General features: G+C 43.8%; 54 protein-coding genes, 1 pseudogene and 1 riboswitch (1 of these 56 running past the window's edge). Of the genes and pseudogenes, 18 read left to right on the top strand and 37 right to left on the bottom strand.

The annotated features are described in order from the left end of the window. From brxC to guaA, 5 genes are all read right to left on the bottom strand, one after another. Positions 1 to 3,232, bottom strand: the 5' portion of a protein-coding gene (gene brxC / locus ACTNCK_RS08055; RefSeq protein WP_441081991.1) for a BREX system P-loop protein BrxC. Its footprint begins 392 nt before the window's first position; 3,232 of the gene's 3,624 nt are visible here — the first part of the coding sequence; its start codon is at positions 3,230 to 3,232; its stop codon lies off the left edge, out of view. After that, entirely contained in the window at positions 3,229 to 3,825 is a 597-nt protein-coding gene (locus tag ACTNCK_RS08050; protein WP_441081990.1) for a DUF1788 domain-containing protein, read from the bottom strand. Before ACTNCK_RS08050 ends, brxC begins: the two co-directional genes overlap by 4 nt. Continuing rightward, on the bottom strand, positions 3,825 to 4,424 hold the full coding sequence (locus tag ACTNCK_RS08045; protein WP_441081989.1) for a DUF1819 family protein: 600 nt from the start codon (positions 4,422 to 4,424) through the stop codon (positions 3,825 to 3,827). Before ACTNCK_RS08045 ends, ACTNCK_RS08050 begins: the two co-directional genes overlap by 1 nt. After that, the gene (locus ACTNCK_RS08040; RefSeq protein WP_441081988.1) at positions 4,417 to 4,947 is read right to left on the bottom strand and encodes a hypothetical protein; all 531 of its coding nucleotides are present in this window, start codon (positions 4,945 to 4,947) and stop codon (positions 4,417 to 4,419) included. Before ACTNCK_RS08040 ends, ACTNCK_RS08045 begins: the two co-directional genes overlap by 8 nt. Before the next feature lie 1,022 nt (positions 4,948 to 5,969). Next, complete coding sequence (gene guaA / locus ACTNCK_RS08035) at positions 5,970 to 7,520, bottom strand: glutamine-hydrolyzing GMP synthase (RefSeq protein WP_441081987.1); 1,551 nt, start codon at positions 7,518 to 7,520, stop codon at positions 5,970 to 5,972. Positions 7,521 to 7,666: 146 nt separating this feature from the next. Here guaA and ACTNCK_RS08030 point away from each other — a divergent pair, with 146 nt between their 5' ends. Further along, positions 7,667 to 8,185 carry a hypothetical protein gene (locus tag ACTNCK_RS08030; RefSeq protein ID WP_441081986.1) on the top strand — a complete coding sequence of 173 codons (519 nt, stop codon included), beginning with the start codon at positions 7,667 to 7,669 and terminating at the stop codon, positions 8,183 to 8,185. A gap of 2 nt (positions 8,186 to 8,187) precedes the next feature. Here the strand turns inward: ACTNCK_RS08030 and ACTNCK_RS08025 are convergent, their stop codons facing one another. From ACTNCK_RS08025 to upp, 3 genes are read right to left on the bottom strand one after another with little or no spacing between them, the layout of a single operon-like run. Then, entirely contained in the window at positions 8,188 to 9,660 is a 1,473-nt protein-coding gene (locus ACTNCK_RS08025) for a TrkH family potassium uptake protein (protein WP_441081985.1), read from the bottom strand. Positions 9,661 to 9,669: 9 nt separating this feature from the next. Next, on the bottom strand, positions 9,670 to 11,070 hold the full coding sequence (gene trkA, locus ACTNCK_RS08020) for a Trk system potassium transporter TrkA (protein WP_441081984.1): 1,401 nt from the start codon (positions 11,068 to 11,070) through the stop codon (positions 9,670 to 9,672). 9 nt (positions 11,071 to 11,079) lie between these two features. Continuing rightward, entirely contained in the window at positions 11,080 to 11,709 is a 630-nt protein-coding gene (upp, locus tag ACTNCK_RS08015) for a uracil phosphoribosyltransferase (protein WP_441082005.1), read from the bottom strand. A gap of 162 nt (positions 11,710 to 11,871) precedes the next feature. Between upp and ACTNCK_RS08010 the strand changes: the two genes are divergently transcribed. Then, on the top strand, positions 11,872 to 13,242 hold the full coding sequence (locus ACTNCK_RS08010) for a uracil-xanthine permease family protein (protein ID WP_441081983.1): 1,371 nt from the start codon (positions 11,872 to 11,874) through the stop codon (positions 13,240 to 13,242). A gap of 33 nt (positions 13,243 to 13,275) precedes the next feature. Then, positions 13,276 to 14,037 carry a 4-hydroxy-tetrahydrodipicolinate reductase gene (gene dapB / locus ACTNCK_RS08005; protein ID WP_441081982.1) on the top strand — a complete coding sequence of 254 codons (762 nt, stop codon included), beginning with the start codon at positions 13,276 to 13,278 and terminating at the stop codon, positions 14,035 to 14,037. A 39-nt stretch (positions 14,038 to 14,076) separates the two neighbouring features. On the opposite strand, the gene dapA is transcribed toward dapB, so the two are convergent. The 8 genes from dapA to ACTNCK_RS07965 form a co-directional block, all read right to left on the bottom strand. Next, a complete protein-coding gene (gene dapA / locus ACTNCK_RS08000) occupies positions 14,077 to 14,961 on the bottom strand; it encodes a 4-hydroxy-tetrahydrodipicolinate synthase (protein WP_441081981.1) in 885 nt (294 codons plus the stop codon). 12 nt (positions 14,962 to 14,973) lie between these two features. Beyond that, positions 14,974 to 15,459 (bottom strand): cob(I)yrinic acid a,c-diamide adenosyltransferase, encoded by a 486-nt coding sequence (locus ACTNCK_RS07995; RefSeq protein WP_441081980.1) that lies wholly within the window; start codon positions 15,457 to 15,459, stop codon positions 14,974 to 14,976. A 92-nt stretch (positions 15,460 to 15,551) separates the two neighbouring features. Beyond that, positions 15,552 to 16,358, bottom strand: coding sequence for an energy-coupling factor transporter transmembrane component T family protein (locus ACTNCK_RS07990; protein ID WP_441081979.1), 807 nt, complete (start codon positions 16,356 to 16,358; stop codon positions 15,552 to 15,554). Beyond that, the gene (locus tag ACTNCK_RS07985; protein WP_441081978.1) at positions 16,343 to 18,127 is read right to left on the bottom strand and encodes an energy-coupling factor transporter ATPase; all 1,785 of its coding nucleotides are present in this window, start codon (positions 18,125 to 18,127) and stop codon (positions 16,343 to 16,345) included. Before ACTNCK_RS07985 ends, ACTNCK_RS07990 begins: the two co-directional genes overlap by 16 nt. 7 nt (positions 18,128 to 18,134) lie before the next feature. Then, a complete protein-coding gene (locus ACTNCK_RS07980; RefSeq protein WP_441081977.1) occupies positions 18,135 to 19,298 on the bottom strand; it encodes an aminotransferase class I/II-fold pyridoxal phosphate-dependent enzyme in 1,164 nt (387 codons plus the stop codon). Continuing rightward, the gene (locus tag ACTNCK_RS07975) at positions 19,295 to 19,777 is read right to left on the bottom strand and encodes an Lrp/AsnC family transcriptional regulator (RefSeq protein ID WP_441081976.1); all 483 of its coding nucleotides are present in this window, start codon (positions 19,775 to 19,777) and stop codon (positions 19,295 to 19,297) included. The genes ACTNCK_RS07980 and ACTNCK_RS07975 overlap by 4 nt, the downstream gene beginning before the upstream one ends. Positions 19,778 to 19,788: 11 nt before the next feature. Continuing rightward, positions 19,789 to 20,793, bottom strand: a complete 1,005-nt coding sequence (locus ACTNCK_RS07970; RefSeq protein ID WP_441081975.1) for an AIR synthase family protein — start codon at positions 20,791 to 20,793, stop codon at positions 19,789 to 19,791. Then, complete coding sequence (locus ACTNCK_RS07965) at positions 20,702 to 22,309, bottom strand: VanW family protein (RefSeq protein ID WP_441081974.1); 1,608 nt, start codon at positions 22,307 to 22,309, stop codon at positions 20,702 to 20,704. The genes ACTNCK_RS07970 and ACTNCK_RS07965 overlap by 92 nt, the downstream gene beginning before the upstream one ends. Before the next feature lie 53 nt (positions 22,310 to 22,362). On the opposite strand from ACTNCK_RS07965, the gene ACTNCK_RS07960 reads away from it, so the two are divergent. Continuing rightward, complete coding sequence (locus ACTNCK_RS07960; protein ID WP_441081973.1) at positions 22,363 to 23,007, top strand: hypothetical protein; 645 nt, start codon at positions 22,363 to 22,365, stop codon at positions 23,005 to 23,007. 1 nt (position 23,008) lies between these two features. Here the strand turns inward: ACTNCK_RS07960 and nth are convergent, their stop codons facing one another. The 11 genes from nth to ACTNCK_RS07905 form a co-directional block, all read right to left on the bottom strand. After that, a complete protein-coding gene (gene nth / locus ACTNCK_RS07955; protein ID WP_441081972.1) occupies positions 23,009 to 23,629 on the bottom strand; it encodes an endonuclease III in 621 nt (206 codons plus the stop codon). Continuing rightward, positions 23,626 to 24,207, bottom strand: coding sequence for a manganese efflux pump (locus ACTNCK_RS07950; RefSeq protein ID WP_441081971.1), 582 nt, complete (start codon positions 24,205 to 24,207; stop codon positions 23,626 to 23,628). The genes nth and ACTNCK_RS07950 overlap by 4 nt, the downstream gene beginning before the upstream one ends. A 130-nt stretch (positions 24,208 to 24,337) precedes the next feature. Beyond that, positions 24,338 to 24,913, bottom strand: coding sequence for a TetR/AcrR family transcriptional regulator C-terminal domain-containing protein (locus tag ACTNCK_RS07945; RefSeq protein WP_441081970.1), 576 nt, complete (start codon positions 24,911 to 24,913; stop codon positions 24,338 to 24,340). Positions 24,914 to 24,920: 7 nt separating this feature from the next. Continuing rightward, positions 24,921 to 25,967: an HD-GYP domain-containing protein gene (locus tag ACTNCK_RS07940; RefSeq protein ID WP_441081969.1), complete on the bottom strand. Its 1,047-nt coding sequence runs from the start codon at positions 25,965 to 25,967 to the stop codon at positions 24,921 to 24,923. After that, positions 25,968 to 26,219: a hypothetical protein gene (locus ACTNCK_RS07935; protein ID WP_441081968.1), complete on the bottom strand. Its 252-nt coding sequence runs from the start codon at positions 26,217 to 26,219 to the stop codon at positions 25,968 to 25,970. Between the two features lie 21 nt (positions 26,220 to 26,240). Continuing rightward, positions 26,241 to 26,807 (bottom strand): HdeD family acid-resistance protein, encoded by a 567-nt coding sequence (locus ACTNCK_RS07930; protein ID WP_441081967.1) that lies wholly within the window; start codon positions 26,805 to 26,807, stop codon positions 26,241 to 26,243. 14 nt (positions 26,808 to 26,821) lie between these two features. After that, complete coding sequence (locus ACTNCK_RS07925; RefSeq protein WP_441081966.1) at positions 26,822 to 27,814, bottom strand: sugar ABC transporter substrate-binding protein; 993 nt, start codon at positions 27,812 to 27,814, stop codon at positions 26,822 to 26,824. 13 nt (positions 27,815 to 27,827) lie between these two features. Then, positions 27,828 to 29,990, bottom strand: a complete 2,163-nt coding sequence (locus ACTNCK_RS07920; RefSeq protein ID WP_441081965.1) for a methyl-accepting chemotaxis protein — start codon at positions 29,988 to 29,990, stop codon at positions 27,828 to 27,830. Positions 29,991 to 30,027: 37 nt separating this feature from the next. After that, on the bottom strand, positions 30,028 to 30,627 hold the full coding sequence (thrH, locus tag ACTNCK_RS07915) for a bifunctional phosphoserine phosphatase/homoserine phosphotransferase ThrH (protein WP_441081963.1): 600 nt from the start codon (positions 30,625 to 30,627) through the stop codon (positions 30,028 to 30,030). 144 nt (positions 30,628 to 30,771) lie between these two features. Then, complete coding sequence (thiC, locus tag ACTNCK_RS07910; protein WP_441081962.1) at positions 30,772 to 32,076, bottom strand: phosphomethylpyrimidine synthase ThiC; 1,305 nt, start codon at positions 32,074 to 32,076, stop codon at positions 30,772 to 30,774. A 56-nt stretch (positions 32,077 to 32,132) separates the two neighbouring features. After that, a riboswitch (TPP riboswitch) is annotated at positions 32,133 to 32,227 on the bottom strand. A 27-nt stretch (positions 32,228 to 32,254) separates the two neighbouring features. Beyond that, entirely contained in the window at positions 32,255 to 33,787 is a 1,533-nt protein-coding gene (locus ACTNCK_RS07905; protein ID WP_441081961.1) for a sodium/proline symporter, read from the bottom strand. 158 nt (positions 33,788 to 33,945) lie between these two features. On the opposite strand from ACTNCK_RS07905, the gene ACTNCK_RS07900 reads away from it, so the two are divergent. Further along, entirely contained in the window at positions 33,946 to 34,605 is a 660-nt protein-coding gene (locus tag ACTNCK_RS07900; protein ID WP_441081960.1) for a cupin domain-containing protein, read from the top strand. Between the two features lie 3 nt (positions 34,606 to 34,608). Here the strand turns inward: ACTNCK_RS07900 and mscL are convergent, their stop codons facing one another. The 9 genes and pseudogenes from mscL to ACTNCK_RS07855 form a co-directional block, all read right to left on the bottom strand. Continuing rightward, the gene (gene mscL / locus ACTNCK_RS07895) at positions 34,609 to 35,100 is read right to left on the bottom strand and encodes a large conductance mechanosensitive channel protein MscL (RefSeq protein WP_441081959.1); all 492 of its coding nucleotides are present in this window, start codon (positions 35,098 to 35,100) and stop codon (positions 34,609 to 34,611) included. 122 nt (positions 35,101 to 35,222) lie between these two features. Then, a complete protein-coding gene (gene asrC / locus ACTNCK_RS07890; protein ID WP_441081958.1) occupies positions 35,223 to 36,209 on the bottom strand; it encodes a sulfite reductase subunit C in 987 nt (328 codons plus the stop codon). 12 nt (positions 36,210 to 36,221) lie between these two features. Further along, complete coding sequence (gene asrB / locus ACTNCK_RS07885; RefSeq protein WP_441081957.1) at positions 36,222 to 37,016, bottom strand: anaerobic sulfite reductase subunit AsrB; 795 nt, start codon at positions 37,014 to 37,016, stop codon at positions 36,222 to 36,224. Continuing rightward, positions 37,013 to 38,032: an anaerobic sulfite reductase subunit AsrA gene (asrA, locus tag ACTNCK_RS07880; RefSeq protein WP_441081956.1), complete on the bottom strand. Its 1,020-nt coding sequence runs from the start codon at positions 38,030 to 38,032 to the stop codon at positions 37,013 to 37,015. The genes asrB and asrA overlap by 4 nt, the downstream gene beginning before the upstream one ends. A 240-nt stretch (positions 38,033 to 38,272) precedes the next feature. Continuing rightward, a complete protein-coding gene (locus ACTNCK_RS07875; protein WP_441081955.1) occupies positions 38,273 to 42,763 on the bottom strand; it encodes an alpha-amylase family glycosyl hydrolase in 4,491 nt (1,496 codons plus the stop codon). Positions 42,764 to 43,097: 334 nt separating this feature from the next. Beyond that, positions 43,098 to 43,592: a GNAT family N-acetyltransferase gene (locus ACTNCK_RS07870; protein WP_441081954.1), complete on the bottom strand. Its 495-nt coding sequence runs from the start codon at positions 43,590 to 43,592 to the stop codon at positions 43,098 to 43,100. Position 43,593: 1 nt separating this feature from the next. After that, positions 43,594 to 44,220, bottom strand: a complete 627-nt coding sequence (locus ACTNCK_RS07865) for a methylated-DNA--[protein]-cysteine S-methyltransferase (RefSeq protein ID WP_441082004.1) — start codon at positions 44,218 to 44,220, stop codon at positions 43,594 to 43,596. Positions 44,221 to 44,248: 28 nt separating this feature from the next. Continuing rightward, positions 44,249 to 45,073, bottom strand: a complete 825-nt coding sequence (locus ACTNCK_RS07860) for an exodeoxyribonuclease III (RefSeq protein ID WP_441081953.1) — start codon at positions 45,071 to 45,073, stop codon at positions 44,249 to 44,251. Between the two features lie 57 nt (positions 45,074 to 45,130). Then, positions 45,131 to 45,211 (bottom strand): annotated as a pseudogene (locus tag ACTNCK_RS07855) (hypothetical protein); the annotation flags it as partial. Positions 45,212 to 45,294: 83 nt separating this feature from the next. Here ACTNCK_RS07855 and bsh point away from each other — a divergent pair. From bsh to ACTNCK_RS07835, 4 genes are all read left to right on the top strand, one after another. Continuing rightward, positions 45,295 to 46,272: a choloylglycine hydrolase gene (gene bsh, locus ACTNCK_RS07850; protein WP_441081952.1), complete on the top strand. Its 978-nt coding sequence runs from the start codon at positions 45,295 to 45,297 to the stop codon at positions 46,270 to 46,272. Between the two features lie 503 nt (positions 46,273 to 46,775). Then, positions 46,776 to 48,128 carry a GHKL domain-containing protein gene (locus ACTNCK_RS07845; protein WP_441081951.1) on the top strand — a complete coding sequence of 451 codons (1,353 nt, stop codon included), beginning with the start codon at positions 46,776 to 46,778 and terminating at the stop codon, positions 48,126 to 48,128. Continuing rightward, entirely contained in the window at positions 48,125 to 48,859 is a 735-nt protein-coding gene (locus ACTNCK_RS07840) for a LytR/AlgR family response regulator transcription factor (protein ID WP_441081950.1), read from the top strand. The genes ACTNCK_RS07845 and ACTNCK_RS07840 overlap by 4 nt, the downstream gene beginning before the upstream one ends. Beyond that, positions 48,856 to 49,425: an accessory gene regulator B family protein gene (locus ACTNCK_RS07835; RefSeq protein ID WP_441081949.1), complete on the top strand. Its 570-nt coding sequence runs from the start codon at positions 48,856 to 48,858 to the stop codon at positions 49,423 to 49,425. Before ACTNCK_RS07840 ends, ACTNCK_RS07835 begins: the two co-directional genes overlap by 4 nt. Positions 49,426 to 49,540: 115 nt before the next feature. Here ACTNCK_RS07835 and ACTNCK_RS07830 read toward each other — a convergent pair whose 3' ends face one another. Next, positions 49,541 to 49,723, bottom strand: a complete 183-nt coding sequence (locus tag ACTNCK_RS07830) for a transposase (RefSeq protein WP_441081948.1) — start codon at positions 49,721 to 49,723, stop codon at positions 49,541 to 49,543. Between the two features lie 105 nt (positions 49,724 to 49,828). On the opposite strand from ACTNCK_RS07830, the gene ACTNCK_RS07825 reads away from it, so the two are divergent. The 9 genes from ACTNCK_RS07825 (at position 49,829) to ACTNCK_RS07785 (ending at position 57,147) form a co-directional block, all read left to right on the top strand. Further along, positions 49,829 to 50,005, top strand: coding sequence for a cyclic lactone autoinducer peptide (locus ACTNCK_RS07825; RefSeq protein WP_441081947.1), 177 nt, complete (start codon positions 49,829 to 49,831; stop codon positions 50,003 to 50,005). Next, positions 50,002 to 50,382, top strand: a complete 381-nt coding sequence (locus ACTNCK_RS07820) for a hypothetical protein (RefSeq protein ID WP_441081946.1) — start codon at positions 50,002 to 50,004, stop codon at positions 50,380 to 50,382. Before ACTNCK_RS07825 ends, ACTNCK_RS07820 begins: the two co-directional genes overlap by 4 nt. 171 nt (positions 50,383 to 50,553) lie before the next feature. Beyond that, a complete protein-coding gene (locus ACTNCK_RS07815; RefSeq protein WP_441081945.1) occupies positions 50,554 to 51,480 on the top strand; it encodes a hypothetical protein in 927 nt (308 codons plus the stop codon). Positions 51,481 to 51,489: 9 nt separating this feature from the next. After that, positions 51,490 to 52,626, top strand: coding sequence for a hypothetical protein (locus tag ACTNCK_RS07810; RefSeq protein ID WP_441081943.1), 1,137 nt, complete (start codon positions 51,490 to 51,492; stop codon positions 52,624 to 52,626). Then, a complete protein-coding gene (locus tag ACTNCK_RS07805; protein WP_441081942.1) occupies positions 52,607 to 53,494 on the top strand; it encodes an ABC transporter ATP-binding protein in 888 nt (295 codons plus the stop codon). Before ACTNCK_RS07810 ends, ACTNCK_RS07805 begins: the two co-directional genes overlap by 20 nt. Continuing rightward, positions 53,475 to 54,677 (top strand): hypothetical protein, encoded by a 1,203-nt coding sequence (locus ACTNCK_RS07800; RefSeq protein ID WP_441081941.1) that lies wholly within the window; start codon positions 53,475 to 53,477, stop codon positions 54,675 to 54,677. The genes ACTNCK_RS07805 and ACTNCK_RS07800 overlap by 20 nt, the downstream gene beginning before the upstream one ends. A gap of 4 nt (positions 54,678 to 54,681) precedes the next feature. Continuing rightward, positions 54,682 to 56,361, top strand: a complete 1,680-nt coding sequence (locus ACTNCK_RS07795) for a hypothetical protein (RefSeq protein ID WP_441081940.1) — start codon at positions 54,682 to 54,684, stop codon at positions 56,359 to 56,361. 35 nt (positions 56,362 to 56,396) lie between these two features. Then, positions 56,397 to 56,540 carry a hypothetical protein gene (locus ACTNCK_RS07790; protein ID WP_441081939.1) on the top strand — a complete coding sequence of 48 codons (144 nt, stop codon included), beginning with the start codon at positions 56,397 to 56,399 and terminating at the stop codon, positions 56,538 to 56,540. Between the two features lie 175 nt (positions 56,541 to 56,715). After that, complete coding sequence (locus tag ACTNCK_RS07785; protein ID WP_441081938.1) at positions 56,716 to 57,147, top strand: ExeA family protein; 432 nt, start codon at positions 56,716 to 56,718, stop codon at positions 57,145 to 57,147. The last annotated feature ends 524 nt before the right edge of the window (positions 57,148 to 57,671 follow it).

The following is a 57,671-nucleotide window of genomic DNA, read 5'->3' as shown; positions in this document are numbered from 1 at the left end:
TGTCCGCAATCACTGCATCAAGAGCTGTCTTGAAATCATCATATACCTGTGGTCTGATAGCCTCTTCATACTTCTGAAGAAGATCCATGATAGAACTGGTGAGCTCCTGATCATACTGCTCCAGCTTTTTTATAAAACTGTATGGCTTGTTGTTCTTAATTATCTTCCTGATCTGGTTTGCATAGTCTATTATCTCCTGATCAGAAATATAGTTCTTGCTGGCCTCATATATCTTCAGAGCTTTGTATGCACTCAGGAACTTATTCTTCTGAGTGCCCTCAAGGAAATTCTTAAGGTCTGCCATATCAAGAGCAACCGCCTTGAAATCGTCTGCCAGTTCATCCACTCTCTGATAGAATGTCATAGGATCCTGAATAGCATTTATCTCGTCTGTCATTCTGAGCGCTTTATTAAGAGTCTCCTTTCCAGGGAGTGGAGAATCACCAATATAATCACTAGCAAGTGTCTTTTCTATCCTGGAATGAAATGTCTCACAGTATGTCTTGAAATCACGCATCAGGGCATCTGAGTCATCAGTTATTGCAGCATGTCCAAAGAAGTCATGGATTACATCCTTTACAGACTTCACCCACGCCTTCTTCGGTGTCTGCTTAAGCTCTATAAGAAGCGTCTCCCTATACCCTCTCTGAGTCAGATACTTGTACGCCTCATCAGCAGTAGTCGATGCCGGTGTATGGATCACACTGTTCAGCTTGAATGATATATGTCCCTTCTTATAGTGTACTGCAACCAGATATTCTATATCTTCCTCAGTATATCCATACGGAGCCTTCCCGAACTGGTCAAAAAGCTGCTTCAGAGAAGTCCTTATTCCCTGATTGCTATTAAACTGAACTGCAGAAAGAAGGTCATTCAGAGCCTCCTCATCCGGATCCTTGTCCACACCTCCGAACGAGACCTGAACATAATTATTATTCTTCTTCAGGACTTCACGGATTGTCTCCTGTGTAGGCTCAGACTTCATATTCTTGAGCTTGCTGTATACGCTGTCGATAAGCTTTCTGAAACCCTCTCCTATACGCTCCTGTACCTTCTTTGTCTTAATATTGAGCTTTGCCCCTCTGACAAATATAGTCGAATTCTCCAGAGCTTCCCTGATATACTCCCTTGCTCTTTTAGAGAAATCAAGTCTCTCCTTCTGCTTGGTAGCCTTGATGATTTCAAAGTCTGTGAGTGTAGAATTCTCCGGACTTTCGAGGAATGCCTGAATCTTCTCCATCATCTCGACTTCTGAAATGTATGGCTGGGTATCATCCAGCTTCACTATTACCGCCTGCTCATTCATTGAAAGCATTGACAGTGCCTGGTCGTTGAGTTCTCCACTGAATGCCGTGTACAGATGCAAGGAAATATCGCTGTTATTATTCTTGATGATCCTGTCATCAAGCTCTGTATTGAATGAGAACGAATAACGGTTGCTATACCTGTATTTACTATTCGGGAATGCAATGATCTCCTCAAATGCAGTAGCAGCTATATACTGCTGTGTCACCTTGGTATCGACATTTATATTCCGGATCCTGTTCTCTGCTTCCTGCTCCTCATTCGTCAGGAACACATACAGATCTCCGTTGCGCTGTACCAGAAGCTCATCACAGAGCCTGCGAAGAGATTCATCAACTGTCTTATGCAGCTCAGGCATATCCTGATCGAGCCTGGAGATCATAAGTGTCGTAAAGTTCTGAGCTGTCCCCTGGAAATTGCGGACATGCTTTATCATAAAAAGAACCTTCAGGAGACTGACATCAAAGTCGTTAAGCCTCGGATTCTTCATTGCCTCCGATATCACTACCCTGTGCTGGTGATCCACATCATCATCCGCCCTATCATAGAATGCATCAAAAGGAATCAGGATATCGGAATCCTGATCTTCATACTTCCTTGCAGCTATCTGGGTGTAGGCAAGCATCGATCTCTCACCATCAGATGTATTTTTTCCGCTGGAACTGTACTGTCTGATCGCGGTGAGCACCTCTCCTAATAGCTTGAACTGGTACGGCACAAATGGGTACACATCCGCGAAATTCTCTGCATCCGAATACAAAGGCATATGAGGTGTACCTTCGCTGAACGTGATATTATTCTCTATCGTATTCTTATAGCGCTCATATATAGGCTTTAATCTCTCTGAGACCTCAGGCTTTTTCTCGAGAAGTCTCTTCTGTACGACCTCTGCTACATCTGCTGATGACAGTGATACTCTTGTATCAAATCGTCCCTGGATCTTGGAAAAGTCATCCCCGATGATCTTCGTGATCGAATCGATATCCTGCTGGCTCGTAACTGCGATCCATGCCTTTCCCTGACATGCTATCCCCAGATCCTCTGTGACTGTCTGGAGATTTACCATGAGCTTGCTGTCATCTGCTATATACTGACCGATCTCATCCACAAGGAATACCACATGATGATTACTGCCCTTGCTGTCACAGTATGACTTCACATAGTTAGCAAAATCCTCTATCGAAAAGCTGTATGTGCTCTCAGCATTATTCGCCCAGTTCTCTGCTGCTTCCTTACTCATTACTCCAATTTCAGAAACAGCCTCTACTATATCATCCTGGCTGAAATAGAAATCATCTCTGGCATCTACCCAGTCATCGCCACTTATCTCTTTGAACTTTTCTTTGAACTCATCGTACTTGCCCTTTTCATCGAGGCTTCTCTCAAAAGCTGCAAGAAAAGGAATCGATCCGCAGTACCCCAAATAATCATTGAAGACCTTCATGAAGACCTTCTTTATCGCTTCCTTGTCATCCTTATTCTCTGCCGTACTCTTGGAGTCCACATTGAAAAGAATCACATCTGTATCATCTGCATAGGATGCGACATCCTTTATCTTCTCCTGGAGCTTCTTATCCGGCACCTTAACGTCATCCATGAAGAAGTCTGATGCAGAATAAATCCTGCTATCAGATGGATCATCTGTATTCTTTACTTTCTTGTCTGAAAGTATGTATGACAGGATTTTCAGGAAATGTGATTTACCACTCCCAAAGAAACCTGATATCCACACTCCCATTTTGCTGGTCTTCCCGGTCAGTCCCTTCTCATACGCATCGAAGAACTTATTCATGTAGCGGTCGATCTCATCCGTGACCACGTACTCGTTGAGTTCCTGATACACATTCTCCTTTTCCTTCTGACCTACCATTATTACGCCGTTGATCTCACGATCAATCGACTTCTGGAACATATCCTGAATCTTCATCTGATCTTTCCTCCCTCGCTGTACACAAGCGGTTTTGCCATATAATAGTTGCCATCTGTCATTGTCCCGAAGAGGCTTAGTGTCTGACCATCCCATGTGCCCGGATAGAACATAACGACCGGGCATTTATGGAACACATCTCTCAGGGTATTCAGCAGATTGTGTGCTCTCACGAAAGGATATACTTTTCCTATTCCTGTAAGAAACACAACTGCATTATCAGGCGTCTCCTTTACGATCCGATTGATGATCATATTCTGATCCGTAGTGAGACGCAAGGTTTTTTTCACTGCTTTCTCTACATATTGGAATCCCTTTTCCTTCTCAAAGCGGATACACTTATCTATGTATCCCTTCTCTTCAAGAATATCGATCACCATATCATAGATGTCATATTCACAGATCACAAATCCATCTGTGTCAGGATTATTCTTATCTTTGAGATCCTGAATGGTGCTGCGCATAACAGTTTCATTTACCGGATCATATTCAAATATATAATATCTCTTCTCATTGATGCCGCCACGGTTTTCAAGAAAATCCTCTGATGAGATTCTTGGCCAGATGGCATCTATCCTTTTTTGAAAATTCATCAGCGCTCTCCTGTAAATGCGTAAAGGAAGTTTGCCATGTCATTATCTTTCAATGCCTTTCGCAGATCATCATCTATGAACGGCCTTACGATTTTCTTTCTGTCATCCTCATCCTTTTTCAGGATTCCTGCTTCGATCAGAAATCTGATATATGTAGATTTTAGTTTCTTTATTGTAGTCTCCGTCCATGCAGCCACTGTGGAATCCTGATCAATTTTTCTGTCGAAGAATATGTTCATATCGGCATCTGTGATCTCTTCTTCTCCAAGCCTGAGCTTCTCTCCATATAGCTCATAGACCAGTTCAAAAAGCATCCTGTCTGATTCCATTGCCGATATCAGCGCAATGATCTTTGCTGTACTCACATCCGCTGTGAGGATCTGATTCATCACATCCTCCGGAGTATTTTCTATCCTTCGCCTGATACATCCGAACTCACTTATGATCCTGCTCTCTGCTCTCTGCTGATAGACATTTCCTCTGATCACGATTTCTCTGACCTCTGACATATTATGTTCCTGACATAGCCGAACGGTCTCCTTTGTCTCAACGAACCAGAGCAGATATTTCACGCTGCCGGCGCTGTATTTATTAACCATATATCCTCACAAATCCAACATATCCATTATATTCATCATCTGAAAAAGGGTTACTGTAGCCAGCATAATAAAATATCAGAGATCTTCCCTCCTGAAACTGTGAATAATATGCTTCAGCATTTGACTTACGCTTGTCATAATCATACTTTTGAACACCGCTATGTTTAACCACATCCTCACTGTACATTCCTTCATAATTCCATGTACATGCTGTAGCTGGTGGCAATGTTATCTCTGCTGGATCCGCTTTGCCATTCCACCACTTTGGTGTCTGAGCCGTAGCTGTAATTGTTTCCTTACCAAATGCATTAATGCTCAAACTGCATGCTGCCACTCCAGGACACGACGCACAGGATTCTCCTGCATGAGTTTTCTCATCATCTATATTTCTATTTTCTTTTATAAGCGTTCCAGGATACGAATACTGACCTACACAATATGGGTTTGCCTCAGGATTTTTACAGATATGTCCATTCCATCCATCGCTATGCCACACCAGTCTTAAACTCATGTGATTTAACATAATCGGATTCCTCCTCATGCTTTTATAACTACTTCTGTCTATTATATTCGATTTACGCTGCGATTGCATCCACAATTTTTAATTCTTTAACAGTATTATCTTTATCTGATCTTGTTTTTGTCGCCTGAAAGGCGACATTTTCAAGGTATATTTCAAGTTGCGAGCAATGTCTGTTTGTACAAAAACAGACCGCTCGTTGGGGAGATTCTCCCCACGCCCCTCTCATCTGTCTGCTTCGCAGCCAGAGCATCACCTCGCTTCGCTTCGGTTAATCATTGTCACCTAATCAATTACATCATTCTTATGCAAAATAAAAAAAGCAGGCCACATCTACTGATGCAGTCTGCCATTACTACCTTGTCTTATTTTCAGTTTTGCTTCTGTCAGGTTCATCCTTATCCGGCTGATATCTTTTGACCTTATCGACATTGGACTTTGCGATCTGGTAATCCATCATCTCTTTCTTTGCGGCCTTATATTCTGTTAACTGTCAAGTAAAAATGTACAAAAGGGGGGTGCGGACGTTTTTCTGGACCAATTATACGGTCAATCCGACTCATTGCAACACCAAAAGATTTCACTGGCTGAGCAGATATTTTCACTATAGGCCTGTACAACACACGACAGCACCAACAAAATTTTCCTACCAAGCAGATATTTTCACTATAGATTCAAACCGTCTGTAATAGTACCAATAATTTTCCAGAATTTTGGTGCCGTCCGACTTTTTTCATGCGTATGGTGAAAATACCATGCACTATACTAATGCTTATATGGTGCGGTAAATCTGTAAATGTATCTATTGTGAAAATCATCTGTAATTCCACAGGCAAAATTGGTGCTGTCGCGGATACACTTATGCTATTGTGAAAATCATCTGTAATTCCACAGGCAAAACTGGTGCTGTCGCGGATAAACTTATGCTATTGTGACAAAAAGCCATGAGAACTTTATTCTCATGGCTTTTTATGTTTTTCTATACTAATATTATATATTTAAGCAAATGTATTATAACATTTTTCTCACTCGAATTCTATTGTGCCTGGCGGCTTACTCGTGATATCATAGAGCACTCTGTTTACATGACTTACTTCATTTATGATTCTTGAAGTCACTGTCTTCAGCACCTCATATGGTATCTCTACAATATCTGCTGTCATGAAATCGACTGTATTCACGGCGCGGAGCGCTATCGCATAGTCATAGGTTCTCTCATCGCCCATGACGCCGACTGAACGCATATTAGTAAGCGCTGCGAAGTACTGGCCGGCTGTCTTGTTGAGGCCTGCCTTCTCCATTTCCTCACGGAAGATGGCATCGGCGTCCTGGACTATCTTCACCTTTTCCTCAGTAATGTCACCGATGATACGGATTCCAAGTCCCGGGCCCGGGAATGGCTGACGCATTACGAGCTCTTCAGGAATGCCGAGATGGAGGCCGACCTTACGCACTTCATCCTTGAAGAGATATCGTAGCGGCTCTACTATCTCCTTGAAATCTACATAGTCAGGCAGTCCTCCTACATTGTGGTGACTCTTGATCGTGGCAGATTCGCCGCCGAGTCCTGATTCAACTACATCCGGATAGATGGTTCCCTGAACCAGATAATCTACTTTTCCAATCTTCTTAGCTTCCTGCTCGAAGACACGAATGAATTCCTCACCGATTATCTTTCTCTTCTTCTCAGGCTCGGTCACGCCTTTCAGCTTGCTATAGAAGAGATCCTTGGCATTGACCCTGACGAAGTTCAGCTCATACGGGCCTTCAGGTCCGAAAACCTTCGATACCATATCGCCCTCATCCTTACGTAAGAGGCCATGGTCTACGAATACGCAGGTCAGGTTCTTGCCGATTGCCTTTGCGAGTAGAACTGCTGCAACTGATGAATCGACTCCACCTGAAAGCGCACAGAGAGCTTTGCCGTCACCTATTTTTTCACGGAGTTCCTCTATCGTTTTTTCAGCAAACGATGACATCTGCCAGTCACCGGCACATCCGCACACGTCGATCACGAAGTTATGTAATATCTGCTTGCCGTACTCAGTATGAAGAACCTCCGGATGGAACTGGATGGCGTAGAGATTTCTCGATGGATCCTCAGCAGACGCCACCGGACAATTAGCAGTATGGGATGTGATATGAAAGCCTGCTGCCGGAGTCTTTATATAATCATTATGGCTCATCCATACAATAGAATTCTCTGGCAGGCCGGCAAAAAGCGGACTTTTCTCATCATCGACAGTAAGCGGAGTCTTGCCGTACTCTCTTTCCGGAGCATGGTCCACACTGCCGCCTAAAACATGCATCATGAGCTGGGCACCGTAGCAGAGCCCAAGAACAGGCACGCCAAGCTCAAAGAGTTCCCTGGGAGCCGTGGCCGAATCCTCTTCAAATACGCTGTTAGGGCCTCCGGTCAGGATGATACCCATAGGGTCCATCTCCTTGATCTTGTCCAGAGGGGTCCGATATGATGTGATCTCGCAGTAAACATGATTTTCTCTGACACGGCGGGCGACAAGCTGATTGTACTGACCGCCGAAGTCGATCACGATGACCTTTTGTTTGTGTTCCATTAAATCTCCTTCCAGAAAAAGATAAAACATCGCGTTTATGTATTATCATACAATATCGCAGCAAATTTTTCCACAGGTATTTAGTTTATCTGGTAAATCTACGATATAATAGATAAGTAGTATTCCATTTTAAAAAGGAGAAAATCATGAGCAGCTTCACAGTTACAAATAATGTCACACTCAGGAATCTGTACAAGACCAGTGACTCCTCATTATCGAAGCAGTCAGTACGTAAGGAGACCTCATATGGCAAGCTCGTAATGGCCGATACACAGGCCCTGAGAAAGGGCATATCATCGCTTGCTGATGAGGACTATGGTGATGAGTCAGAGGACAGCAAGGAGAGCAAGGCCGAATTCTATAAGAAAATGAAGGCCTTCTGTGATTCCTATAATTATACTATTCAGTCATCTAAGAAATATAACAGCAGAGACTCCAAGAGCGCAATAAAGCAAATGAAACAGCTCGCCAGCGATTATTCTGACGAGCTGGAGGATCTTGGCGTCACATTTGACGACGATGGATATATGAGTATGTCAGAGTCCGCCTTCGATAATATCGACGAATCAAGATTCGAGGATACCTTCGGAAAGGAATCCGAATTCATGAGCTCCCTGTCCCAGATAGCAAAAAAGCTGTCGAGGCATATAGACCTGAAGGCCTGATATCATGAGGCTCTCTGGCTGCATTTCTTTCTTATGAATATCTCCTTTAACACAGCTGGATGAAAAAGGATGATCAGAGGAAACAGCTCAAGCCTTCCTGCTATCATATCAAGTGTAAGGACTATCTTTGAAAGATATGACAGGCAGTCATAATTGGCTGCCGGTCCGACCTTTGCGAGACCAGGTCCTATGTTATTGAAGGTAGCAGCAACAGATGTAAAGCTTGTCACCAGATCCTTTCCCTCAATGGATACCAGAAGCACAGACACTATAAAGATCGCCAGATATGTGATCGTATATACATTTACAGATCTCAGCACATCATGCTCTATGACCTCGCCATCCATCTTTATCTTCTTCACGCTTTTCGGATGGATATAGGAGTTGGCCTCCTTAAACACAGTCTTTGAAGCGATTATGGCTCTGGATACCTTGAATCCGCCTCCTGTAGATCCCGCACAGGCTCCGATAAACATAAGCATCACAAGGATGGCCTTTGAAAGAGTCGGCCACAGGTCAAAATCCACTGATGAGTATCCTGTTGTCGTGATTATGCTTCCCACCTGAAAGAAAGCAGCTCTAAGCGCATCGAGGGCATTATTGAACATTCCCATTATATTGAAGAAAATGATAATGACTGAGGCTCCAATTATACCGAAGTATACCCTGACCTCCTCCATACGAAAGCTTTTTTTCGGCTCTCTTGCAATGAGGAAATAATAAAAGTTGAAGTTCACTCCGAACAGGACACAGAAAACACCTGTGATCCACTGCTGCAGGGCGCTGTAGCTTCCGCAGCTGTCGTTTCTCACACCGAAGCCTCCTGTACCTGCCGAACCGAATGTGATGCATAAAGCATCAAATGCCGGCATCCTCGCAATGACTAAGAGCACGAACTGTACTACAGTCATTCCCAGATAGATCCTGTAAAGGATTGCTGCTGAGCTCTTTATCTTAGGGACAAGCTTTCCGACAGAAGGACCCGGAGATTCTGCCCTCATAAGGTTTATATTGGAGCCACCTGACATAGGTATTACAGCCAGAAGAAAGACAAGGACTCCCATTCCGCCAATCCAGTGTGTGAAGCTCCTCCACATCAGAGATGTATGAGAGATGGCCTCGACATCAGTAAGGATGGAAGCTCCTGTCGTCGTAAAGCCTGATGCAGTCTCAAACCAGGCATCTATGAAATTAGGTATCTCTCCTGTCAGCATAAAGGGAATTGCCCCGACCACTGATATGAGGATCCATGAAAGAGAGGTCACGACACAACCCTCTTTAAGATAAAACATCGTATTTGACGGCTTTTTCCTGGTCGTAAAACACCCGATCGCAAAGCTTAGGACTCCAACGAAAAGATAGGAGAAGGCCTCTTCCTCATGGTATATGATGCCTGTGATCATCGGGATCACCATAAGAAGGCCAACGATCTCAAGCACCTTTCCTAGTATATATTTGATTATAGACTGATTCACTTGTCACCTCTATGCCAGAATATCCACTATATCAGAGAAGCCTGTATGTGTAGTAACTATCATCACCGTATCGCCAACCTCTATAGTATCATCTCCCTTAGGGAAGATGATCGTTCCGTCACGGCTTATAAACGATACCATCAGATGTCCCCGAAGCTTCAGATCCTTGAGCGGGACACCAGTCACAGCTGAAGGAGCTCCTATACGGAACTCTATAGCCTCTACAGTATCATTATACATATGATAAAGAGTCTCTATGTTTGAATCCATCGATGCTCTCTTGGCTCTGGCATAGGCAATTATAGCCTCCGACGTTATGATCCTGGGATAGACCACGCTTCCTAAGTCAAGACTGTCTATCACATCCTGGAAAGCAAATCTGTTGATCTTTGTAACTACCTTTGCCTCTGATACCCTTTTAGCATGGAGGGTCAGAAGGATATTCTCCTCATCTATACCAGTAAGAGGGACAAATGCATCTACTGTCTCTATGCCCTCCTCCTTCAGAAGATCGGCGCTTGTACCGTCTCCATTTATTATAATAGCATTTGGCAGCAGGGAGGAAAGCTGCTCGCATCTCTTCTGGTCGCGCTCGATTATCTTTACCGAGATACTCTCCCTGATGAGCTGGGCTGCCAGATAATAGGCTGCCTTGCCTCCGCCTATTATCATACAGTCCCTGACATTTGCCGTAGGCACTCCAAGGCTCTTAAGGGCATTCTTGCCATTGTGCCTTGAGGTGACAAATGATACCGTATCTCCAGGAGAGAAGATATAGTCTCCGTTAGGTATATAGGCCCTGCCGTCATGGAAGACAGTGGTAAAGAGCACATTCCTTGACTCTCTTGCGACAGTGTGCACTGCCTTACCTACTATCCTGGAATCTTCCTTGACACGGAACTTTATCATCTGAGCCTCTCCATGCGCAAAGGTATTCACCTCAAGCGCAGAAGGGAGATAGAGAATACGGGCAACCTCCATGGCCGCCTCCATCTCAGGGTTTATGATCATGGCCAGTCCAAGCCGGTCGCGCAGATAATTGATCTCCGTGCTGTACTCCGGGTTCCTGACTCTTGCTATAGCAGAGCATTTTCCTATACGGGTGGCTATAGTGCAACAAAGAAGATTCAGCTCATCTGAATCCGTCACAGCCACTAAAAGATCTGTATCATCGATCCCAGCCTCCTTCTGGACGCTGTAGCTGGCCCCGTTTCCGACTATACCCATCACATCATACTGGTTTGTGATGTCGCTTATCTTCTGCTCACTCTCGTCTATTATCGTAATATCGTCGCCCTCTCTGGACAGCTGAGCAATAAGCGTATGGCCTACCTTTCCGCAGCCAACTATAATAATATGAAGAGGATCCGCGTCCGTCGACGCAGAATTATCCTTTGAAAAAATACCCATACAATTCCCTTACAGTGTACCGAAGATACGATCTCCAGCGTCTCCAAGTCCCGGACAGATGTAGGCATCACTATTAAGCTCTCTGTCTACATGGCCAATATAGATCTGCACATCAGGATGGTCATTATGAAGCTTCTCGACTCCCTCCGGAGCGGCAATGATGCACATGAACTTGATCTTTCTTCCGCCATGCTGCTTGATGAAATCTATAGCTGCTGATCCTGATCCGCCTGTCGCAAGCATTGGATCCACTACGACTATGGTACGCTCCTCGATAGGAGAAGGCAGCTTGCAGTAATACTCATGAGGCTCGTGAGTCTCTGGATCTCTGAAAAGGCCTATATGTCCTACCTTTGCAGTAGGTACCAGAGAAAGTACCCCGTCTACCATACCGAGTCCTGCTCGAAGGATAGGAACTACAGCCAGCTTCTTTCCGGCTATAACAGGAGTCATGCATTTCTCTATAGGTGTCTCGACCTCTATCTCCTCGAGCGGCAGATCTGAAAGTGCCTCAAAGCCCTCAAGCATGGCGATCTCTCCGACCAGTTGTCTGAACTCATTGGTTCCTGTATGCTTATCTCTTAACCTTGAGATCTTGTGCTGGATCAGAGGATGATCAAACACCCTTACATTATCCAGTCCCTTATAATTTTCCATCTTTTGTCTCCTTTAAAATATTCCGCAAAAAAACACTCTATATTATAGACGAAATTTTCCTGTAGTCAACACTTGTAAATGGCCAGTAAATCATTTAGAATTTCTATGGTACAAAAAAGTTTTTTCCGATATAAAGGAGGCAAAATGGATACAAAGCAGCAGGCAATAAAAGATGCCAGGACCCTGGGCGTTCCGAGGATGCTCCTGTTGGGGCTTCAGCATATGTTTGCCATGTTCGGGGCAACGATACTGGTCCCAATCCTGGTTAATAGTTATTTCAAGGGTGAGGGCTTATCTATTCAGGTAACTCTCTTTGCAGCCGGTGTCGGTACCCTTCTCTTCCATGTGATAACAAAGATGAAGGTTCCGGCCTTCCTGGGATCATCATTTGCGTTTCTGGGAGGATTCGCGACCGTCGCCAATCTGAAGACCGGCATCTACAAGAACATGACAATGGGAGAAAAGCTCCCCTATGCCTGCGGAGGAATAGTCATAGCCGGGCTTCTCTATCTGTTGCTTGCTCTAATAATAAAGCTTGTCGGAGTCAACCGGGTAATGCGTTTCCTGCCTCCTGTGGTGACAGGTCCTATAATCATCTGCATAGGCCTCTCACTTGCTCCCTCAGCGGTAAACAATGCCTCACAGAACTTACCTTTAGCTCTCATCGCCTTTGCCGTGATCGTGATATTTAATATATGGGGAAAGGGAATGTTCAAGATCATCCCTATCCTTATGGGTGTAGTGATCTCCTATATAGCTGCTGTCATCTTTCAGGCAGCAGGCATGACAAATGCCGACGGCTCAGCTATACTTCAGTTCGGTGAGATAGCAAAGGCTAAGGTAGTTCAGCTGCAGCCATTTATGATCTGCAAGTTCGATATCACAGCCATACTGGTAATGGCTCCAATAGCTATTGCCACAATGATGGAGCACATAGGAGATATATCGGCGATCTCAGCTACTGTTGGAGAAAACCTCATCTCTGATCCTGGTCTTCACAGAACACTCATAGGAGACGGCCTTGCTACAGCCTTTGCCGGCCTTATCGGAGGTCCTGCAAATACTACCTATGGCGAGAATACCGGTGTGCTCGAGCTTTCAAGGGTCCATGATCCTCGTGTGATAAGGCTTGCTGCCATCTACGCAGTGATCCTTTCCTTCTCTCCGAAGTTTGCCGAGGTTATAGGAACCCTTCCGACTGCTATCATAGGAGGGGTAAGCTTTATCCTCTATGGAATGATCTCCGCTATCGGAGTAAGAAATGTCGTCGAAAACCATGTCGATTTCACGAAATCAAGAAACCTTATAATTGCCGCTGTCATCCTGGTAACGGGTCTGGGCTTTACTGATGGTCTGACCTTCAAGGTCGGAAGCACTCATATCACCCTTACTGCCCTTGCTCTTGCAGCTATTTTCGGTATAATCCTGAATGCCATACTTCCAGGAAACGACTATGTGTTCAACGAGAAGAACGATGAAAAGGATGAATCAGAGCTTTCTTCAATAAGGATGTAAAGTTAAAACTTTTTAACAGAAAGGAAAAGGATAATGACAAGAATTATTATGAACGGGGCCAACGGCCATATGGGACAGGTTATCACCGATATTGTTGCAGGGGATGAGGACTGCGAGATCGTAGCCGGAATCGATCCCTTTACTGAGAGGAAGAATTCCTATCCGGTATTTGCATCCTTCGACCAGTGTGATATCAGTGCTGATGTGATAATTGATTTTTCAAACCCTAAGGCTGTTGATTCGCTTCTTGACTACGCTGTAGACAAGCAGACGCCTGTCGTTCTATGCACCACAGGTCTTTCTGATGAACAGATAAAACAGGTGGAAAAGGCCTCTGAAAAGGTTGCCATCCTCCGCTCCGCAAACATGTCACTTGGTATCAATACTTTGTTTGAGCTGCTTGATAAGGCTACAAGGGTGTTCGCAGACGCAGGCTTCGATGTAGAGATTGTAGAGGCTCACCACAATCAGAAGCTCGACGCCCCGAGTGGTACGGCTATTGCCCTTGCCGATGCTGTAAACGATGCTGCCGATGGCAGATACACCTATATCTATGACAGGCACGACAGACGGGAAAAAAGAGATGCAAAAGAGATCGGTATTTCATCCATCCGCGGCGGGAATATAGTCGGTGAACATGAGGTGATCTTCGCCGGTCAGGATGAGGTCATCACCTTCAAGCATCAGGCTACATCAAAGGCTGTCTTCGCCAGAGGCGCTGTTGAGGCAGCAAAGTTCCTGAACGGAAAGGAAGCCGGAATGTATGATATGCGAGAGGTGATCGCAGCAAAATAATTTCATAAAAAAAGCGGCAGGCGCTTGCCTGCCGTTTTTTTATAGAAGTCCGTAATCCTTCATTGCATTCTTTAGTCTCTCGAGGTTCTTCTCCTCCATCTCACAGAGAGGAAGTCGAAGAGGTCCGACATTCTTTCCCATCAGATTCATAGCTGTCTTCACAGGAATAGGGTTTACCTCGCAGAAAAGTGCATCCACTAGCGGAAGCTCACGAAGCTGCATCTTCCTTGCCTTCTCTATATCCCCGTTCAAGAAGCTCATCACCATCTCATGAACATCGTGTGGAGCGACATTTGATACTACAGAAATGACACCGATACCGCCAAGTGAAAGGATAGGGACCACAAGTCCATCCTCACCTGAATAGAGCTCCAGATCGCCATCACAGAGCCGCATCATCTCAGATGTCTGAGCCAGGTTTGCTGTTGCATCCTTTACTCCTACTATATTTTTCTTTGTCTTGCGGAGGGTAGCGACAGTCTGCGGAGCAATATTTGTTCCTGTCCTTCCAGGTACATTATAGAGGATGATAGGAAGCTTAGTCGAATCTGCAATAGCACTGTAGTGTGCAACAAGTCCCTTCTGAGTGGTTTTATTGTAGTATGGAGTCACGACAAGCGCTGCATCTGCTCCATGCTCTTCTGCCTCTTTAGTCAGCTGGATAGCTGTCTTGGTGCAGTTGCTTCCTGTACCTGCCACGACAGGTACCCTGTGTCTGGTAAACTCAACGGCCTTTCTTATGCACTCGCTGTGCTCCTCCATTGTAAGAGTAGATCCCTCACCGGTGGTACCGACTATTACGATAGCATCGGTACCTCCCTCTATCTGCTCGTCAATGATCTCCTCGAGCTTGTCATAATTAACATTCTGATCTTCATCCATAGGCGTAATGATAGCTACGCCTGCACCCTTGAATATTGGCATCATAACCTCCTGTCAGTCCTCGCTGCCATCTTCTTCTACAATCTTTAGTATCTGACTGCTTACCCGTCTGACTGCAGCGGGAAGAGTCGTTCCGGTAAGGATAACCTTCATCGAGTCAGAGCCGGCGCCAAGCACGTCAACCATCTCCTGCTCAGTGACTATTCCCTCATCGGAAAGTCCCAGAAATTCATCCAGGACAAGTATATCGCATTCACCGGTGGAGAGTACCTTCTTTGCGAAGCCAAGTCCATTGATGATGTTCTGCTTTTCTTCCTTCTTTGCTTCATCGTCAAGCTCACTGAAGCTGTGAGAGCTACGCTCAAAGGAGAATTCCTTTATCTCCGGCTCAAGCCTCTTCCAGTAGTCTCCCTCAAGAGCGCCTTTAAGAAACTGTATGATGTATACGCTTGATCCACTGGCTGCTGCTCTTATAGCAGTGCCTAGCGCCGCAGAAGTCTTACCGACTCCCGGGCCATAATAAACCTGTATATTCGCCATAGTCACCTCTCGTCACGACCATTTCAGGTCTCAATCGTATGCATTATATCATATACCAGCTCATTTGAAAACACCCGGCGTCATGATCATTTTCATCTTCTGCCCATTACCCTCCAGCAGATAACAAGCGCCGCTGTTACAAGCATCAGGATGTAAGCGATCGCATCACGTCTCATATAGTGCAGGGGCTTCATGCTTGTCCTGCCCTCTCCTCCGTGATAGCATCTGGCCTCCATTGCAAGAGCCAGGTCATTGGCTCTCCTGAAGGCAGATACGAAAAGCGGTACCAGAAGAGGCACCATTGCCTTTGCCTTCTTTACTATTCCCTTGCCGTCAAATTCAGCTCCTCTGGCTGTCTGAGCCTTCATTATCTTATCAGTCTCATCACTTAAGATAGGGATAAATCTGAGAGCTATAGACATCATCATTGCTATCTCATGGACCGGTACATGTATATAGTTCAGAAATCTAAGTCCGGTCTCAAGTCCATCGGTCAGCTGATTCGGCGTCGTGGTAAGTGTCATGACAGATGTCCCTATTATAAGGTAGACCATCCTGACAAGCATCAGTATGGCTGCCCTCACTCCCTGTACAGTGATCACGACCTTGCCCCACTTCACCAGAGCATCTCCGGGAGTAAGGAAAAGATTGAACAGACCGCAGATCAAAAGCAGGACTATTATTGACCTGAGTCCCCTTACCATGAAGGAAAAGGGTACCCTGCTCATAATGATAACAGCTGCAAGAGCTATTGTAATTATCGCGAATCCTATAGGATCACTGGCCACGAATATCGATATTATAAAAACTAATGTTGCAACGAGCTTTACTCTTGGATCGAGACGATGGATCACTGAATCCGCAGAGTAATACTGCCCGAGAGTTATATCCTTGAGCATCTGAGTATCTCTTCCTTTGCTTCCGAAACTGTAGTCCCATGACAGTCCACAGGATATCCTGCAGCCCTTAAGTCATGGAGAAGATAGGTAACTGACGGCACTGCCAGTCCCATGGACTCAAGCTGTCTGACATTTGAAAAGACCTCACGTGGAGTTCCGTCAGAAGCTATCCTGCCCTTATCCACGACTATGATCCGGTCTACATAGTCTGCAACGTCCTCCATACTGTGTGAGACAAGTATAACAGTCTCTCCCGACTTATCATGCATCTCCTTTATGAGTCCTAAGATCTCATCACGGCCTGCAGGGTCCAGTCCTGCCGTCGGCTCATCAAGAATGATAACAGATGGTCTCATTGCAAGTACACCTGCTATTGCTGCCCTTCTCTTCTGTCCGCCAGAAAGCTCAAAAGGAGAGGCCTCATATGAATCCTCAGGGAAATGCACTCTCTGAAGGGCTTCATAGGCCATAAGCTCGCATTCCCTGTCACTAAGTCCCTGATTCCTCGGTCCAAACTTCACGTCCTCTATCACCGTTGCCTCAAACAGCTGATGCTCCGGATACTGGAATACCATTCCGACCTGTGATCTAAGCCCCCTTTTATCGAAGCCATCATCTCCTATATCCTGACCATTGAAATATATATGTCCTTCACTCGGAGCTATAAGACCATTCAGGGTCTGGATAAGAGTTGACTTCCCTGAACCGGTATGTCCTATTATTCCCAGGAAATCACCCCTGTTGATCTGTAAGGAAACGTCTTCTAATGCCCTGGTACTGCTGCCTCCATCCTGATAGGTTACGCTGACATGGTCTAATAGAAGGACTGCGTCTGAAATCGGCTTTTTTTCTTTTTTATCAAAGGTCTGCTCCGGCTTATCCTCTATCTCCTTAGAAAGAAGTCCGCCCTCTGTAAGCACTGACATCAGCTCTTCCCTGGTAAGGACTCCGTCCGGGACCTTAAGGCCTGCTGCCTTCAGCTGACAGGCAAGCTCAGTGACCTGAGGCAGGCAGAGATGGTAGGAGCGAAGTGAGTCGGCCTGTGAGAAAATTTCCCTCGGGCTCCCCTGCATCACTATCTTTCCATGATCCATCACGAATACCTTATCAGAAAAGACAACCTCCTCCATGTAATGCGTGATCAGTATTATAGTGACTCCCTTTTTCTTGTTTAGCTCCCTTGCTGTCGCTATGACCTCTGCCCTTCCGTCAGGATCTAGCATTGCCGTCGGCTCATCCAGTATTATACATTTAGGCTCCATAGCCATCACACCGGCTATAGCCACCCTCTGCTTCTGTCCGCCTGAAAGCCGGTTTGGAGACTTCTTCCTGTACTCCCACATGCCGACTCCCTTCAAGGCTCTCTCAACCCTTGCCCAGATCTGGTCAGTCGGGATACCTATATTCTCCGGGCCGAAGCCTACATCCTCCTCGACTACAGATGCTATGATCTGATTGTCAGGATTCTGGAATACCATGCCGGCTTCCTCACGGACCGGAAGTTCATTCTCTGGGGCAGAGGTATCCTTTCCATCGACATAAATGCTGCCCTCAGTAGGCAGAAGAAGAGCATTGATATGTTTGGCAAGAGTCGATTTCCCGCTTCCGTTATGTCCGAGAATGGATATAAACTGGCCTGGCTCGACATCGAGACTTACGTCATCGACCGCATTTTCGATCGCTGTGACGTTTCCCTCCTCATCACGTCTGTAATATTCATGGACCAGATTCCTGGCCGAAATAATAGGTTTTATAGATTTACCTTTCATATAAGCCTTACTTCTTAAGCCCTTTTACAAACTTCTCAATACGGTCAAGAGCCACCTTGAGATTCTGCATTGAATAGGCATAGGAGATCCGGATGAATCCCTCTCCGCATTCTCCGAATGCTGTTCCGGGAACGACTGCTACCTTCATTGTCTTCAGAAGGCTTGTCGCAAAATCGTCAGAACTCATCCCCGTGCTCCTTATAGATGGAAATACATAGAAGGCACCGTATGGCTCAAAACATGAAAGTCCCATATCCCTTAATCTCTGTAATACATAGATCCTTCTCTCGTTGTACTGCATCTTCATATCCTCGACCTCTCTGTCGCAGTGACGGACAGCCTCGATACCGGCGTACTGCGATGTGGTCGGCGCGCACATTATAGCAAACTGATGGATCTTAAGCATCTGGGAGAGGATATCCTTCGGAGCACATGCATAGCCGAGCCTCCAGCCTGTCATCGCGAAGGCCTTTGAGAATCCGTTGATATATACTGTCCTTTCCTTCATTCCTGGTATGGAAGCGATCGATACATGATCCATCTGATATGTAAGCTCAGAATATATCTCATCTGTCATCACATATATATCATGCTTCCTTATCACATCAGCAATCGCCAGAAGATCCTCCTTTTCCATAACGGCTCCTGTCGGATTGTTAGGATAAGGGAGTATAAGCACCTTGGTCTTCTCTGTGATCGCATCCTCCAGCTCCTGAGCTGTCAGACGGAACTCATCCGACTCCCTCAGGTTGATGATCTTAGGGACTCCTCCTGCCAGAATGGTACATGGCACATATGATACATATGAAGGCTCCGGTATTATCACCTCATCACCGGGATCAAGCATGGCACGAAGCCCTATGTCTATAGCCTCACTGCCTCCTACAGTCATCATCATCTCACCCTTCGGGTCATAATGCAGGTCGTACTTCCTGTCAAGATACTCTGCTATAGCCACCTTGAGCTCCATGAGTCCGGCATTTGACGTATAGAAGGTCCTTCCCTGTTCAAGAGAATAGATCGCCTCATCCCTTACCCTCCAGGGGGTATCGAAATCAGGCTCGCCGACGCCTAAGGATATTGCGTCGTCCATTGTGCTTACTATATCAAAAAACTTTCTGATACCTGATGGCTTTATCTCCTGTATCTGTCTGCTGACCGGACTTTTCATGACAGCTCCACCCTTTCATCCTTCTTCTGCTCATCTACCATTATAGTGCCATGATCCTTATATTTTTTCAGGATAAAGTTGGTCTTTGTAGAGAGCACTGAATCAAGGGTAGACAGCTTCTGTGAAACGAAATCAGCGACCTCGCGCAGTGTCTTTCCCTCTATCGTCACCATGAAATCAAATCCACCTGAGATCAGATAAACAGAGCTTACCTCAGGATAGTTGTAGATCCTTCTTGCCACCCTGTCAAAGCCCATCCCCCTCTGAGGGGTTACCCTTACCTCTATAAGTGCTGTAACCTTTTCTATACCGGCCTTGTCCCAGTCAACAAGAGTAGGATAACCGCAGATAACATGCTTATCCTCAAGCTCCTTTATATTTGCCTTTACTGCTTCCTCGTCCTCACCTACCAGGACCGAAAGCTCCTTTGTATCTATCTTGCTGTTCTTTTCTATTATATTTAAGATCTTCTCCTGCATCCTTTTCTCCTTTATCCGAGCACCTTGTGGAATTCATCGACTGCCGGCGGCTCCAGAAATCTCGTTGAGCCGTCATAATGCACCACCCGCTCATTAGTGGAATTGGTCCGTCCTATCACCGCTGCGCTGATTCCGGCTTCATCAAGAGCTTCAACTATCCTTGCTCCATTACTTGCTGCTATCAGCATACTTCCGCTGCTTACAAGCCCATATGGATCTATTCCGAAATAGTCGCAGATCTCCACCGTTTCCTGCCTTATAGGTATCCTTTCGATGTCCACGGAGATACCGACGCCTGATGCCTCGCTCATCTCAAACAGGGCCCCGAAGATGCCGCCCTCCGTGACATCGTGCATCGCGGCCGCGCCGGCTCCGGCGGCTACAAGGCCGTCCTTAACCACTGATATCATATTGCCAAAGGAAATGGCCTTGTTTACGAATTCCTCAGGAAAGCGTGAAAGAAGCTCACTTCTCTTCTCCTTTGCTATTATAGCTGTTCCCTCAAGACCAACATATTTTGTTACGACAAGATCCATATCAGGTTCGGCTCCGGAGGTCTCAATCATGCTCTGCCTCTTCACTCTTCCGACGCCTGTAACTGAGACCACCGGCCTTGTCACTGCGTCAGTCACCTCAGTATGACCGCCTATTACGGCCATATCAAGTCTTTCGCATGAATCATTTATGTCAAGCATTATCTGGTGAAGGGTATCCTCACTTTCTCCTGGCGGAAGCAGGACCGTAAGCAGTACGCCTAGCGGCGTCGCACCTGCGCTTGCCAGATCATTTGCAGTAATATCACAGGCCAGATGACCTATATCTATCGCCGTTCCTGTGATCGGATCCGTCGACATGACAAGGACCTCGTCTGGAGGGCAGATCACAGCTCCGCAGTCCTCACCTATCCTGCTTCCAAGAATGACCTCAGCTCTTTTTACCCTGAGAGGTCTTATCACCGATCTTTTTAGTATTCTTTCCGGAATCTTTCCCGGAGTCAGCCTTACTGTTCTTTTCATCTTTATCTGAATCCGAATTCTTTATTGTCTTATTGTCCTGCTCAGACTTATCTGTATTGTCATCCTTTTCTTCAGGAGCAGCGTTCTTCCATTTGGCTGCCGCCGCACGTACCTTATCAAGATCTCCGCTTGCAATGGCCTCCTTTATGGCAGCCACGGCCTCCGGCGAATCCGACTTTGTCCCAACCGAATATGTGGCATCTGTAGCCTTATAAACCGAGCTGTTGAATCTTGTCCTGCTTACCTCCTGTCCGTTCTTCTTTACTATCTTCCAAAGCTCAGCCTTAAGTCCGTCATGAGGAATATCTCCGGTGCTTGTGATATAGCCTACCGGCTGTGACGAGTCAGCCGTGAACCTGGTCTTGTACTTTACGGTATCAGTCGTTTTGCTCTCGAAGTCCACGGTTCTCCCCGCTTCTCTTGTCTCCTTGCCGTAAATACTGAATGTGATATTGTTGCCATCTGCGCTTCCTTCGATGTAGACAGGATACTTAAGACTGTTTTCAAACTGGAAATCCTTTATATCTCCGGCTATGGCAGCATCTTCTGACGGCTTGACATAATGCACCATCATTGAATGGTTGTATCTCTTTATCACAGTAAGCTCAGACCTGATCACTGCATTATAAAGAGTAGTCGAGACCTGACAGATACCTCCGCCATATGTCATGACCGTCGTACCGTTCTCATATGATGGAGCCTTTTCGTATCCGTTCTCTGCTGACATAGGATTAAGCGCCTTTGCCACTGAGAATTTATCCCCGGGATAGAGTACCGTTCCGTTTATCTTTGATTCACCATTCGCTACATTCTGTTTTCTTGCAGCTGTAGAAGCAGAGTAATTCGTCGTGAAGGTACCGAGCAGATCCTTTACAGAAGAAAGCTCCTTTGCGCTTCCTCTCGGCTCCTTCTCTACTGTCACAAGCGCAAGCTTACCGGAAGAATCCTCCTCGCCTTTTGCAGCATAATCAGCTATTACCTTGACCGAGGCATCGATATCAAGCTCGTAGCCCTTCTTGCCTGCTACGTATGTGAACTTGCCATTCCTGTGTGAAAGAGTACCATCAACCGGCTCATTGGTAAGCCGGTCTTCATTATCCTTTAAAAACTTCCTGGCCCTTGTGGTATCAACTGTTGTTCCCAGAGCAAAGACCTTTTTCCTGCCGTTTTTAATATCCTTATTCTGGCAATATCTCTCGAGAAGATTGCCCTTCTTGCCGTAATTCAAAGCCTGATAGATGCTGTCCCCCGGATCCGGTGACAGCCCCAGATCAGAGGACTTTGCATTAATCGACTTCTTGCCGCTTGATAATGTTATGCTCTTATCCTCTGCCTCCTGTGCATACTGATCAAGAGCCACAGACGCCTCCTTCTCATCCATTCCGGAGACATTTACCGAGCCTATATAAACATTGTCTGCAATGCGCATGGCAGCGGAAGCATCCTCTGTCCTTAAAAATATCCCTCCGATAATGATTCCCGCTGTTAACCCCCCGGCCAACAACCATTTTTTCATCTATTTATTCCTTCCGGCAAAAGTGCTACAATTATGAAAAAGAAAGGCATTATATGATACTACTTATCAGAATATCACATCTACCTGTCCTTACGCTTACGATCCTGGCATTCATCCTTTTCGTTGCTTTTAGGATCAGACATCTTGAATCTGAGGAAAAGCAGACCGATGAAGAATTCTGGGAGAACGAAAGGCACGCTGACCTTACTCCTGCCAGAGATCTGAACACTATCCAATATATTACCATTCCATTGGAAAAATTTCCACTATCTTTTTTTGACGACAATCCGGATGAAGAGGCTGACATGATTATAGATGAGCTTAGACAACTCTCCTCCAGTCGGCTCCTTAACCTTAACGGTATGTCAAACACTGATCTGAAGCTTCAATACGGTCGTAAAAACCTAGGTGAGATGCAGCAGATCGGAGAAAGGTTCAACCGTGTCGAGGTCCTTCTCTGCGATCTGGCCAAATGCTTTATGGAAAAAAAGGAATATCAGAAGGCTTCCTGTATCTTAGAATATGCGATAGGACTTGGGTCCGACGTATCCGCTGACTATACCCTGCTGGGTGAATGCTACAGGGTTCTTTCTATGCCTGATAAGTTTGAGGCGCTTTATGAAAAGGTAGAGTCCATGGACCTTATGACAAAGGGTACAGTATTAAGAGAGCTTGACCGGATTCGAAACGAAAAGTGATCTATATACCACCACATATGTCGCTTAAAAAGCACTCATTACACTTAGGTGATCTGGCCGTACAGATACTTCTGCCAAGAGCAATGAACTGGATATTTATGGCTATCCAGTGGTCTTTTGGAATCTCCCTCATCAGATCCCTCTCGACCCTGGCAGGATCCTTTTCCTCTGTTAGTCCCAGTCTCCTTGAGATACGTCCGACATGGGTATCTACAACTATTGAAGGATCATGATATATGTTCCCTCGGATCACATTTGCTGTCTTGCGTCCGACTCCCGGCAGGGAAGTAAGCTCCTCTATGGTACGCGGTACCTGGCCGTCATAATCCTCCAGCAGTCTCCTCGCGCAGGCCTTCAGATTCCTTGCCTTTGTATGATAAAAGCCTGTCGCTCTTATATCCTGCTCCAGCTCTTCTATCTGTGCATCCGCAAATGCCTTTACGGTCGGATACTTCTTATAGAGCCTTTCTGCTACCTCGTTTACCTTCCTGTCGGTACACTGGGCTGACATTATTGTAGAAAAAAGCAGCTGCCACGGAGTCTCATAATGCAGATAGCAGGGAATATCTCTGCCGTAAACTCCGTCCAGCCGCTTTAGTATTTCTTCTGTTCTTTTCTTCATGATATTACAGACCTTATAATAGACCAGACCCCGGCGATAATCAGAAGGGCTGCTCCTGACAGATATACCCTGGGTCTTGATGCAAAGCCATATCTGTATCCGGTGTAGACGCCGGCTGAAACAACAACAATTGTAGATACGACTATCGTTATCAGCATAAGCCATATATTCGACTCGGTAAGACCGCAGGCAAGTCCTGCAAAGAGAGTATAAACCGCTCCGACAAGCACTATAAGAGAATAGGTCTTAAGGCTCATCTCTTCTCTTTTCTCTTCTATTTCCTCATGCCTTATGGCCTTATGTATAAGCCTGACTGCAAGTGCAAAAAATATGATCGCGGCAAGAGTATTCCCGAGCGGTCTGGCATTGGCTGCCGCCATCTGATCATGGCTTATAAGGCCGTATGAAATAAAGAATCCCCCAAAGAAAAATACGCACTGTATGAGAGTGATGATAAGACTTGCAAGTATAAGCGCCTTCGGCTTGATCCTCGCGAGCATGGCTCCGCGGATCTCCATTGCCGCATATATATCAAAGCTGATCCCGACTATGATCAGCAGATTACCTAACCAGTTCATGAATCCTCCAGTAGTAGCTTTTTTTATACTATATCCAAAAGTATCGCTTTATTAAATATTCATTCTATTTCGCGTGTAGATAAGAGCGATACACTTTTTACGATTTGTAATAGAAGTGATATCTGACCGTCTACTGGTACAGATTTGAAATGATTTCCGTCAGAGAATGGCTGGCAATATAGATAAAAATATCAACCAGCTCATTCATCGGCACTCTCATATCGTCCTTTACCCATTCGATCACTGCATAGCATAAGGCCGCGCTGAAATAATCCGCCACCCTCTCAGCAGTAAGCCACTTCTTGTATGGCAGAAGCTCCTCTATTTTTTTCCGGTTCAGACGCTTAAGGGACATTTCAGATATGGCCTTTCTCAGTGTCTCCGAGAAGGAATTCTGTCCCTCAAGATTTACAGCTCTTGTATAGAATTCCTTATCCTTCTCCATAGTAGTGAGAGGAAGGATAAGTGCCTCCTTAAGCATTCCGTTATCAAGGAGCGGCTCTATCGGATCAATAAGCTCCCTTCTTATGATCCACTCCAGAAGCTCATACTTGTCCTGAAAGTGATTATAGAAGGTTGGTCTTATCACCCCGGCCTCATCCGTGATCTGTCTGATTGTGATCTTTTCGATCTGATGTGTCCTCGCCAGCTTTTTGAAGCTCTCGGCCAGAAGCAGATCTATCTCGTTTGCACCCTGGGTATTCATTCATTCCTCATAAAAACAGCTTTACTATTGTAAGGTTCCATGACTTCCTGTCTGAAGCAAGATCTATCTCTTCTCCGCTGTCATATATCTTGACCTTAGGTCTCTGTATGGCTCCCTTATGATTCTCAATCACAAGAGCTCTCCTGCCGTCAGACAGCTCCACCTCACATCCGACAGGATAGAGACAGAGCTCCCTGCTCATTACAGCCACGACGTCAGGGTCAAATTCCATTCCATCCCGTCCCATTATGTACTCAAGGACATCACTTGGCAGATACGGGTCATGGTAGCTTCTCTTCCCCGTCATAGCATCATATACGTCCGCCACCTTAAGGATCCTTGCAGGTAAGGTGATCTGATCACCCTTGATCCCTCTCGGGTATCCCTCACCATTAAACCATTCATGATGCTCATATACGGCCAGAAGCACATCCTGATCAAAGCTGTAATTGTCCCTCAGGAACTCATACCCCATTCCGGGATGAGCCTTTATGACTTCTCTCTCCTCGGCCGTAAGCCTTCTAGGAGCATTGATAATATCTATATCGATAAAGACCTTGCCTACATCATGGAGAAAGCCGGCAGTAATAAGGTCATTAAGCTCCGCCTCACTAAGACCAAGCTTCGCTCCCAGAACACCTGCCAGAACAGCCACATTCACCGAATGGAAATAGGTATATCCGTCATATGCACGCACATTTACAAGATTGCAGATGACATCCCTGTCCTCTATGACCTGACGCGTGATCTGGGATACGATCGAAGCTATCCTTTCCTCATCAACGGTCTCTCCCTGCTCTGCACGGATAAATACGTCATGAACTATCTGAAGTGCAGACTTTTTGACCTCTGAAGAGATCACATCACGGATTTCAGCATCTCTGGAGAATTCATCCTCTATATAAACGCCCGGTACTCCGGTACGACTTATTATCCCGATTGTCTGGTCGTCAAGCTCTGTATGTCTCGCCAGAAGCATCAGTCCGGCAGGATCATACATCTCCTGCCCTAAAATCATGCCGCGGGTGAGTTCTTCAACTGGTAGATACCTCATTTACTTCTCGTTTCTAGTCTCATCCTCCTGAAATTCCACAGTGACAAAATACCCTTTGGGAGTCTTTCTGATATCCTTTACCAGACCCTCTCGTGACTTAAGTCTCTCAAGTGTCGTATAGTTAGCCGACATAGCGTAAGACCTTCCCAGAGTATAATAATAGGAATTCGGAAGCTTTGACTCTGTTACGGGAAGACGGTCCCCCACCTTTAACAGACCTGTCCTCTCCATTTTGAATTCCATGGTTCTCAATTTATCATTTCCTTTGAAATATCAGATGTCCTTTTCATCAACTATATGAGAATCGACAACTGACTTATCCGCTCTGCCCGCCCTTATAGACGAATAAATGGATGTGACTCCATCGTAGATAAGCATTATCCCTATGATCACAAAGCTAAGCGTCGGAAAGAACTTCGGAGCCATAAAGCAGATCACACCGAATACGAAGCTAATAAGAGCCATAGTAAGGGATATGCTCCATGGACCCCCGGCTTCCTTTATTACCATGCTTGAGGTTATCCCCTGAATGGAATCTGCTACAAGAAGCACGCCAAAGGCTATGAAGATAAGAGATATTGTCTGATCCGGATGCGTGAAGATAAAGATTCCTATAGTAGCTATGACTGCGCCAAGGATAATAGCCGGAACTCTCAGATTATTATCCTTAAGCTTTGAAACTATCATCACGATCCCTACTATGAGTATTATAAGGCCGACTGCGCTTACTATAAAGCCCGCCGCCTTATCCGGCCTGGCGACACATAAAACTCCAAGTATGATCGCAAGCACCGCAATGATAATCTGTGAAAACCTGCTTTCCTTTGTTCCTGATCTCATAGGTTGCCTCCTTACTATCTGATCTTATCTACATTATCAGCAGTAACCTTCTGATAAGGGATCCAGATATATTTTCCATCCTCTGATGCTCCGCTAAGGCCATTTATAGTGCCTCCAGATTTGATCCTTCCGATCGCATCAATGCAGGCTCTGGCAGTCTTTGTAGTCTGCTGCATATCGGTAAAGGACATTCCGCCTGATTTGATCGATGCAAGCGCATCCTTTGAACCATCTATGCCACATACTGGTATCTGGTCTGTAGACAGGCCGTTCTCCTGCATATACCTTATGACTCCAAGCGCCATTGCATCATCATTGCAGATAGCCGCATCGAAGCTCTGTCCTGTCGTCCTGAAGCGCTGCATCAGGCTGTAGGCTGTATCCGTACTGTCGTCAGCGAAATCAGAGAAGACGATATTCACCTGACAGCCATGATCGGTAAGATAATTCCTGACTGCGTCTGTTCTCCTCCCGGTCGAATCAGCATCCTTCTTGCCCTTCATCATGAGGAGGTTCAGCTTATCTGGCTTTCCAAGCTTATCGTAGACGTAAGAGGCCTGATCCTGACCTGCCTTCTGATCATCACTTCCCACATAGACATATGAGCCTTGGGTAAGAGCATCCTCATCAGGAAGGCTGTTTACGAAAACTATCGGTAGTCCGTTGGCAGCTATCTCAAGCTGCTTTGCAGCATCCGGATCATCCGCCCAGCAGATCACCCCGCCAAACTTATGCTGCTTTGCATTACGCAGCTGTTTGATCTGGGTGTCTAAGACTCCTGCAGTCTGCTGTACTGTAATATCATATCCGGCTGCCTTGCCTTCCTTCCTTATGGCCTTCTCGAAATCTCCTCTGGTACCGTTCCTCGAATCCGAGATGGTGACCAGAATCTTTTTGCTGCTTGTCACATCAGTCGTTGAGTCATTATCTGCTGATCCACAGCAGGTCAGTCCCGCAGTCAGACATAAAGCAGTAAGGAGAGAAAAGAATTTCTTATATCTTATCATAATCTTTGCCTCCTTAAATCCTGAATTTCGATACGTAGCCTGCAAGAGCATTTGAGGTGTCAGAAAGCTCTCTTGAGTTCTCAGCCACATCCTGACTTGATCTAGTGATCGAGCGCGCATGCTCCACGATCTCCCTGGATGTAGTCTGGATCTCTGCCGTACTTGCAGCCTGCTCCTCTGAGATGGCTGCTACGCTTGACGCCACATCCTCGACCTTTCTGATATTTTCAACGACTCTTGTCAGTCTTCTGCTTGACTGACCTATATTCTTATAGATCTCGTCAAAGCTCTCAACTGTCTTATCGATAAGGCCGGCATTCTTCTCGATTGCCTGGTAAGACTGGTCTGCCCTTTCCACTACCTCTTTTATCTGTTCGGATACTGTGTTTATAAGCTTGCTTATGCTGGCAGCGCTCTCTCCTGAATTATTGGCCAGCTTTCCTATCTGAGAAGCTACGACAGCGAAGCCTCTTCCGCTTTCTCCTGCTCTTGCTGCTTCAATAGAAGCATTCAGAGACAGAAGGTTGGTCTCGTCCGCTATCTCCTGTATCAGGCCTACTATCCTGGTGATCTGCTTAGAAGCATCTCCGACCTGGTTTACCGACTCGACAAGAGACTGGTTTGATTCCCTTATCTCGTCCATTGCCGTTCCGAGATTTCTTATATCCTCCCGACCCTGCCTTGCGATACGGACGGTATTGTCCATCGCTTCATTTGTCTTGTCTGAATCCTCCTTGGTATCGGAAACCACCTGGGCCAGTGTGGTCGCGGATTCAGCAATATTGTTGACTGCAAGCGCCAGCGAATCAACTGTCTGATTCAGGTTCTCCATCTCCTTTGTCTGTGAGGTGGACTCACGCAACATATCCTTTGAGACTTTGTCACTGTTTTCTGACTGGCTTTTAAGCTTATCAGATTCAGAGCTTATCGATGAGAGCATTCCTCTCATCCTGTCGATAAACCTTCCGATGCTTCCCGACATGGCTCCGATCTCGTCATGCGAGGTCTTATCCACCTTGATGGTAAAGTCACCCTCGGTCATATTGGTGATGCTTCTGGTGATACCGGAAATAGGGGCAAAGATGCCGTTTACCACCGTAAGCAGTATTACAACAAGTATGGCAAGAGCGACCACTCCAAGTATGGCAAGAGTTCTCCCGAGTGAAGCGACCTCCTTCATGATAAGACTCATAGGAGCATATGATACCAGAACCCAGTCCGTATCACTTATACTTCTCATCTCAACAAGCTTGTCATCTATCGTGCCAGCCTCTAGATCATGCTTTTTTATCTTTTCCGCCACGCCCTTTATCAGCGGATCATTCGACTTGTTGATATTGGTCCCGGCAAGTGAATACTTCGGTGAAGAAAGAATAGTACCTACTCTTGAATCAACCAGGAAGGAATTGGCTCCCTTCATTCTGGTCCCTGAGTTTACAATGGTGCTTATCCTGTCAAGCGATACATCTGCCGATATGACACGCAGCTTTCCAGACCCATCATTTAAGAGTGCAGAGGCCGATACCACATACTTACCAGCCATATCCATATATGCAGAACCATAGTCCATATTGACTCTGGTAAGGCCCTGTCTGTACCAGGTGGTATTGGCAACATCTGCAAAGGCAAGACTAGACTTGGTCGCCTTGAAATACTTCCCGTCTGATCCCGCCACATAAAGTCCGTTAGGACAGCTTTTATTCTGCCCGTAATATACATTGAGCAGGTCCTTCAGCTGGTCAGGTGTCTTAGGCTGGGCTGCCTCTATAGCGGTCTTTGCAGTTGAGAAGAACTCCAGATTCTGCTTGAGCCAGGCCTCTATGCTGTCTGCCTGATTCGCGATCGACGAATCAAGCTGAGCCTCCGACATGGCCTTCATTCTCTTTTTTGACATCTGAGCTGATACTATTACAAGCAGGGCTACTATAGCTACAGTAACCGGTATGATAAGCAGTATCAGCTTGGTCCTTATGGATATTACCCTTTCGGCCTTTTTCTCTGCTTTTCTGCCACTGGTCTTCTTATTAAAAAGATGACCGGACTTCTTAGCAGCTGTCCTTTTCTTCGGAGAAAGCCCCTTAAGACTCTTCCTTCTGTCCACGGTCTTTGCTGTTTTTGTCTTCTTCCTTAATCCTATAAGCTTTTTCCCCCTATTCTCCCTGTTCGTATCTGCCATAAAACCCTCCAAGTACTTCCAGGAATACCCCCCCCGTTTACAGGCTGTCTTTTATCGCGCCAAACAGGTCGTCAAAGGTCTCGAACGCCGGAATCTGCGGATACTCTGCCTTTATCGCATCGGTACTGCGGAAGAGAAAGCCAGCCTTGCTCGCCTGTATCATCCCCAGATCATTAAAGCTGTCCCCGCTTGCTATCGTATCAAAGCCTATAGACTGAAGAGCCTTCACAGTAGTGAGCTTGGAATTCTCGACTCTCATATGATAGTCTGTGATCTCGCCGTTCTCTGATACCTCAAGAGTATTGCAGAATATAGTAGGCCAGTTAAGCTTCTTCATAAGCGGTGTCGCGAACTGCTCGAAGGTATCGGAAAGAATGATCACCTGAGTGAGCGCTCTCAGCTCATCCAAAAACTCCCTTGCTCCCTCCAGCGGCTCGATCTCTGCTATAACATCCTGAACCTCCTTAAGTCCCAGACCATGCTTCTTCAGAAGATCGATCCTGTACTTCATAAGCTTGTCATAATCCGGCTCATCCCTGGTGGTCCTGCGAAATTCCGGTATCCCGGTCTTCTCCGCAAAGGCTATCCATATCTCCGGCACCAAAACACCTTCCATGTCAAGGCATACTATATTCATTGCGACCTCCTAAATCGTTTTCAGACAAAAATCTAGTATTTATTATAACCGTTATCCCCGTCAATGGCAAACCTTATTTATATAATTTTCCATAAAAATGCACCATCTGTACCCCGGTACAAATGGTGCATCCTATATACCTTCTTACAGAATATCTATAGTCTCTCCGGCCAGTGCCTTGTTCATAGACCTTACAGCACAGAACTTTCCGCACATTGAGCAGGTATCTGAATGATCATCCTCAGGCAGGCGGCTGTCGCGGATTTGCTTTGCTGTCTTTGGATCCATAGCACATTCAAACTGCTTGTCCCAGTCCAGGACCCTTCTGGCATCTGCCATCCTGTCATCTATATCTCTTGCATGAGGGAGATGCTTTGCTATATCAGCTGCGTGAGCTGCTATACGTGACGCGATGATGCCTTCCCTTACATCATCGACATTCGGAAGAGCAAGATGCTCTGCCGGTGTCACGTAGCAGAGGAAGGAGGCTCCGTTCATAGCTGCTATAGCCCCTCCTATAGCTGCTGTGATATGGTCATAGCCAGGAGCAATATCCGTCACCAGAGGTCCCAGCACATAGAATGGCGCTCCCTTGCAGATGGTCTGCTGCACCTTCATATTTGCAGCTATCTGATCCATAGGTACATGTCCCGGTCCCTCTACCATTACCTGGACATTTTTCTCCCATGCTCTCTGCGTCAGCTCGCCCAGCCTTATAAGCTCATCTATCTGGCTTATATCTGTCGCGTCAGCGAGGCATCCCGGTCTGCATGCATCACCAAGAGAGATAGTCACATCATGCTCTGCACAGATATCACAGATCTCATCGAAGTGTGAGTAGAACGGATTCTCCTCACCTGTCATCGACATCCAGGCATAGATCAGTGATCCTCCACGGCTTACGATGTTCATCTTTCTCTTACCGTTTTTGATCTGCTCTAAGGTCTTCTTATTGATTCCGCAATGAAGTGTGACAAAATCCACGCCATCCTCTGCATGAAGTCTCACAACATCGATGAAATCCTCTGCCGTCAGTGTATTCAGGTCTCTCTGATAATGGATGACTGCATCATATACAGGCACGGTGCCGATCATGACAGGACATTCTGCTGTAAGCTTCTTGCGGAATGGCTGGGTATTGCCGTGGCTGGAGAGATCCATTATAGCATTTCCTCCGAGCCTTACAGCCTCCTTCACCTTTTCCATCTCTATATCATAATCCTTCACATCCCTTGATATACCTAGATTTACATTTATCTTTGTAGTAAGGGATGACCCGATCCCGTCCGGGTCAAGACATTTATGAGCCTTGTTTGCCGGGATCACGACCACTCCCTTTGCCACAAGCTCCATCAGAGCATCCGGATTCATATGCTCCTTCTCGGCGACTCTTATAAGCTGAGGAGTCTTTATTCCCTGTCTTGCTGCGTCCATCTGGGTTGTGTACATTTGATCTTTCCTCCAATATAAAAACGGATATCCTCTGATCAGGATATCCGCATAAAAGCACCTTTATATGACGCTCCCTACGCCGGCATTATCCGGATCAGGTCCTCGGGTATATTTCTCAGCTGCTCATGCAGCGCCCCGGGTCATATTATCAGCATATATTATTCAGCCTCAGATTTCAAGACATAGAGTCAACTTTTTCAAAGACCTCTGTAATTTTTTTATCAGGAGCCTTTGTGCAGAGGCTTACTATGATATCAAACAGCAGCGCCACGGCAAATGACGGCAGAAGCTCATATATATCAAATGCTCCTCCGAGAGGACGTATCGCAAACTTCCAGACAAAGATCATTATGCCTCCGGAAACAAGTCCTGCCAGAGCACCATTCTTATTTGATCTTTTCCAGAAAAGTGCCAGGATCATGACCGGTCCGAATGTAGCCCCGAAGCCAGCCCATGCGAAGCTTACGATCTGGAATACAGAGCTGTTCGGATTCCAGGCCAGCGCCACTCCTATTATTCCGATCCCGACAAGAGCGGCTCTTGCTATTGCCATAAGCTTCTTCTCAGAAATCCTTGCATGGAAGCACTTGACCAGTATATCCGATGAGATCGACGAAGAGGCACAAAGCAGCTGCGAATCTGCCGTAGACATAGTAGAGGCCAGTATTCCCGAAAGAACTATTCCCGCTATCATCGCAAATCCTAAACCATGACGTGCAAGCAGATCAGAGATCTTTATTATGACAGTCTCTGAATCGGATCCGACAAGCTTAGGTATCTCTCCCTCTGCAGACATTCCCAGTCCTACTATACCTATGCAGACTGAAACGGCCATGGATATAAGCACCCATATCGTTGCAACTCTTCTAGAAAGCGAAAGCTTCCTTTCATCCTCTATTGCCATGAAACGCAGCAGTATATGAGGCATTCCGAAATATCCAAGTCCCCAGGCTAGTGTCGATATGATCCTGATGAAGCCATAGGGCTCCGCTGCTTTGCTTACTGCATTATGTGTCCTTGTCATTGAGAAATAGCCGGCCAGTCCCTTCGCATTATCAAGGACTGCAACCGGACCTCCTGCCTTTTCAAAGCCGAAGATCAGGATAATGATAAGAGCTGCCGACATGATGATACTCTGTACAAAGTCAGTCGTAGATGCGGCAAGGAATCCTCCAAGCATTGTATATCCGATGATAACGCAGGCGCTTACTATCATGGCTATATGGTAGTCAGTGTTGAAAAGGCTTGCAAACAGCTTGCCGCAGCCTGCGAAGCCGCTTGCTGTATATGGAACGAAAAAGATTACGATTATTATGGCCGAGATAAGTGTCAGGATATTCTTATCGTCAGCATATCTGTCTGAAAAAAAGGCCGGCACTGTGATAGAGCCTGTCGCCTCAGTATATCTCCTGATGCGCTTTGCTGTAATAAGCCAGTTGAGATATGTACCGGTAGCCAGTCCTATAATAGTCCATCCGGCATCTGCTATTCCCGACAGATAGGCAAGGCCCGGTATGCCCATCAGCAGATAGCTCGACATATCGCTTGCCTCTGCGCTCATAGCTGTTACGAATGGTCCCAGCTTCCTTCCTCCCAGATAAAAATCTCCTACTGTCCTGTTCTTTTTCGAAAAAGCGGCACCCATTCCTATCATAGCCACCAGATAGACTACCATGGTGACAAACATGCCGATCTGCGCTGTACTCATGCAAACTCCTTTACTTCTTTAATCGGTTAAACTAGCCTATGTAGTTTACATGATTTTAATAACTCTGTCAAATGGCCCTTCTTCTGCTCTTGTTGCTTTTACAACATATTTTCTTTTCTCCTTGTATTAGAATCCAGATATGGAAAGGAGGTAAGACAATGAGTGATTTCAAAGAAAAGACAGGTGAGGTCTTCTCGATCGCAGCAGATAACGAGCCTGTAAGGGGCTGCACAATCTCGAAATCTGTCTACAATGGTCTGTTCGATATCAGCTATTTCTCACTGGGAGAAAACACTGATATCAGCGCCGAGATATATTCCTATCACAAGCTGATAATAGTAGCCTCCGGCAGTATGGAGGTCTATGGAAAAGGCGGAGCAAAAGAGCTTACCGCCGGCGAATGCATACTTACTGCCACTGAGCAGCCGGTTGGAATGAGAAGCTCAGGCGGCGCGGTATATACAGAAGTTTCTATCAGGAGGAAAGAGATAATGAATGATATGATAAAGGCTGGCGAGGTGTTTAAGCTCGCTGATCTGGTTCCCTATGCATCAGGACGGATCGTAAATATGGATATAGTAAACAATGACAAAATGAAGTTTGTCGTAATGTCCTTTGACGAGGGCTGCTCCCTGCCTGAGCATGCAGCCCCTGGCGAGGCCCTGATCTTTGCACTCGATGGCAGTGGCCTGATCGGCTACGAGGGTAAGGAGCACCCTATAAAGGCTGGAGAAAACTTCCACTTCGCAAAGCAGGGCAGGCACTTCGTAAAGGCTACAAAGCGCTTCAAGATGGCACTGCTCCTGACTCTTGAATAAGAGCTATTCTATCTCGGATGTACAGTAAGGACATCTTACTGCAGCGATCGGTATACGGCTTCTGCAATACGGGCATTCCTTTGTGTCCGGGGCAGAAGCCTCTTTTTCCCTCTCGACTGTGGTCCGGATCCTGTTTACGATCTTTACCATTACGAAGATCACAAGAGCCATCAGAATGAAGTTGATCACATAGGTAAGAAAGGTTCCGTAGTTTACGGTTGCTGCTCCTGCCTTCTTTGCCTGTGCAAGCGTTTTGTAATGACTTCCGTCAAGGCTTATAAACCAGTTCGTGAAATCCACTCCGCCTGTGACCTTTGATATCACAGGCATCAGTATATCATTCACAAGTGAATTGATGATATTCTGGAATGCTGCCCCGATAATCACGCCGACAGCCATATCCATCACATTTCCCTTCGTTATGAACTCCCGAAACTCTGCAAAAAAGCCTCTGCCCTTTTTTATCATATCCTTAGGATCCGGTTTATTATGCATTTGGCTACCTCCTTATCTATTCAGCCACATTTTACCACAAGAGAAAGTGAAATTGACAGCTTCTTTTTCTAAAAAAACAGGCCCGCTTGTCAGCAGACCTGCAGTATCTGTTCGGATGATATTTATCCGCCGTACCTGTCATAGTGTCTTCCGCCCCAGTAAACCCTCTCGTTTACCTCTGCCTTTGGCCCCAGCTCAACTCCCTCGAAGATCCATTTCCTGAATTCGTCAAAGCCTGTACGGTCCACTATGTAGCCTATATGCTCCTTGTGCTCTACTGCATCTTGATCTATGTATTCCTCTATATAGGCATAGGTATTCTTTACTATCTTTATGATGCTTTCCTCATCTGCCCATTTGATGAAGTCCTCGGCCAGACGCGGATTCTTCTTGCCTGTGCGTCCCAGGAGAACAAGTCTGAAATAGTGTTCTCTGCTCCTGGTCCAGGCTCTTGTAGGACAGTAGGTCACACATACTCCGCAGCCTATGCATTTGGCTGTATCCCTTACTACCTTGCCATTTACCAGAGAAAGAGCTCCGACGGAACGTCTCCTGCAATAGTTCACGCAGGCTCCGCAAGCAACACAGCGATCCTTATCATACTGAGGCTCTGTCATACCCATCACCCCGAAATCGGCAAGCCTTACCTTTGCACAGTCATTGGAGCAGCCCGTAAAAGCCACCTTTACATGACGGTCGTTAGGATAGATCTCCTTCTCCATCCTTTTGGCGAAGGCTGTAGTGTCATAGCAGCCGAATGGACAAAGCCTGGCTCCCGGACAGGCTATCACATTTCTGGTCCCGGATGCAGGATAACCGGCTTTCTTCTCGGTCTGGTTTATATGAAGAGCATCAATTATCTCCTGGACACAGGCATTTACCTTATCCACATCCTCAAGTCTTATTCCAGGTATCTCTATGCCCTGGCGGTTTGTTATATCGATCTCTCCTGTCCCGTACTTCTCAGCTATCTCCACTACTCTGGCCATAGACTTAGCATCGATCACTCCTCCGGGGATCCTTATTCTAGAGGCTGTCTCTCCGCGGACCTTGGAATAGCGAAAAGCGTTTTTCTTAAGCTTTGGTACATTTACATCAAGATTTCCCATCAAATGCCTCCCTTAATCCGCAAAATTCTTTGCCTTTTCGTAGTTAAACACCGGCCCGTCAAGGCAGATATAGGTATCGTTAACCCTGCAGTGGCCACACTTGCCCAGGCCGCAGCACATCTTTCTCTCATGAGAGACAGTTATATTGCAATCCCTAAATCCCTTTTTCTGAAGCTCTATTATGGTAAACTTCATCATAGGAGGTGGTCCGACTACGACTGCCTTAGCCTTCGACGGATCCCTAAGAGACAGGTCAGCTATATATTTCGTCACAAGCCCTGTGTTTCCTGCATATCCCTCCGGCGCCGAATCAACCGTCAGTATCAGATTAAGCTTATTGTCCCAGTCTTTAAGATCATCCCGAAAGAGCATATCCGACGGCGACTTAAAGCCGCAGATCACATACTTATCCGCTGCATCAGGCATCTGGCTTATGGCATGGATCACCCCTCTCACCGGAGAAACTCCTGTACCACCTGCTACTACAACGACCTCACTGTCCCTGTAGAGGTCCACATCGAATCCATTGCCGTATGGTCCTCTCAGGAAAAGAGAACTGCCCTTGTATTTCTCAAAGACCTCATTTGTAACCCTGCCGACCCTTCTTATAGTAAGGTCCACAAAGCCGTCACCTATCCCGCTCACAGAGATAGGAGCCTCTCCATACTTAGGCATCGAGACCTCGAAGAACTGCCCCGGGCGCACATCACCACGAAAGGCCATTCTGAAGGTATATTCCTTGACTGTATGCTTTATCACATCAAGTATCTCAGATGTGAATGGAAGATAAGGATTAGTACTCGTCATGACTCCACCTCCCTGCTTTCCCTGCTTACCTTTTTGATGATATTGGTAAAGGATATGTACTCCGGGCAGACATCATCGCATCTGCCGCAGCCAACGCACATCTGATATCCAAATCTCTTCTTGAAATCTGATATCTTGTGCAGAACCTTGAAACGCATCCTCTCTCCGTTTTTCTTGCGGTAGGATCCGCCTCCGGCCACATCGGTATAACCGTCTACCATGCATGATGCCGCTACCCTGCGTCTTTCTCCTGCCCTGCCATTGTCTGAATAATAGACATCCTGCATTGTAAAGCAGGTACAGGTAGGACAGACGAAATTGCATCTGCCGCAGTTGATGCAGCGGGTAGTGTATTCATCCCAGAGATCGCTCTTTATCACACTTGCCGGTATCTGGTCAGGAATATCGACCTTTACCTTGTTCTCCGTAACATAGGCTGGCGAGACGCTTGCCTTTTCCAGTCCAGAGACCTGAGCAAAAAAGCCATCAAAGCTGTCATCGGCTACATCCGATCGGATCTGTCCATCGGAGTACTCTACTGAGAAAACATAATCTCCATCCCATCTGTTTGAATCCATGGAAACGCAGAAGCAGTTCTCATAGGACTGTGGACATCCGATCAGGACATACCTTATCAGATCCCGTCTCCTCTGATAGAAAGGATCCCTTGCGTCACCGTTTGCCAGATAGATCTGGTCCGTCCTCCTTATGGCGTTTAGATCACAGCTTCTGGCGAAAAAGAGAACTGGTCTCTTATCCAGATCTGCTTCCTTGACTTCCTGCTCGGTAAAATAAAACAGGGTCTCGGACAGAGGCAGCAAAAACTCCTTGGCCGAATAGTCAGACTTAGCCTCCAGTTCTATCTGAGTCCCCTCTGTGATCTCATCATAGATCACAGCATCCACATCTGTAAATCTCCCGGCACCTTTCCTTCTTACCGGCGCAAATATCCGATAGGATTTCAGGAGATTTCTGATCACCTGATCAAAATCTTCTTTTGTTAAAATATAACCCATCTACATACCTTTTCCTTTTAATACTCTGCAAAATTCACAAGTCTTCAGTTAATTATACTTTAGATTCTGTAAAAAGTCTACAAAAATAATCAGGAAACCTGCAATATTTTTGTTAATAATAACAGGTAGGTCAGCGCATGTCTGTTGTTATTACAACCGAAATCATTTATTTTTGTACTGCAAAAAATCACCCGGGAAATCCCGGGCGATTTCTTTCATGTCAGTTGCTTTTATTCTGACTTATTTCTTCTTTGAAATCTTAACAGTCTTTGTTATCCTGCCGCTCTTGGAGCAGTAGTATTTCTTCTTTCCAACCCTGACCCACTTTGTGGTTACTATACGTCCCTTGGAATCAGTGTAATACTTCTTTCCTTTTACGCTAACGACCTTTTTCTTTACGATCCGGCCATTCTTGTCAGCATAGTACCTTGTTCCATCAGAAGTCTTTACTATGGTCTTCCTTGCTAAAAGGCCATCCTTGCATGCGACATAGGTGTACTTTCCGATCTTTACAGTTGAAGCCGAGGCGACAGTCTGATCCTTCTTTACTACGAAGGTCTTCTTTCCGACCTTTACAAGCCCCTTTGTCGCAAGAGTACCGTCCTTCGTTGCGACATACTTCCTGCCATCGATCTTTACAGATCTGTTAACAGCGACACTGCCATCCTTGTCTGTAGCATATTTCTTTCCGTCTATCTCGACTATCTGATCTGTTACTGTCTTTCCAGTCTTATCCTTTATTACCAGACTGCCGCTAGCAGCATCGCCTTCAAGGGAATATGACTTCTGATCAGATGATGGCTTATCCTGTTTTCCGTCTTCATCTGGCTTGCTCTCAGAGCTGCCTTCTGAAGCAGAGGAGCTTCCCTGAGATGAGCCGGATGCAGAACCAGATCCAGAAGTAGATCCAGATCCAGAAGCAGATCCAGCGCCAGATGATGAGTTCCCTGATACCTTTTTTCCAAAGATCACTGTACCGCCGTCAGATGATGCAGGAAGGTTTACCGTGAGACTGCCGCTCGCATCAGCTGTCATAGTCTTTCCGCTGTAGAGATCAGTATAAACTCCGTTTGGCGCTAATCCACTGATCACAACCGGCTGTGCAGCATTTCTTGTATTCAGCACATTGTAAAGAGTGGTGCCATCATAGCTTCTGGTAAAGACATCGTAGCCCTTGCTGTCATTTGCCTCGATCGTCTTCCTGTCTCCACGTGCATAGACATCAGTAAATCTGTTACGTATAGACAGCATTTTCTTGTAATGTGCGAATACAGGATTGCTGTCATTGGCCTTTGACCAGTCGAGATCATATCTGTTGTCCTGATAAGGATAATTATTTGCGCCTGACTGTCCTATCTCCTCGCCATAATAGATCACAGGCTGTCCCTTTGCTGTAAGCTGAAGAGATGCAGCAACAAGGCCTGCTGCCTGCGCATCTGACGCGCTCATTCCATTTTGCCTGAGCTTATATACGAATCCGTCCTCGTCATGGCTTCCAAGGAACTGACCTGTCAGATAGGTGGAATCAAGTCTCTTGTTCCTTCCTGTAAGATTGCTCTCTGTAGCAGAAACCGATCCCTTTACGAACTGGGTGGCCCAGTCGTTGAAATCAAAGTCAAGATCCGAGTCCATGGCTCCGCTGCCAAGGGTCATGCCGTTTGAGGCGTAGCCTCCTCCTGAATATTCTCCTATCATCTTAAATGACGGGTTGATATCAGTAAGGGAATTCTTAAGCGCCTGCCAGGTAGCGAGATCCACATGCTTTACAGTATCGACACGGAAATAGTCGATCCCGAACTTTTCCACCCAGGCACTCTGCCATGCGACAAGCTTATCCCTTACAGACTTATCCTCTGTCTTGAAATCAGGCAGATCCGAAAGGCTTGACTTCTGGTCATCTCCTTTTACTATATCATCTCCTGAACGGAGCATGGAGCCAAAGGTGCTCTTTGTGCCATAGCCTGCATGATTTACGACCATGTCCACCATGATCTTTATTCCCTTGGAATGAGCCTTGTCTATCATGCTCTTAAAGTCAGCATCTGTTCCAAGAGCCGGATTTAACTTCGTGAAATCACTTGCCCAGTATCCATGGTAGGCTGAATTGTACGGGACATCGTCTCCATGATTATCTGCTCCAACCTTTACTCCAGGAATATTCTGCACTACCGGAGTGATCCAGATGGTATTTATTCCCAGATCTTTAAGATAATCAAGCTTGTTCTCAATACCCTTGAAATCGCCTCCATGATAGAGTCCTGCGTTTTTGCCATAGGTGGTGATCCCTTCTTTTTTCTCCTCGTCAGTAAGGAACTGATCATTTGCTGCATCGTTTGAGCTGTCTCCATCGAAGAAACGATCTGTAACCATAAAGTAGATCGTCGCCTCATCCCAGTCGAAATCATCCGCAGCGCCTGACTTCGTCCTCTTTGTCACCTTTTCAGTGACTGTAGTCGAATAGCTGTTGCCAAACTGGTCTATAACTGATACCGGAAGCTCATAGCTTCCTTCCTTTATATCCTCTGTGCAGGCAATCGTTACAGCAAGGTTATCAGGATCTATCTGTCTTTTTCCTGCCCCAAGAGCGCTGGCATCAACATATGCGCTTTTTATCTCTGCTTTCGGATTAGTTTCTGAAATATTCTTCTGGTCCACAATGAGCCTTATGACATCGTTTGTGTTATAATTCAGGCTCCCCTTGTCTGATACTGCCTTTACAGTAATGTCAGGCCTGTAGTAGTCAAAGTATGAATATCCGTCATCTGTCCTATTCTCATTGAAGGCGTCTGTTAGCGCCTTACCATCCACACTGTAACGGTACTTTGTCCTTCCTTCCTCAAGAGGAGCTGATCCCTCGAAGCGCTTGTCTGCCTGATCATAGGTCAGGTCAATGCTGCTCTTTCCTTCTATCTCGAGCGAAATCTTCTTCGAGGAAAGCGAGTCGTCGAGCAGAGCCTGATCATCTCTATAGTAATAGTTGACCTTCTTCTTTGCTGTGTCGATCTCGTATCCCTTGTTAAGAGGCGCCGAAAGCACCGGCTCACTGCCCTTATCAAGCCTTACAAATATCAGATTCTGATCAGCTGTAAACGAGATCTCGTGATCTCCGCCGTCCTTTACCCAGTCACTTGCGGAATCGTCAAGTCCCAGAACAAATTTCACATCCGTCACGCCGTAAGGGATCTTTATCCTCTTATGCCAGCTGCCATCCTCCTGCTTATCCAGAAGGAACTTAGTCGTATCATTTATAGACCAGCTGTAGAAAAACGGCTTTTTGGCTGCTGTATTCGTATATGTAAAGTCCAGATAACGGGAAGCGTGAGTCTCTACCTCAGGCTTTTCAGTAACTGGATCCTTGCCAAATACATACCAGAGGGTAATCTCTGTCTTATCCTCAGGAATAGTAAATGAATGGTCGCCGTCCTGACCGGCAGCCCAGGTGCCTGCTGTCTTTCTTGCGATAAGACCAAGCTCATTATAAGGCAGGGTCACTGTACCACTTGCCCAGGTGATACCGTTTTCCTTATCCTCTACTGTCCCGCTCAGGGCTACTGTCGTATTCTGACTACTACTACCAACTTTCCAAATGTAGATATCAGATTTTGTCACATCCCAGTCCTGGTTGTAGAAGTTTATCTTTACCTTATATTCCTTTGCTACTACCGGTATGGTAACCTTCTGCGTGTAATCGCCGTATGCCGCAACTACTGTAACTGAATCATCCGAGAAGTCCTTATCTACCGACAGATTCCCGTCTGTTATCGAAGCTCCCCTGACTCCATCCTCAAGAGTATAGGAAACCTTTACCTGCTCTCCCTTATCGTCACTCCCGTTGTAGTAGACCGCATCAGTATCAAGTGAGACAGTCTCTCCGGCAACTACCTGAGCAGGCTGAGAATCGAATACAAGGCTCTTTATCCCCGCAAGACTTACATTGACCTTCTTGTCTGTATCTGTCGCGTCAAGAGAGAGGGTAAGCTTTGAAGGCTTATCAACAGTAAGTATAGAATTACCGCCGTCTCCGGTTTTAAGACCCTGAACATTCCATGGCAGCTTCCATCCCTTGTTGTCAGGATCCTGAAGGACCTTGAACTCGTATTTACCTGCCGAAAGCTCATAGCTGATCGAGAACTTATTTTCTTCTGCCGCTTTAAAAGTATTTGCCTCATTATCTGAAGCTGATGCTTTCCAGCCTGCTCCAGGAAGAGTACCGGCAAGCACAAAGACATTCTTTACCTCAGCTGCCTTTATTTCCTCAGTAAGCGACTGGTCCTTGTACCATTTAGCTGTTTTCTGGTCATAATAGACCTTGTCTACTCCTGCCTTAAGGACAGCGGGATTCCATATATCAGCCTGTGTCTTTGCAGTTCCTGAATTATCAAGAGTCACAAGCTGCATTCCTTCAAGTTTATCGCTCGTAAGATCTACATAGCCGAAGCCCGAAACACCATCTGATAAAAGACCATATACCTTGGTAGTTCCCCAGCCTGTCGGAACCTTCGCATTGGTGCTGTCTGATTCGACCTCACCTCCCCATGAGTTCACATAGACCGACTTCGCTGTCTGTCCATCCACAAGCTTGATATAGAGCCTGATCCCCTTGGATGCACCCTCTGTTGCTGCAATTCCGGAAAGCAGCGTCCCTGGCAGCAGTGTGACCGCCATGGCAAGCGCCAGGATAAGCCCCAGAAGCCTGCTCCTTACCTTCCCTGTCTCATTTCCTCGTTTCAAAAATAACCTCCTTCCAGCACTTAGGGCCCTGCCTGTTCTACTACCGCTTTCCCCTTTTCGGACGGGCCAATATGCCTTACTGTATCAGTATAAATTGACTGATCCGAAAATAATATATCAATTTTCTTAGAAACATATTCCTTTCAGGAGAAAATCTTTTACCTAAATAAAAACACATTCAGCATTCCTGTCGAAAAGACACTTCCAATAGTTCATTATAAAAATTGAAATATATTTGAAAGCAGGGATAGTCAGGGAAATTTGCCAGAAAATACGGCAGAATGAAAGGAGAAGAGGAAACTGATGAGGTTTGAGGCTTTGCTATCCGCTGCCCCTATAGCTTCTCCTCCATACATGTATACATAGGCTTCATACCCATTGTCTCATAGAAGGCTCTGGCCCCATCGTTTCCTTCCCAGACATGTAGCGTTACGTTCTGGCAGCTATTTCTTCTGGCGAATTCCTTCACTGCCTCATATAGCGCCAGTCCTGCATGCCTGCCACGAAAAGCTGTATCAACACAGAGATCGTCTATGTATATGGTCCTTATATCCGTCCTGATCTGATCGTCCTTTATCTCTATAAGCCTGGTCATACAGTAGCCGATCAGCATACCGTCTTCTCTATCTGTAACGACAAACACAGGAGTCGACTTATCTCCTATGATCTTCTCAAGTTCCCTTTCCGAATACTTTCTTCCAAGCCTGAACAGATCCGGCCTGATATCGTGATGGATCCTGTTAACCTGTTCCAGAAGCTCTCCTATTCTCTTTATATCCTTTTTCTCAGCAAGCCTTATTTCAAGTCTGTTATACACCTTTTCAGCCATATTATTCTTTCCATCCGAACCTATCCAGGTCTACTTTTCCGTCTGTGACCAAAACTCCCTCCGAGCGAAGCAGCTCTTCCTGCCTGCCTTCTCCGCCAAATGCAAACTTCTCCGCCAGCTGCCCCTTAGAGTTCACGACCCTGTAGCATGGGATATTATCCGGATCAGGATTCCTGTGGAGAGCGTTTCCGACTGCTCTTGCCATTCCCGGATCGCCTGCCATACGGGCGACCTGTCCGTATGTAGCCACGCATCCCCTTGGGATCCGTTTAACTGCCTCATAGATCCGTCTTGCAGGGCTAAAAGAGATGGCATCATAGCTGTCAGCTATCATCTGCCTTATATCGTCGTCAGGAACAGTCCCGTCCAGTATGATGGTATTCCAGTGATCCTTGTTCAGATGGTATCCAGGGACAACCGACTGGTACATATCACGCCAGAAAAGAGCCTTGTCCGGGTCGACCTTTACATTAAGATTTATGAATCCGTTTTTCTCATAGGTCCATAGAAAGGCCTTTTTATTGCATTTATATCTGACAAGCTGCCAGTTATCATCATGAAATGGCGCATCCTGATAGGTATCCGGGAAGGATAAACCAAAATCAAGCGCCTGCTGCCTACCTGTGATCATCATCCACCTCATAAAGATGCAGCTCTTAATCCATTTCCAGAACAAGCGGTGTATGGTCCTGCCTTGGACCGGAGTCAAGCATTTCGGACCGCCTTACCCGCTCCTTTATACGATCGCTCACAAGGAAATAATCGATCCTCCAGCCCGAATTATTGATCTTCGAGGTCCTGATACGCTGAGCCCACCAGGAATATACCGATGGAATATCTCCATGAAGCAAACGGAAGGTATCAACAAAGCCTCTGTTCAAAAGGTTGGTAAAGCCCTCCCTCTCCTCGTCTGTAAACCCTGCAGAAAAATGGTTATTCTCCGGATGAGCCAGATCTATCTCCTCATGCGCGCAGTTGAAATCGCCACAGGCTATCACTGGTTTCTTACTATCCAGAGAGGCCAGATAATCAGCATAGAGCTTATCCCAGATCTGTCTGTCTGCAAGTCGCTTCAGCTCGCTCCCTGCATTTGGAGTATATACATTCACAAAATAATAATCACCGAAATCAACTGTCAGGATCCTGCCCTCATAGTCCATTGTATCCGGTGCTCCGATCCTTGGAGCCGTGGTCTTTGCCTCCATGCCTTCCCTGAAAAGTACCATGGTCCCGGCATAGCCCTTCCTGGCCGGTGGCTGTGAAGAGACCCATTCCACCTGATATCCCGGGAAAAATTCCTTCAGGGCTGCATCCTGCTTCTTATTCGGACCGGCTACCGAAAGCTTGGTCTCCTGGATGGCAATGACATCAGGATCCTCTCCAGCGATCGTAGAAAGCACCTGCCTTGAAAGCGCAGCTCTATCTGAATCCGATGTAAGAGCCGCATTTAGCGAATCTATATTCCACGAAATGAACTTCATTCTAACTCCTGACTTTCTTTTGTTTTCCCTTAATTATAAATTTTAGCGCAGACTATTTCAACAGGAATATACGATATTCTTATGCTCTGCCGCAAAATTCCCCGCCATGGCTCCTCCCAGAGAATGTCCGGCCATATAGAAATGCTTGTATTACTTCTGATATTGGATTAAAATATGGGTGTATAAGAGTTAATACCAATCAGACCAAAAGGAGGCATACCATGTGTACATGTGTCACATATCAGACAGCTGATCATTATTTCGGAAGAAATCTTGATCTCGAATTCTCATATCAGGAGTCCGTTACTATCACTCCGAGAAATTTTCCCATACCATTCCGTAAAAATAATACGATGAAGACTCACCACGCTATTATCGGCATGGCCTTTGTATGCGAGGGTTTTCCCCTGTACTACGATGCGACTAACGAATTCGGTCTTTCAATGGCAGGGCTCAATTTCCCGGGAAACGGATATTTCGGGAAGCCCTGTGATGATGATAAGGATGAAGTAGCTCCGTTTGAGTTTATCCCATGGGTACTGGGACAGTGCAAGACATTAGATGATGCCAGGAAGCTTCTTGAGAGAATAAGGCTTGTTGGTATCCCATTCAGTAAGGAGCTTCCTATAACGCCCCTTCACTGGATGATAGCGGACCAGACCGGACAGATCGTTGTTGAATCGGTAAAAGATGGTCTGCACATATATGAAAATCCTGTAGGAGTAATGACAAACAATCCTACATTCGACATCCAGCTATTCAGGCTTAATGACTACCGGGGTGTGTCGGCAGCTGCTGGCGAAAGCACCTTTGCCAAGGGGCTTTCCCTTGATGAATACAGCCGCGGTATGGGAGGTATCGGGATACCGGGAGACTTATCCTCCGGTTCACGCTTTGTAAAGGTTGCCTTTACACGTATGAATTCTATCTCAGATGATTCTGAAGCCTCCTCCGTCAGCCAGTTTTTCCATATTCTTGGTTCCGTTGAACAGCAGCGAGGATGCTGCGACTTAGGCAATGGCAAATACGAGATCACGATCTATTCCTCTTGCTGCAACATGGACAAGGGCATATACTACTACCGCACCTATGACAACAGCCGCATCTGTGCAATAGACATGCACCATGAAGATCTTGACTCCGCTGCTCTTATTTCCTACCCGCTGAAGACATCATCAGACATAGATTATCAGAACTAGGTCATAAGCAGGCATATGGATCCCATATGCCTGCAGCAATTAACACAGCTTAAGCTTTTCAACTAATGTAACACAATGTGTCTTTTCAAGATCACCGAATTTTCTAATATCATAATTGGAAATCTTTACGATTCCTATACATATCAACGAAAGAACGAGTGTGCATATACTTAATGCAATAGTTTTTTTTCATAGGAAACCTCCGGTTCCGCATAAAGGTCAGGCAAATAACGATCGTTACACGAGACGGGCACTTTTCTGGAGTGCCTTGTTCACTTGTTTATTGTCCATAGTTATCACCTCGCTTTCTTAATTGTCTGGCAATTCCGGGTAACTTTACTTGTTTACCATGATATGTGCCTAATATAACAGAGTATTTATTTTTTTAATCCCTCTATGCACGAATGGTAGCCCAAAATGCACGAACGGTAGCATATTATGTTGTGTGCCCACTTCATTAATGATATAATTATATTTGAAAATGATTTAAGGAAGTGGAAACTGTGCTATATATTGATTCAATGTGGGAATATATTGTTGATTTCTTAGAACTGGCTTTGTTTCTAATATTCATCCATACAAAATTGCATATTCGAGCAAATTATAAACATCAGGCAGTTTGGATGTTTCTTTTTGCATTCATGCAGTTTGCTGTTTTATGTACGCTCAATAAAATGGGAGTATCATCCTATGTCACCCTGATATCATCTTGTGTATTAGATATTGTATATGCAATTTTGTTTTATCGTGATAATTTTATTCTCCGTATCTTTTGGGGATTCTCATATTCCATTATATGTTTAGTTGCAGAACAGATTACATTCTTTATTCCAGTATCGCTGTATAAAGGAGCATCCTTGGAATTGTTAACAGGTGGGGAATTGAGAAAGCCATTTACTATGCTGTACTTGGCAATGATAGCGATTTTTGTATTGCTATTTCATTATATTGGAAATAAAGACATATCTCTTTCCTCTTTCCAAAAAGTTGCATATATTTGTATCGCAATTTCTGGACTTGCAATCGGACACTACATATTAATGCTGACCTTAGAATCTGTTGATAAATTTGATGATTCTTCGTTTTCGGCAAGGCTCTCTTTTATCAACCTATTTTTTATTGTTTTGTTTTTGGCATTGATGCAATACATTTATCTGCTAGGATATTCAAAAGAAGAAAACATACGATTATTGGAAGAACAAAAGATTTATGAGCTGGAAAGGACTGAGTTCAATAGCCTATCTGAGACAACAGAACGATTACGAAAAATGAAACACGATATGCAGATTTATGTGGATGCAATCAACGTATTAGCCAAAGAGAAGAAATGGGATGAACTTATAGCATATACAGAGCAATACCATAACACTCTTACAGCTACGCAAAGTACCATAGCAACAGGAAATATTGCTATTGACTGCATACTTACCGCCAAACTTGATTATGCGGAAAAACACGGAATTAAGACAGAATACTCTATTATGGTTCCCGAAAATTTTCCGCTTGATTCTGTTGAGCTTTCATCCATACTTGGAAATATATGGAATAATTCCATTGAAGCAGGAGAAAGACTTATAAGCTCTAATCCAACCGAGCAGCCGTACATTTATTTTTATATTAAACCTTACCAGAATATGATACTGATCCACATTGAAAATAATTATGATGGTGTGATAAAATATAGCATTCATGGAGACATTTTGAGTGTCAAACAAGAAAAAGAACATGGACTGGGGATAAGACGAGTAAAAGAGCTTGTAGAAAAGGCAGATGGCGTATTGCAGATTACGTCCGATAATAAAATTTTTTCTGTGCATATTATGATACCAGATAAGGAGAATGACAAACTACTATGAAAATGAAAATAACCATACTGGAAGATTCTGTGATTGAATTAGAACGACTGAAAAATGGAATAAGAAAATATGGACAGCAATATGATTGGGATATTGAAATTAACGAATACAGATCGGGCGAAGAGTATTTTTCAAAAAACTCCGAATGCACCACTATACAGGCTTCAGCTTTTTTTCTTGACATACAAATGGGGCAAATGAATGGAATTGAAGTCGCTAAACGCCTTCGGGAATCTGGGTATCATGGCATTATTGTATTTTTAACAGCCTTTAGAGAATATGTATTCCGAGGATATGAAGTCAGAGCTTTAAACTACTTGCTTAAACCCGTCAAAGAGCATACTCTTTTTCTGTGTTTGGATGATATTGCGAAAGAGTTATCTAATAATACATACATTTATCGAAACAAACGAGAAATTGTAAGTATTCCCTACACAGATATATTGACATTTTCAAGCAGATTACATTATGTTGATATTTTGACTGTAGATGGCAAATGCTATGAACAAATGTCTACCCTAAATAAGATTATTGTCCATTTGCCAGGTGAATTTATCCGAACTCATCGTTCTTATATTGTGAATATGGCACATATCTATCGTATTACATCAGGAACGATTGAATTGTCAAATCATATGACTATACAAATTGCACGCTCTTATTCCAAAGCTGTGATAAGTGCTTTCGCCAAATATACAACTAGATTTGATACAAGCGGGGATTTTGAATGATTACGCAGTGGGCTACATCTATTGCTAATAAGTTAGCAGAACTATCAGGGGAGGATGTTTCTGCGGATCAATTAGAAATATACAGATATGGCTTAGAATGTTTCTTGAACACTTTTATAACCATTGTGTTATTGTTCGTATGGGGAGTTTTATCACATACACTCGGCTATACCCTAATTTGGGTAATTACCTTTTCATTGTTACGGCATTATACCGGAGGTGCTCATGCTCCAACGCAGTTAACATGTATCTTAGGTAGCTTTTTTCTCGGTTGTCTTGATAAGTGGGCTATAATCTATTTAAAACCAACTGTACTAGGGTATTTGATACTTGTCCTTATGTGTATATTATTTGCACCTATAAGTAACAATAAAATATGTTTATCTGCCAAACAAAAGTGGATACATAAATTTATTTCTGTGGTAATTGTTAGTATTGGGCTTTTGCTGTTTTATAAAATTGGGAACACGAAGATGAATATCACATTGTTTTATTCCTTTTGTTGCGTAGTTATTCTAACGATAGTAGAAATAATTAAAAATCTAATGAGACGCTTTACAAATTAATAGGATGTCTTTTTAAAGTGAACCCATTTGTCGAGGCACTTTTAAAAAACAGGTGATGTCGATAGACCAAACCTGATTCGGATGGCAAGTTTTAAGCACTTTTAGCAGGTAAGTATTAATTTTGTTGGCCGGTTTCGGCTTTCTTGTGTTGATGTGGATATATGGCCTGTATGCCCATTTCCCGCATATGCCGCGGGACTGCTTTCTGATTGACCAGATAATGCTCTTTTTCATTAAGATACAAGCAAATGCGAAGGTATCCATAATATGCTACCGTTCGTGCATTTTGGGCTACCATTCGTGCATAGAGGGATTGAAAAAAATAAATACTCTGTTATATTAGGCACATACCATGGTAAACAAGTAAAGTTACCCGGAATTGCCAGACAATTAAGAAAGTAAGGTGATAACTATCGACAATAAACAAGTGAACAAGGCATCCCAGAAAGGTGCCCGTCTCGTACTTCAAGCGGTGAAAGCTATTGCTCGAAGTAATGCAAGTTCATTGTGTCGTGGTTTGTTGTATGAACCAAAAGTACCGACGCAGTTAAAAAATGAAATTAGGAGGAAGTTATCATGAAGAGAATCAAGCAAATGGCATTATCATTAGTTATGTCCGCAAGTTTATTGGGAAGTATTCCGTTGACAGCCAATGCAGCAACTGTTTCAACTTCAGAATTTGGAACAATGAGCTATTCACTGACAAGAAGTGGCTCAACTGTTACAGCTAGAACTTCTGTTACCAAAACAGCTAAAAAATTGATTACAGGTGTTGTGATTCAGATTAATGCAACAGGTGCAACAGTTGCTACAGCAAGTGTTACAAAGAATAATGCAAAGGTCAACGATGTTATCAAAGCAACCAATTACTCAAGCAGTACTGAACTTGCTTGTTTTTCAAGCCATGAGGCTAGGGGAACAGGTAGCGTTGTTAAATATTTAGCAAAAACATTTTAACCGTAGTGTCAATGTTTGTAGAAGTAGCCGCAAGGGAATAATACTCTTGCGACTATTTTTAAAAGGAATGAAATAATGAAGCATATTCGAAATATAGTAATGGTGTATGTGATGGTGATCTGTACGGTTTTCTGTAGCGGCTGTACTAGTAAGCATAACTCATCATCAGATGTGAATACAGATAGTGATTCTGACTTATCATCTATAATAAGCAGCGATGATGATCTTATAAAAAAATCAGAAGGATCAGTTTCGATGGGATTTAAGCATGCCGATAAGTATGAATATACCTATTCAGGTTCAGAAATGAAGGTTCCACTATATGTTGGAGCATTGGATAATTCAGAAAATACTGAAGTCGCTGCAATGTTGTTTTTGAATGGAGAGGTTCAGCCATATTCATATACGTTGAATGGAAAAGTAAGTAAAAAACAAATGGTTCATTATTTTACACTAGGTCCAGATGAAACAATTAACTTTACAGCACTTGTCACACCAATATCTGGTAAAAAAGGTGATGTGGTAGGTATGCAATTTGCAACTGTTTTTAGATCGGATTATTTACCAAAGCAGGATGGAAATACATCATTTGGAAATTGTGGACATATTAATTCTACAATTTGTATTCCTGTAAAGATGCAGGCATCAGGAATAAATGAAACAAAAGCAGATACCGTGAAAACTACTATTACTGATATTCCAGAAGAAACTATGGCAATGCTTGAAGGTCTTGTTGCAAATGATACCGATAATCCATTGGATTATACTTCATATCTTGAAATCAAAACAGCAGACAAAAGGAATCGCTTGTATTCTAAGAACGGAAAGTTAAACCTTACGTTACAAATGTATGGAGGAAAAGAGGTAGCAAAGAAAATCACTTTTTTTATAAATAATGAGCCTGTAAAAGTCGACAATTACGATTATTGCGAAATAAAAACTACAACAGATAAAATGACTGTTTTTGATGTAAGTATAGATGTTTCGAAGTATAAGGAACCTTGCTCATTTTATGCAGTTGCTGCGACAAGTGGTGAAGATTATGTGATTCAAGATGATACAACGCAAAGTGAAAGGTGTTTATTAATAAACAAATAGGTGGATTAAGTGAAAAAAATTAGTTTGTTTTTAATATCAATATTCTGCATATGCCTGATTTCCGCTTGTAGCAGCAAAGAGGATTCAACAGGAAATCAGAATGCACAAATAAACGATTTTTCTGAAAAGAATACAGAAAGTAAGTTAATTGACAATAAAGTTTCGTATGTGGATTTAGAATATGACAAGATAAATAAAAAACTAACTCTTTTAGACTTGAGCTTGAATAAGGTATTACAAGAGGTACCAGTTAAAAGTACGGAAACTATCGACGCATATCAAAAAATAAAAGACGGTTATGCAATAGTCAAATCAACATATGATAAAGATGTAGATAATGCAAAACAGGAAAATGGAATTGTAATAAGTACAGGTTCATCTGATTATAAAACTTCATATGAATTTATTTTATACGATGAAAAATTGCAGGAAAAGAATGTAATTGACTTGAAAAGTATGATTTCAAAGAAACTGATGACAGAAATTCAAGAGAGTCAGGAAGAACCTAAGATTGATCCTTTAGGTCATCATATTGCATGGAGTACAATAAATGGAATATATGTCCTCGATGTTGAAAGTGGAGAACAAAAAGTTCATAAAATTGAAGAGGATGGTTTCTCTGAATATGAGATTGCTTTTGTTGATGAAAATAAGGTAGGATTTTATCAAGTGAAAGGAGACACGAAAGCAACTACAAGATACGGATATTGGGATTTGAGTACTGACAGGATAGTTTATGAAGAAGAGGACGATTATAGTCCAGATCAAATACGTGTGTCGGGAGAGTGTCTTGTGCTAAATGACAGTGAAGATCCGTCAACACATAGTTCAAGTGGGAAGGTAGTTATATATGATTGCCAAAAGAATCAATCTAACGTATTTCCTGTGGACAATACAGAAAGTACATTTGCTACTGTCACAAGTGACGGAGCATATCTGATTGTGTATGTCCGCTTAGACAATGAATTGATGAAGCACAGAGTACGGATATATCAATTGTCAAATAAAGAGTGCGTAAAAGAAATTCCGTTTTCAACAGAGAAAGGCGTTCAGTTTTACGATTTCGGTAATTCTAAAAACGATTATCTGTTGATAGGAAACGGAGCTGCTGGAAAGGTGGTTTACCATGTATTTACAGCTAAATAACATTACAAAGAAATATGGGGATTTTTATGCACTTAAATCAGTTAATATGACCTTTGAAAATGGAATATATGGTTTGTTGGGGGCGAACGGAGCAGGAAAAACCACATTGATCAATATTTTGATTGGTGCCTTAAATGCCACGGACGGAGAAATATTTTTAGATGGAACTAATATAAAAAGCTTAGGAACTGATTATCTGAAATTAATTGGTTTTATGCCTCAATATCCGAAATTTTATCCCAATTATAAGGTGGATGAATTTTTGGAATATATTTGCTGCATAAAAGAAATTAAGAAGGACGAGCGAAAACGCAGGATTAAGGAGGTACTTGAAGCAGTTAATCTCGCAGATCAGAAAAAGAAAAAAATAAAAGAATTATCCGGTGGAATGAGACAACGTTTGGGCATTGCACAGGCACTATTAAACGATCCAAGAATATTGATATTAGACGAGCCTACGGCTGGTCTGGATCCTGGAGAGCGAATCCGATTTCGCAATATCATTACAGAAATTGCAAAAGATCGAATGATCCTTATCGCAACCCATATTGTTTCTGATGTTGAATACATAGCAAATCATATTATTATGCTGCAAAAAGGGAATGTTATTTGTGAGGGAACAGCAGATGCATTGAGAAATGGTATCAAAGGGCAAGTGTTTTCACTATGCGTAAGTGAAGAACAATCAAAGGATATTCAAAAAGCGTATTTGGTATCAAACATGAAAAGAGAAAATGATGGAGTTTATTTGAGAGTGATCAGTGATCATGCTCCAGAAGGTGCTAAAATAGTTGAACCGCAGTTAGAGGAAGTATTCTTGTCGATTTTTAAGAAAGAAAGTGATTTTCATGAAAATACTATACTTTGAGCTTCGAAAAGAATTTATCAGAAAGTCATTTTTTTTCATGATGATCAGTCTGGTTATAATCAATATCTTTTGGCTGGAATGGGATTATCATACAAATGGTGGATACACAGAAGATTATGTAAAAGTACATGCGTCAGAAAAAGAAAATAAATATTATGAAGAATTACATCAATATTTGGATGGAAAGTTAAATGCTGAAAAAGTATCCTATGTGTCCAAAGAATACCGAAGGTATTATAATTTAGTAAGTGGTGATTATAGCACTGAATATGACCCAAGTATGCATACAGGATATGTACATGGAGATTACAGCCTCTTAACAGAGCATTTTTATAATCCAATCAAGTATCTTGTTACATATAAGGAATTGAATGATGGGTTACTTGAAAAAGCAGAGGAAAATATTCACTTTTTCTCTGATAAAAATAATAAATACGAAGTTGAAAAAAATACGTTCATTTTGAAACATTATAAAAATAGAAATCCATTATATTTTTATGAGACAGGAGGATGGAAGCATTTATTTTCTTATGACAAATCCGATCTGTTTATTTTGGTGCTGCTGATTGTAGGAATTATTCCAGCCTTTTCCAGGGAGAAAAGGAATGCGATGGAAATTATTCAAATTACATCTGCTTATGGACGGAAAATGTATATTCCAATAAAATTGATAGCACATATCTTTGTGGCTGTCTGGCTTGAATTACTATTTGGTATTATCAATTATGCAGTGATTCATATGCAGTATGGGCTAAGTGGAACAAAAATGATGCTGTATTCTCTCACTGAATATAGATATACACCGCTTAATATATCTGTAATTGGATTCTATTTACTGGAGGTCTTGTCTAAGTGTATTGGCTTTGCAATTATAGCAGTCATATTGACAATGATTGCCAGACTGATAAATAATACTTATGCAGCGTTTATTGCGATGATTGGGTATGCATCAGTTTTTCTGTATTTTAGCGGATTTAATAGTGGAATCACTTTTGTGGAAAATGTTTTGACATTAATCAGTCCATTTTCACTTCTGAAATTAGGAGAGCTTGCAACATCGTTAAAAGAAATAAATTTGTGTGGACATTATATGACATCTTATAGTTTCTTGTATGGTGTCCAAGCTGCACTAATAGTGATTCTGCTTTTTACTATACTTGTAGTAGAGAAGAGGAGAAAGTGATTTTATGATTCGATCTGAGTTATATAAAGTATTTATAAAACAGCATTTGATTTTGTTTCTATTTGTGTTTCTTTTCCTGAATGCAGCATATTATATTGTTGTAGGTTATGATACGACAACAGTAATTCGCAGCTCAGAATCATATTATACTTCTTTTTTTGATAAGTATGAAGGAAAAATCACAACGGAGAAGACCGCACAGATCAAAGAAGAATATAAAAAGCTTGAAAAAGATACTGCAAATATGTTATCTAACAAGCTTAAAAAGCAGGCTTTTGAATCCTTTTACCATGTTTATATATATGAATCGGATTCAGGAAGCGGTTATCTGATGGATACAAGGGGATGGGAGTCGATTCTTTGCCATGATAATATTAACTATTTATTAGTTGTATTTGTGGTTTTACTAGGCGTAATGCTGTTTAGTGTAGAATATGAAAATGAGATGAATATTATGATTGTATCATCATGTGGAAGAAATAGACTGACGGGATGTAAGATTTTTATCGGGATTGCAGGTGCTATTATTTCTGCTGGTTTATTTCAGATTGTACACATCATGTATTTGGTGTCTACAGTTGGACTACATCATGCGGATTATCCTTTGAATACAATCGAATTTTATGAAAATTCACGTTATGGAATATCACTAGGAACTGCTCTGCTTTTTAAATTTATGATAACAATATTCGGATGTATGTTCCTTGTAAGCTTTGCAATGTTAATGACAGTTTTACTTAAAAGAAGAGAAATTTGTATGGTATTAGCAGTTCTTTTGGTAATATTACCGAAAATGATTTTTTCAAATAGTTCGATACTGTATAGAATTCCTTGGATTACAGCGCTTCTTTCAGCTAATGGGTTCTTTTGGCCAGATAGATATACACATCAGCTCATAGATAACCAATTAAAAAAAGTGATTGCTTTTCAGGCAATCGGGACAAAAACAATGTTGATTGTGTTGTCTATGGATATATTTTTGATAGTGCTTTTTTCTTACATTGTATTTAGTAAATTTTCTAATCACAGAAAAAGCAAATATATAAAAATGACTTCAAAGATTTTGCCTTGCTTGCTCATATGTGTTTGTCTGGCGGGATGTGGAGAGACAAGTGAGGATAAAGAGGTTATCATTGACGGTACGCTCAATGCGCAGATTAATATGACCATGGGTGGAAATATGTATTATATTGACCAGAATGAAAATCAGGTATATTGTAAAGATGCGAAAAATAATATTATTGAAATAACACGAAATGTAATTCCACTTCAACAAAGCATTACTAACATTTTTGTGGATGATCATTACTGTTATTATCTTTTGGAAGATGAAAATAGTTCAAATATTATTGTACGCAGCGTCGATTTAGAGTCATTTGAAGATAAATTAGTATACAGTGCAGGAAGTGATAACACAGAGGATTTTTATGGATTAAGAAAAGATGAATCTAACGATACTGATGAAATTTTGAAAAATATGGCTACTGTAAATTGGTTTATTGTTACAGATAAAGCTATTTATTATCAGAAAAACAGTGCTATCTATAAATGCTCAAAAATAAGTGGTAAACAAGAAATTATTGATGAAGCTGTTTCGGACGATGAGGTGCGATATCTAAATGGCGTGTTACATTATACAGATGCATATGGTAAAAAAACTAGTTATAATGAAAGTGCCAGGTAAAATCTATTCCATTTTCAAAAGCCTTGCGATAAAATATGTTCTGTGAATCATTCACAGGATTATATTTTGCGGAATGTGCAACTGATTTTACAATGAGTTATGGAGATATCGACAAAGATTTTTATGAAGTACTTGGATATGCTTATCATGTTGCAATAGCTGCAGTTGTTGATTTATAATTAAAACTGACCCACCCCTGGAGATGGAAAGTGCCTGGCCAGTGCAAATCTACAAGAGTTTTATCGCGAACTGTGCTATACCCTTGGGATATCTACCTAAGGCGGAAAACCGGGGATGTTCAAGGCTATACAAGAGCAGGTCTGATATCTATACAAAGAAAAGCGCCAACCGCTTATGCTTGCCATTGATGAAGCTCAGTATCTTAGTACCGGTATCCTGGATGATATAAAAATGCTGATGAATTACGGCTATGACTCCGTTAATGGCTTTGCCCTGATTCTATGCGGAGAGCCGCATCTTAATAACACTCTGCGCAGGCCTGTTCATGAAGCACTCAGACAACGTATAACGGTGCATTACAACTATAAAGGTTTATCCGATGAAGAAACAGTAGCGTATATCGTACACAAGCTGTGCATTGCCGGATCCTCTAAAGCCATCATCGAAGATGCTGCATTATCAGTAATCGCCGGTCATGCACGCGGAAATCCTCGAACGATAGATAATATCATGTCGGATGCCATAGTTATTGGAGCTCAACGGGGTAATAAATGCATAGATACAGAAACCATCTTGTCGGCCGTAAGCAACCAGAACCTTGACTAATTCTCCTCCCTGATTCCGCAGTCAATCCGCTGACAATGTGCTGTCACCGGTGTGACTGCGCAGTCGGGGAGAAGTATTCTCCGAAAATAATTTGATTTTCATTCCGCTACCAATTCGCCGTTTGACATCATAATGACTGGAAAATTTATCTGCCTCATCCCATTGAAATCTCCGTCATTTTAGAGTAAAATGAGGCAGATAATTTTGGAATGAGGTAGATAACATGAGAGCTTTTGATTATATAAAAGAGCCAGAAAAGTTGCTTACTCCTTATTTGTAATCGTTATCTTGTGTTTGAACTCGGGTTCATACTTTGATGACATATTGATTATCTCCTTGTCTTTATTATAATCCTTAGTCATCTCTGTTACAAATATAGTATATCACGTCAGTGGGACTTAGGCTCGTTGTTAGTTACTATTCACAGAAGAACTGAATGCATCACAAGTAAAGCGGAGGATCTTTCCTTCGCTTTACTTGCTGTTATTCCGTTTTTGTTCTCATTGTTGGGATTTATGAAAGAT

This window comes from Candidatus Weimeria sp. HCP3S3_B5 (assembly GCF_052064335.1).
GTDB lineage: Bacteria > Bacillota > Clostridia > Lachnospirales > Lachnospiraceae > Weimeria.
Note: the sequence above shows the minus strand (reverse complement) of the source record. Positions and strands in the feature narration are given on the sequence as shown.

Bases quoted from the DNA above. Each gene is read 5' to 3' on its own strand.
- ACTNCK_RS07835 (WP_441081949.1), top strand. From the start codon at position 48,856: ATGATTACGCAGTGGGCTACATCTATTGCTAATAAGTTAGCAGAACTA.
- ACTNCK_RS07995 (WP_441081980.1), bottom strand. From the start codon at position 15,459: ATGGCGAATATACAGGTTTATTATGGCCCGGGAGTCGGTAAGACTTCT.
- ACTNCK_RS07830 (WP_441081948.1), bottom strand. From the start codon at position 49,723: ATGGTAGCCCAAAATGCACGAACGGTAGCATATTATGGATACCTTCGC.
- ACTNCK_RS07930 (WP_441081967.1), bottom strand. From the start codon at position 26,807: ATGAGATCAGGAACAAAGGAAAGCAGGTTTTCACAGATTATCATTGCG.
- ACTNCK_RS07975 (WP_441081976.1), bottom strand. From the start codon at position 19,777: ATGCAGGAGAAGATCTTAAATATAATAGAAAAGAACAGCAAGATAGAT.
- asrA (WP_441081956.1), bottom strand. From the start codon at position 38,032: ATGGGTTATATTTTAACAAAAGAAGATTTTGATCAGGTGATCAGAAAT.
- ACTNCK_RS08050 (WP_441081990.1), bottom strand. From the start codon at position 3,825: ATGAATTTTCAAAAAAGGATAGATGCCATCTGGCCAAGAATCTCATCA.
- ACTNCK_RS07790 (WP_441081939.1), top strand. From the start codon at position 56,397: ATGTTCTGTGAATCATTCACAGGATTATATTTTGCGGAATGTGCAACT.
- ACTNCK_RS08045 (WP_441081989.1), bottom strand. From the start codon at position 4,424: ATGGTTAATAAATACAGCGCCGGCAGCGTGAAATATCTGCTCTGGTTC.
- trkA (WP_441081984.1), bottom strand. From the start codon at position 11,070: ATGGGTATTTTTTCAAAGGATAATTCTGCGTCGACGGACGCGGATCCT.
- guaA (WP_441081987.1), bottom strand. From the start codon at position 7,520: ATGGAACACAAACAAAAGGTCATCGTGATCGACTTCGGCGGTCAGTAC.
- thiC (WP_441081962.1), bottom strand. From the start codon at position 32,076: ATGTACACAACCCAGATGGACGCAGCAAGACAGGGAATAAAGACTCCT.
- dapA (WP_441081981.1), bottom strand. From the start codon at position 14,961: ATGCCAATATTCAAGGGTGCAGGCGTAGCTATCATTACGCCTATGGAT.
- ACTNCK_RS07860 (WP_441081953.1), bottom strand. From the start codon at position 45,073: ATGAAGTTCATTTCGTGGAATATAGATTCGCTAAATGCGGCTCTTACA.
- nth (WP_441081972.1), bottom strand. From the start codon at position 23,629: ATGAAGAAAAGAACAGAAGAAATACTAAAGCGGCTGGACGGAGTTTAC.
- ACTNCK_RS08030 (WP_441081986.1), top strand. From the start codon at position 7,667: ATGAGCAGCTTCACAGTTACAAATAATGTCACACTCAGGAATCTGTAC.
- ACTNCK_RS07990 (WP_441081979.1), bottom strand. From the start codon at position 16,358: ATGCTCAAGGATATAACTCTCGGGCAGTATTACTCTGCGGATTCAGTG.
- ACTNCK_RS07945 (WP_441081970.1), bottom strand. From the start codon at position 24,913: ATGAATACCCAGGGTGCAAACGAGATAGATCTGCTTCTGGCCGAGAGC.
- ACTNCK_RS08010 (WP_441081983.1), top strand. From the start codon at position 11,872: ATGGATACAAAGCAGCAGGCAATAAAAGATGCCAGGACCCTGGGCGTT.
- ACTNCK_RS07950 (WP_441081971.1), bottom strand. From the start codon at position 24,207: ATGAACTGGTTAGGTAATCTGCTGATCATAGTCGGGATCAGCTTTGAT.
- ACTNCK_RS07805 (WP_441081942.1), top strand. From the start codon at position 52,607: ATGTATTTACAGCTAAATAACATTACAAAGAAATATGGGGATTTTTAT.
- ACTNCK_RS07960 (WP_441081973.1), top strand. From the start codon at position 22,363: ATGATACTACTTATCAGAATATCACATCTACCTGTCCTTACGCTTACG.
- ACTNCK_RS07795 (WP_441081940.1), top strand. From the start codon at position 54,682: ATGATTCGATCTGAGTTATATAAAGTATTTATAAAACAGCATTTGATT.
- bsh (WP_441081952.1), top strand. From the start codon at position 45,295: ATGTGTACATGTGTCACATATCAGACAGCTGATCATTATTTCGGAAGA.
- asrB (WP_441081957.1), bottom strand. From the start codon at position 37,016: ATGACGAGTACTAATCCTTATCTTCCATTCACATCTGAGATACTTGAT.
- ACTNCK_RS07840 (WP_441081950.1), top strand. From the start codon at position 48,125: ATGAAAATGAAAATAACCATACTGGAAGATTCTGTGATTGAATTAGAA.
- ACTNCK_RS07970 (WP_441081975.1), bottom strand. From the start codon at position 20,793: ATGAAAAGAACAGTAAGGCTGACTCCGGGAAAGATTCCGGAAAGAATA.
- ACTNCK_RS07905 (WP_441081961.1), bottom strand. From the start codon at position 33,787: ATGAGTACAGCGCAGATCGGCATGTTTGTCACCATGGTAGTCTATCTG.
- ACTNCK_RS07940 (WP_441081969.1), bottom strand. From the start codon at position 25,967: ATGAGGTATCTACCAGTTGAAGAACTCACCCGCGGCATGATTTTAGGG.
- ACTNCK_RS07900 (WP_441081960.1), top strand. From the start codon at position 33,946: ATGAGTGATTTCAAAGAAAAGACAGGTGAGGTCTTCTCGATCGCAGCA.
- ACTNCK_RS07870 (WP_441081954.1), bottom strand. From the start codon at position 43,592: ATGGCTGAAAAGGTGTATAACAGACTTGAAATAAGGCTTGCTGAGAAA.
- ACTNCK_RS07985 (WP_441081978.1), bottom strand. From the start codon at position 18,127: ATGAAAGGTAAATCTATAAAACCTATTATTTCGGCCAGGAATCTGGTC.
- ACTNCK_RS07785 (WP_441081938.1), top strand. From the start codon at position 56,716: ATGCTTGCCATTGATGAAGCTCAGTATCTTAGTACCGGTATCCTGGAT.
- ACTNCK_RS07965 (WP_441081974.1), bottom strand. From the start codon at position 22,309: ATGAAAAAATGGTTGTTGGCCGGGGGGTTAACAGCGGGAATCATTATC.
- thrH (WP_441081963.1), bottom strand. From the start codon at position 30,627: ATGAATATAGTATGCCTTGACATGGAAGGTGTTTTGGTGCCGGAGATA.
- ACTNCK_RS07820 (WP_441081946.1), top strand. From the start codon at position 50,002: ATGAAGAGAATCAAGCAAATGGCATTATCATTAGTTATGTCCGCAAGT.
- ACTNCK_RS08040 (WP_441081988.1), bottom strand. From the start codon at position 4,947: ATGTTAAATCACATGAGTTTAAGACTGGTGTGGCATAGCGATGGATGG.
- ACTNCK_RS07920 (WP_441081965.1), bottom strand. From the start codon at position 29,990: ATGGCAGATACGAACAGGGAGAATAGGGGGAAAAAGCTTATAGGATTA.
- dapB (WP_441081982.1), top strand. From the start codon at position 13,276: ATGACAAGAATTATTATGAACGGGGCCAACGGCCATATGGGACAGGTT.
- asrC (WP_441081958.1), bottom strand. From the start codon at position 36,209: ATGGGAAATCTTGATGTAAATGTACCAAAGCTTAAGAAAAACGCTTTT.
- ACTNCK_RS07980 (WP_441081977.1), bottom strand. From the start codon at position 19,298: ATGAAAAGTCCGGTCAGCAGACAGATACAGGAGATAAAGCCATCAGGT.
- ACTNCK_RS07800 (WP_441081941.1), top strand. From the start codon at position 53,475: ATGAAAATACTATACTTTGAGCTTCGAAAAGAATTTATCAGAAAGTCA.
- mscL (WP_441081959.1), bottom strand. From the start codon at position 35,100: ATGCATAATAAACCGGATCCTAAGGATATGATAAAAAAGGGCAGAGGC.
- ACTNCK_RS07925 (WP_441081966.1), bottom strand. From the start codon at position 27,814: ATGATAAGATATAAGAAATTCTTTTCTCTCCTTACTGCTTTATGTCTG.